Genomic DNA, 57,671 nt, shown 5'->3' on the forward strand with positions numbered 1-57,671 from the left:
GGTCAACAGTCGCTCCATCTGGTGCCCGCTGAAGGGGAGAATTATTATGATCAGTCATCAGTCACTTCATCTGCTGCCCGCAGAAGTGGAAAATTGCCCCGATCGGTCATCAGTCGCTTCATCTGATGCCTGCTGCAGGTGAAAATTGCTCAGCTACTTTTTTAAAAATAATAAAGCTCTATAATTTGTTTTTTAAGACAGAAAAAAGCCTGAAGAATGACAGGCTTGAAGGATTTATTTATTTCACAGCTAAATATTCATCTGTAATATTTTTTATGATTGTATGAACAGGCAATATTCTCTTAATTTCAGAAACTCTCGCGCCAGCGAATACGAGGCCATTTTCTACGTCCCCGCCTACGGATTTTAATAGTGAATCTAGTGTACAAAAGCGGTAGGAGCAGTTTTTTAAACAATCATGGCATTTATCGATTTTTAATTTTCCGGTTCCTGAAATTAAATCGGTAAACTTGTTCTTAATGGCTCTTCCTTGCAGGCCAACCGTGGTTTTAACTAGGATCGTATCTTCTTTTTGTGCATTCACATATTTTTCTTTAAAGGCTAATGGGGCGTCACATTCCTCACTGGCAACAAACCTTGTACCCATTTGTACCCCGGAAGCTCCCATTTGAATGGCTCTAGCTACATCTTCTCCGGTTAATATTCCACCGGCTGCAATGACTGGAATGTTTACGGCTTCAACTACTTCTGGAAGGATTTCAAATAAAGGACGGTCTGTTCCTAAATGGCCGCCCGCTTCGCATCCTTCAACAACAACAGCAGACGCTCCCAATCTCTCAGAAAGTCTTGCTAGCTTAGCTGTAGAAACAATCGAAATAACAGGAGTTCCACTCTCTTTTCCCCAGGAATACATATCGCGTGAAATTCCTGCACCTGAAATAATAAAATCTACTTTTTCCTCTATAGCAGCCTTCATTTTTTCGGCAAAATCATTCATTGCAAATAATACATTAACGCCAATATAGCCTTTTCCAATGATCTTTTCCTTTGCCTTTCTAATATGAAACTTTAGTTCATCTGTTGAAATTCCTGTTCCTGATATAATTCCAATCCCACCTGCGTTTGCAACAGCTGATGCAAGCCCGCTCAGTGAAATGCCAACACCCATACCTCCTTGAAGGATGGGAACTTTCGGTTCCATATGGCCAATTTTTAATTGTGGTAAGTTCAAAGTATAACCCCATTTCAATTGTTTAGGAATGATTTGGTTCATGCTTTATTAAAGTATCATGGTTATTATTAAAAAGCTGTGATTAATATTACTAGGTACTAATAGTTACTATTAATTTTTTGATTAATTTGTAAAAAATTAATCATTTTATTCCTATGGAGATACTTATTTTTTATAAAAAGTATGGTATATTCAATATCGGGAAAAACAAAAGTAGAACCCATTTTTATGTTTTTATTAATTTTGAAAGTGTTATGGAGCTGAGAATATATGTTGCATCAATTTTCAAGAAATGAGCTTGCTATCGGTAAAGAAGGGTTAGACATCATGAAGAACAGCACGGTTGCTGTTCTTGGGGTAGGCGGAGTAGGAACCTTCGCTGCAGAAGCGTTAGCCCGGTCAGGTGTTGGGCGTTTAGTATTGGTTGATAAAGATGATGTTGATATAACAAATGTAAATCGTCAGATCATTGCCTTGCTTTCTACTGTAGGACAGCCAAAGGTTGATCTAATGAAAGAGCGGATTAAAGATATTAATCCAGAATGTGAAGTAATCGCTCTGAAAATGTTTTATACAGAGGAAACGTACGAGCAGTTTTTCGAGTATGGTCTTGATTTTGTCATCGATGCATCTGATACCATTTCTTATAAGATTCATCTAATGAAGGAATGCTTAAAAAGAAATATCCCTATGATTTCAAGCATGGGGGCTGCTAATAAGATGGATCCAACCCGTTTTCAAATTGCTGATATTTCTAAAACCCATACAGATCCAATTGCCAAGGTTATTCGTACTCGCTTGAGAAAAGAAGGAATTCGTAAAGGAATCTCAGTTGTATTTTCAGATGAAAGTCCGATTGTCATCCGTGAAGATGTCAGAAAGGAAGTTGGTAAAAACGATGCTACTATCCGAAAAGCAAAAATGCCGCCTTCCTCCAATGCATTTGTCCCATCTGTAGCTGGATTAGTTATGGCTAGCTATGTTGTCAGACAACTTCTGATAAATATTCAAGTGAATCGTGTGAAAGACGAGAATAAATAATTTAAAAGTACAGTTTATGTTTAACGGGTTCGGTCTCTAGAAGTGCATAACACCAATTCACAACTGAACTCGCACAACAATTCGAATATGTTTTAACAAAAAAATAACAACAGAAAATACAGTCAATTTGGTATAAGTAGTTTAGGTTTGAAATAGAAAATGAGCTTGGAAATAGTATTCCAAGCTCGGTTATTCTATATTGCTTCGCTAATTCTTTAACCAAAATTTAATATCCCTGAATTTCTTTTATGCTTCTTCCCCCTATATAGGAGTGTCCCATTTTCAGTTTTGTAACGGTCTTAAATCCATATTTTTGATAGACTTTTTCTATTTTTTCGTTAATAGGAAACACCCAAAGGTTTTCTAGCTCCTTCTTAGCAATTTCTGCTTGAATATAATGAATCAATTCACCGATTAATCCTCGTCCCCTGTATTCCTCTAGAGTTGCAACACTTTCCATCCGTGCCTGATTATCATTGATAAAAATACAAGCTGTTGCACAGGCAATTCCATCATACCGAAGTAAATAATGTATAAAACTAGGATGATTAAATTCTACCTCAAAAGCCTTTTCCCTAACTGCTTTGCCTCCAAATTCTGTAATACTGCATTCAATATTTAATGCTTCGGAATAATTCATTTTTGTAACCAATTCAATAGAAATTTCATTGCGTTTTTCCTTTTCCAAAACCTTTTGTTCCCACATTTGAACAGGACTGATTAATTCTTCGAATCCGAAATGATTCAATTTTAGTTGGTTAACTAATTCTTGTTGAGCATCTAAGTTATAAATATAAAATCTAGGTATGATTTTTCTAGAATTATAAAATTTTTTTACTTCATCAATTATTAACTTTGGATTATCAATAGCATCACTAATATGAGCGTGATTTGCGTCATAATAATTTGGTTGACTTTCATTGCAAAAAATTGAACCCCAGGACGTTTCTATTCGTTTTGTAAAGGTCTCAAGGTATGCAAAATCAAGTGAAAAAACGTCTTTTAAATTTATCATATTTTATTCCTTTATTTCGATATTTATTAAAGTTTAACATAAATATCCAATTACCCTTTAAAAAAATCACTCTAATTTAATTGAGTTGTTTGAATTAAAATAAATTTATCAACTTTAACACATATTTCGTAGACTGTCTGTTGTCCAACAAATTGTTGTTAATTACAGTGTGAATTATAATGCTAATTTGACTGCTAAAATGCATAAACCCTTATAAATCAACAAATAAAAAGAATCCAATTCATATGCGAATTGGATTCCCAATTATACTGCTATTTATTGTTTTGCACCTCTCAACCGAACCCATTAGCTTATGTTGGGCTTTTTTTATTGGCTGAATAGCCCATTTTTCTAAAAATTAGTAAAAAGCATTGACTAATTAATTCGTACCAGTGTATTATTTGACTAGTACACCGGAACACTCATTCAGGAGGGGAACTATGTTAGCATTTAAAGGCTTATTCATAAAAGAAATTAAATTGACTAAAAGCTGGTTTATGGTAGGGATCGGGATATTATTTTTTTCTTTCATTGCAGGTATAGGGTTAATGCATTACTTTGAAGAGTCTGTTATTTTTCCTATCATTTCCATCATGATTGTGGTTGGCCATGTTTTTTATTTGCCAGCATACTTAATAAATTCACTTAATATCGAAGGTCATTCACAACTTTGGCTGCACAATCCTAATCATGGTGCAAAGCTTTTCCTTGCTAAGCTTTCAGCAGGAACGGTTTATTTTCTTATTTCGTTTTCAATTGCCTTGCTTATTGCAGATTGGCAAGTAAATCATTCCACCTATGCAGAAAGCTTTAATCAATTTGCTGGAGAACCTTTGCCTAATCTTAGCTTTATTGGATTGGCCCTTGCTTTAAGCTCGATTTATTTAGGCATATGGGTGTTATTTTACTGGTCCGTATATCACTCAATAAAAGGAGTTCCATCACTTAAGCCATTTCGTTGGCCAATCCTAATCGGGATATGGGTTGTTTTAACTGCAGCTAGTAATTATATTCAAAACCTCCCTTTTTATAAAAAGTTTATAAATATAGGTGTTATCCAGTTAGCTCCAATGAAAACCTTAAAGTTTGAAGCGGAAAAAACCTCTGCATCAGCAGGATTAGTAGATACGGCTGAAATATCAATTATGAACGGAATTATGTATACAGCTGTAGCGGTCATCGTTTTCCTCATCGCAGTTTGGCTATTAGAACGGAAAGTGGAGGTGTAGTGTGTTGGGAGAAGAATTCCAAGCATCGAAGCCAATATATATGCAAATCGTTGATAAAATAAATCAGCAAATCATTAGAGGGGAGTTAGTGCCTGGAAATAAGCTTCCCTCTGTCCGTGAAATGGCGATACAAACAGGTGTTAATCCAAATACAATTCAACGAACATATAGTGAGTTAGAAAGGATGGAAATTGTGGAGACGAAACGCGGGCAAGGAACATTTGTAACTGAAAATACAAATCTAATAAAGGAATTAAAAGGCAAACTGCAAATGGATATTATTGAAGCCTTCTTTACTAATATGAAAGAGCTTGGCTTTTCAGAAGAAGAAATGGTTTCCGGCTTAGAGTTTTTTATAAAGGGAAGGCTGGGTGATTAGGATGATTGAATTTCAGCATGTAACGAAAAAGTATGGACGTGAACTTGGGTTAGACGATGTTTCCTTTAAGCTTGAAAGCGGGAAAATATATGGCTTGCTTGGTCCTAACGGAAGCGGCAAATCTACAACATTGAAGATGATTGCCGGTCTTGTCCTCCCATCTGCTGGGAAGGTAATTGTGAATGGGCAAGCATCTGATCGAAGAGTTGCGGGAAGTGTAGCTTATTTGTCGGAACTTGATATGTTCTACCCGTCTTTTAAGGTAAAGGATATGATCAATTTTTATGCTACACAGTTTGCAGATTTTCGAATGGAACGGGCGGAAGAATTACTTCAATTTATGAACTTGGATCCGAATAAAAAAATTAAGCAGTTGTCAAAAGGAAACCGCGGCCGTTTAAAGCTTGTTCTTGTTTTAGCAAGGGAAGCATCTGTATTGCTGTTAGATGAACCTTTTTCTGGCCTTGATCCAATGGTAAGGGATTCAATCGTAAAGGGATTGCTCTCTTATATTGATTTTGAAAACCAAATCGTGATTATCGCTACACATGAAATTGATGAAATTGAGCCTTTACTTGATGAAGTGCTTGCTATTCAAAATGGGAAAATAATCGCCCGTCATCATGTAGAGGAATTGAGAGAAACTGAAGGTCTTTCCATCATTGAATGGATGAAAAAGACATTTTCGGATGGGAGGGAAAATAATTGAAAGCCATTGTGGAAATTCAAAACGTAACAAAAACCATTAAAGGCAGAACAATCATTGATTCTTTGAGCTTTAATGTTAATAAAGGAGAAGTGTTTGGTTTTCTTGGACCAAACGGTGCTGGAAAGACGACCACCATTCGGATGATAGTAGGGTTAATTGGGATGACATCTGGTGATATCAAAATCCTTGGCCACAGTATTAAAACAGATTTTGAAAAAGCCATTACTCATGTAGGTGCCATTGTTGAGAACCCTGAAATGTATAAATTTATGAGCGGGTATCAGAACCTTGTTCATTATGCAAGAATGTCTAAGGGAGTAACGAAAGAAAAAATAAATGAGACTGTTGAGCTTGTCGGTCTGACAGATAGAATCCATGACAAGGTAAAAACTTATTCTCTCGGGATGAGACAAAGATTAGGACTCGCACAATGCCTTCTCCATGATCCAAAGGTATTGATTCTTGATGAGCCGACCAATGGATTAGACCCGGCCGGAATAAGGGAGATCAGGGATCATCTAAGAATGCTTGCCAGGGAAAGGGATATGGCAGTTATCGTATCAAGCCACCTTTTATCTGAAATGGAAATGATGTGTGACCGTATCGGCATTATCCAAAAAGGAAAGCTCATTGATGTACAGCTTATGAGCGATTTTGTCCAAGGTAATGAAAAGGTTTATGAGATTGAAGTCGATGAAAAGGAGAAAGCAAGTTTTGTAATAAGGGAGTTATACTCTGATCTACAGGTGCAGCTGATTGAAAATGGCATCGCGGTTCCGTTAAAAAGAGAGGCTGTTCCAGTTATAGTAAAAGAGCTCGTTAATAATGGAATACAAATTTATGGAATTAAAGAGATGACAAAAACACTAGAAGATCGATTCCTAGAAGTGACTTCCAAGGAGGTGACGGAGCATGTTTAGACTAATCCAAAATGAATGGATGAAAATATTTAAGCGACCTGGGACGTATGTCATGATTGGAATTCTCCTTTTAGTCACAACGATAGCTGGTGGCTTTATTAAATATCAGGAAACGAAAGGGTCTGTACCGGATAACACAGAATGGAAAAGAGGACTACAAGTTCAGAATGACAGTTATAAAAAGCAGTTAGAAGAAATGGGCAGTTCTGCACCTAGAGAAATGAAGGATCATTATGAAAGAGAAATAGCGATCAATACGTATCGAATCGACCATGATATTTCTCCAAATGAAGATTATTCAGTCTGGGGATTTGTGAATGATGCTTCCCAGACAATTGAATTTGTTGGCTTATTTACAATCATTATTGCAGCAGGAATTGTCGCTAGTGAATTTAATTGGGGAACCATTAAGCTGTTATTGATCAGGCCGATAAAAAGAGGAAAGATTTTACTGGCAAAGTATTTAACAGTTTTGATATTTGGTTTATTTATGCTTCTTCTATTGTTCGTCTACTCAGCAGGTCTAGGAGCGATTCTATTCGGATTGCCGGAACCCCCTACCCCTTATTTAAACTATTTTAACGGGAAAGTGACCGAACAAAGCATGCTTGCACATTTAATTTCTTATTACGGTCTTAAATCTATTAATATGCTGATGCTTGCTACGATGGCCTTTATGATTTCAGCAGCATTTAGAAATAGTTCCCTAGCGATTGGGTTATCCTTATTCCTTTTATTCATGGGGGGACAGGTGACTAGACTTATCTCAATGAAGTATGAATGGGCGAAATATTTATTATTTGCAAACACTGATTTACTGCAATATTTTGAAGGATCTCCAATGGTTGAAGGAATGACATTAGGCTTCTCTGTCATCATGTTAGTTTTATATTTCGCATTATTTCAAGCAGTGACTTTCTACGTATTCAAGAAAAGGGATGTAGCTGCTTAAAGTATATAGGAGGTTATCTTATGCAAATAATAAATTCTCTTATTACTGCAATTTTACAAGTATCGCTACTCTCAATCATCCCCTTTATTTGGTGGTTGATTTTTGGCAGGAAGGAAACGAGTTTTTTTAGATGGGTAGGTTTTAAAAAGCCTATTATTCATAACAAAAGGAAATATGTGATTACATTTATCGCTACAATAATATTTTTATCCATTCCGTCATTTATTATTATCCCCTATTTTGTTGACCAATCAGTTTTGGCAACAGCCCAATTTTCTGGAAAGGGCATCGATGCATTAATTCCAGCTTTAATCTATGCTTTTTTACAGACGGGATTATCAGAGGAAGTTTTTTTTAGAGGATTTTTAATGAAAAGATTAGTTCACAAATTTGGATTACAAGTCGGAAATGGAGTACAAAGTTTATTATTTGGGCTTCTGCATGGGATTTTTCTTTTTTCTTACGCAGGTTTTTGGGGGGCAGTTATTATCACACTCATTACAGGAATAGCTGGTTGGTTAATGGGGTGGTTAAATGAGAAGCAATCAGAGGGCTCTATTGTGTCAAGCTGGCTGCTTCATGGCTGTGCAAACACGTTAGCATCCATCATAGTCATGTTTAATATTCTTTAGGATAAAAAGGCCGATAAATAAAAAAAAGATGAAATCAAAAAAATAGCTGATTTCATCTTTTTTTTACTTTTGGAGATTAGAGTAAATGACAGATATAGCCTGCTCAAATTTGCCCGTTTTCTTTGGCTGGTAATAAACCTTATTTTTAATATTATTAGGAAGGTATTGCTGCTTAACCCAGCCACCTTCATAATCGTGGGGATATTTATAATCAATGCCTCTGCCAAGTTCTTTTGCCCCTTTGTAATGGGCATCCTTAAGATGATCTGGAACTTCCCCGCTAATGCCATGCCTAATGTCGGCAAGAGCCGCATCGATAGCCATTATCGCTGAGTTTGATTTCGGTGATAAGCATAATTCAATAACTGCATTGGCAAGTGGTATTCTCCCTTCTGGAAAACCAACTCTTTCCGCGGTTTCAATCGCCGCCAACGTTCTTGCACCGGCTTGAGGTGAAGCAAGTCCGATATCTTCATAGGCGATTACTAGTAATCGTCTGCTAATGCTTTGTAAATCCCCTGCCTCAATTAATCTTCCTAAATAATGCAAAGCGGCATTGACATCGCTTCCCCGGATCGATTTCTGAAATGCAGAGAGAACATCGTAATGAGCATCCCCATCTTTATCATGAGTTAAGCTTTTTCGCTGCATGCATTCTTCAGCTGCCGCTAAATCAATTTGGATGATGTTATCGCTATTAGCTTCAGTTGATAAAACAGCCAGTTCTAAAGCATTTAACGAGCTTCTTACATCTCCGTTTGAGGCAGTTGAGAAATGCGTAAGTGCCTCTTCTGTTACATGAACATGTTTTTCTCCTAATCCTCGTTCCTTATCCTCGATTGCTCGGAGCAAGGCCTCTTTAATATTTTCAACTGATAAAGGCTTCAGTTCAAAAATTTGACAGCGGCTGCGGATCGCTGGATTAATGGCATGATAAGGGTTGCTTGTCGTTGCACCAATTAATGTAATCATCCCATTTTCTAAAAAAGGGAGAAGGAAATCTTGCTTACCTTTATCTAACCTGTGTACTTCGTCAAGGAGCAGTATCACTTTTCCGGACATTTTTGCCTCGGCAGCAACGATTTCCATATCTTTTTTATTATTCGTAACAGCATTTAAGTTCCGAAAAGCGAAACGGGTGCTTCCGGCAATTGCACTGGCAATGGATGTTTTGCCTATTCCAGGAGGTCCGTATAAAATCATCGAGCTCAGCTGTTTAGCTTTCACCATTCGATTAATAATTTTTCCTTCTGCTACAAGATGCTCTTGCCCAATTATTTCTTCGATCGTCCGCGGTCTCATTCGGAATGCTAATGGCTTTATATTCAATTTCATCACTCCAAAACTTCTAATCCAATTAACGAAGGAACAATATTATTAAACATACCATAATTATAGGAATCACAAAATGATTATCATTATTAAATATGCTATAATAACAAAAGTCTATCTATATACTAAGAATAAGCTTAACTTATGGGGAGAAATGGACAGGTGAACATGAAAAAAAGGGGTCAAATAGGGTCAAGATTCATTGTTTTTATAGTAGGCCTGCTCGTAATGACTCTTGGGGTTGTACTGTTAATTCTTGCTGATTTAGGTGCAACACCATGGGATGTCCTTCATGTAGGCTTATATTATCAATTCGGGCTTACTATTGGAAGCTGGTCTATAATTATCGGATTCGCCATTTTGGCTTTATCATCTATTATTTTAAAGGAGTTCCCGAAAATGGGTACTTTTTTAAATATGGTTTTATTTGGTTTATTTGTGGATTTTTATTTTATGCTTCCATTTATGCAAACCCCATCCTCACTTACAGGGAAAATCATGATGTTTATCTGCGGAATTATTACTTGCTGCTACGGAATGGGAATTTATATTTCGGCACAATTTGGGGCGGGTCCAAGGGATAGCCTCATGATTGCTTTAACATCAAAAACAGGCTGGAAAGTTGCCCATGCTAGGCTTTGTATGGAAATTGTTGTGCTATTAATTGGCTGGCAGCTCGGAGGACCTGTTTTTTGGGGAACAATTATTATCGGAATTTCAATTGGTCCAATTGCAGGTATTGCTTTGCCGCAATGCCAAAAAGTGACGGATCGATTTTTAGTTAAAATGAAAGCGAAAAATGCAGTGACTGCTATAAATGATAAAGATAGAGGTGTTAGTTAATGAAAATATCGACAAAAGGCCGCTATGGTTTAACGATTATGATGGAATTGGCTAAAAAGCATGGAGAAGGTCCTATTTCTTTAAAATCGATTGCTCAGACGAATGATCTTTCTGAACATTATTTGGAACAGCTAATTGCTCCTTTACGGAATGCAGGCTTAGTAAAGAGTATTAGAGGAGCTTATGGCGGATATATTTTGGGAGATCTTCCAGCAAATATAACATCAGGAGACATTATACGTGTCTTGGAAGGTCCAATAAGTCCTGTAGAAGGGATTGAAGACGAGGAGCCAGCGAAGAAACATCTTTGGATGAGAATACGTGATGCAGTGAAAGATGTCCTGGATAATACAACACTTGAAGATCTAGCTAATTATAAAGATGATGGAGATACGGACGGCTATATGTTTTATATTTAAGAGTAAAAATGTAACTGTAGCTTAAATATTTGCGAAAGCAGCGGATTTATTTGCGAAAGCAACGGATATATCCGAAAAGTCGCAGATAATAGCTAAAGAGTATAAATTAAGAAGGTGAAAAATTTGGAGCGGATTTACGTTGATCATGCAGCAACTTCTCCGATGCACCCAAAGGTGATTGATAAAATGATGGAGGTTATGAATGCTGAATTTGGCAATCCTTCCAGTATTCATTCTTTTGGCCGAGGTGCCCGCCATATTATCGATGAGGCTCGGGAAGAAATAGCGAAAAGTATCGGGGCAAAAGCGAATGATATCATTTTTACGAGCGGAGGAACAGAAGCGGATAACCATGCAATTTTTGGCGTTGCCCATTCTAGTCAGCATAAAGGAAAACATATTATTACAACCCAAATTGAGCATCACGCTGTCCTTCATACTTGCGAGCAGCTGAAGAATCTTGGGTTTGAAATTACTTACTTGCCAGTTGATCAAGAGGGGAGAATTTCTTTAGCGGATCTAGAGAAAGCCTTAAGAGATGATACAATTCTTGTAACGATTATGTACGGCAATAATGAGGTTGGAACGATACAGCCAATAAGGGAAATTGGCCAAATCTTAAAAGAACATCCTGCGATATTTCATACAGATGCAGTTCAGGCATACGGTCTTGAAAAAATCAATGTCAAGGAATGCGGAATTGATTTAATGTCCGTTTCGGCACATAAGATGAATGGACCAAAAGGGATTGGATTCTTATATGCAAATACAGATATTAAACTTGCACCACGGCTTTTTGGCGGGGAGCAGGAAAGAAAAAGACGAGCTGGTACTGAAAATGTGCCGTCCATTGCCGGATTTTTGGAGGCTGTACGCATCTCTCAGCAGGAGATGGAAACGAAGAAGGAAGAATACCTGAAGTTTAAGTCTGCTTACATGAAAAAGCTCTTAGATCAACATATAGAGTTTATACAAAACGGATCGCTTGATTTTTCTTTGCCCCATGTTTTAAACTTAAGCTTTCCCGGAACGAATGTTGAAGCAATGCTTGTGAATCTTGATTTAGCTGGCATTGCTGCATCTAGCGGTTCAGCCTGTACAGCAGGCTCGATCGATCCGTCACATGTTCTTGTGGCCATGTTTGGAAAGGATGATCCGCGCATTCAAAATTCCATTCGTTTTAGTTTTGGCCTATTCAATACTATGGAACAAATTGAAAAGGTTGCGGAAGAAACAGGCAGAATCGTTAAGCGATTAACAACATAGAAACTTTGTATAGAAGCGTGGTGAAATTACATGAAAAAAGAGCCTAAGGATACAAGGGTAGTTATTGGGATGTCAGGCGGTGTAGACTCATCAGTTGCAGCCCTATTGTTAAAGCAACAAGGGTATGATGTCATTGGAATTTTTATGAAAAACTGGGATGACACAGATGAAAACGGTGTTTGTACAGCAACTGAGGATTATAATGATGTCATTCGCGTCTGCAACCAAATTGGGATACCTTATTATGCTGTTAACTTTGAAAAGCAATATTGGGATAAGGTATTTACCTATTTTCTAGATGAGTATAAAGCTGGCCGGACTCCGAACCCTGATGTCATGTGCAATAAAGAAATTAAATTTAAAGCTTTTCTTGAGCATGCTATGAAGCTCGGTGCTGATTACTTGGCGACAGGACATTATGCGAGAGTCGATTTCCGCGATGGAGAATATAAAATGCTTCGAGGCATTGATGAGAATAAGGATCAAACGTATTTCCTAAACCAGCTTGGACAGGCGCAGCTAGAAAAAGTCATGTTCCCGATTGGCGATATTGAAAAGTCTAAGGTCAGGGAAATTGCTATTGAGGCAAATCTTGCTACAGCGACAAAGAAGGATAGTACAGGAATATGCTTTATTGGCGAACGAAATTTCAAGGAATTCCTTGGAGGTTATTTACCAGCTCAGCCTGGCAATATGGAAACCTTCGATGGCAAAGTAATGGGAAAACATGATGGTCTGATGTATTATACAATTGGCCAGCGGCATGGATTAGGCATCGGTGGAGCGGGTGAACCTTGGTTTGCAATTGGAAAGGACTTGAAGAGAAATGTTCTGATTGTCGGTCAAGGGTTCCACAATGAAAAGCTCTATTCTCACTCTATTACAGCTGTAAACATTGGCTGGGTATCGGACAAAGACAAGCCGAAAACTTTTAAATGTACAGCTAAATTTAGATACCGTCAGCCTGATAACGATGTAACTGTTGAGCTGCTTGGGGATGACAAAGTAAGAGTTATTTTTGATGAACCGATTAGAGCGATAACTCCTGGACAGGCAGTAGTTTTTTATCATGGAGATGAGTGCCTAGGCGGCGGAACGATTGATGAAGTATTTAAAGACGGAAAGCGACTTGATTATGTCGGATAAATTAGTTTAATCATGAAGTAAGGGCTCTTTCGGTTCTGTTAAAACAGAGTCGATGAGCCCTTTTTTCTCGTTTGAAACCTTAAAGAATATGCTATACTTCTAAATGGAACGGAGTGAATTTAATATGGATAAAAACCAATTAGGTATTCAATATATGGAAGAAGGAAAATGGGAAGAGGCGGCAACGGTATTTATGGAAGCCATTGAAGAAAATCCTTCAGACCCGACCTCTTATATTAATTTTGGCAATGTATTATCCGTTGTAGGTGAAACGGAAAAAGCATTAAAGTTTTATGAAAAAGCAATTAAGTTGGATGAAAATGCGGCTGCAGCCTATTATAGTGCAGGAAACTTGCAATACGATCTTCAAAATTTTCAGGAAGCAAAGAATATGTTTGAAACCGCGATGAAAAAGGGAATGGAATCCGGTGATAATTATTTTATGCTTGGATTATCTTTAATAGCGATGGAACAAGGAAAATTAGCCTTGCCCTATTTACAAAGAAGCACAGAATTAAATGAAAATGATGCTGAAGTATTGTTTCAATATGGCTTATGCTTGGCTCAAGAAAACTTTATCGATGAATCTATTATTCAGCTTAAGAAATGTATTCAAATCGATCCGAACCATTCAGATGCTTATTATAATCTTGGTGTCGCATATGGATTCAAGGAAGAGGAAGAACAAGCACTGCATTATTTCGAAAAAGCACTAGAAATTCAGCCAGACCATCTATTGGCAGGATACGGCAAAAAGTTAATTGAAAAAGGAACGGCTCAATAGGAAATTGAAGTATGGAGGAAAGGAGGCAGATCGATGGATAAGCAGGAGTTACAGGGGACTTTAGATTTATTTTCGGAACAGGAAAAGAAGTATATGAAAGGCAGGCATCTTGTAACCATTTTTCATAATGAACAAAATTTATATACGGTTTTACGGATTCGAGTGGACGAAACGAATCATCATTATGAAGATAAAGAAGCAGTTATTACAGGATATTTTCCGAAAATGCATGAGCAGGAAACATATATTTTTTACGGAGAATTGAAAGAACACCCTAAATTTGGAGTTCAGCTTCATGCTAGCCATTATCGCAAAGATATCCCTCAGACTAAACAGGGCGTTGTTAATTACCTTTCCAGTGAATTATTTAAAGGCATTGGTAAAAAAACAGCCGAAAATATCGTTGAAATATTGGGGGAAAATGCAATAACTAGAATTCTTAATGAACCGTCCCTACTTGATGGAATCCCAAAACTGCCTCCTGAGAAAGCGAAGTCCTTATACGATACACTCATGCAGCATCAAGGCATTGAGCAGGCCATGATTGCTTTAAATCAATATGGATTTGGTCCTCAGATATCCATGAGGATCTACCAAGTCTATAAAGAGATGACGATCGAAACAATCCAGAAAAACCCTTATCAGCTCGTTGAGGATATCGAGGGAATTGGATTTGGCAGGGCAGACGAGCTTGGATATAAGCTCGGAATATCGGGCAATCACCCAGCAAGAATTAGAGCAGCTTGCCTTTACATATTAGAAATGGAAAGCATGCAGGCTGGGCATGTATACGTAGAAGCAAGAGATCTTCTTCAAAGCACGCAAAGACTTTTAGAGGAAAATAAGCGAGATGAAATTGAATTCAATGATATTTCCAAAGAAGTTATAAAGCTTCAAGAAGAGGGAAAAATCATGGTCGAGGAGCAAAGGCTGTATTTGCCTTCGCTTTATTTTTCTGAAAAAGGACTTGTTACAAATATTAAACGAATATTGAACCAAACTCAATATCATGAACAATTCCCGGAATCTGAGTTTCTTCTGGCTCTTGGAAAATTAGAAGAACGTCTAAAGGTTCAATATGCGCCGACACAGAAAGAGGCAATCCAAACGGCGCTTATGTCTCCGATGCTAATACTAACTGGTGGACCAGGTACAGGAAAAACAACAGTTATTAAAGGTATTGTTGAATTATATGCGGAACTGCATGGTTGTTCGTTAGATCCTAAAGATTACAAGAAGGAGGAGCCCTTCCCATTTCTCTTAGCAGCACCAACAGGAAGGGCAGCTAAGAGAATGGCGGAATCCACAGGCTTGCCTGCAGTCACTATTCACAGACTGCTTGGCTGGAATGGAACAGAGGGATTCGATCGTGGTGAAGAAAATTTATTGGAGGGTAAAATCTTAATCGTTGATGAAACCTCCATGGTTGATATTTGGCTAGCCAATCAGCTCTTCAAGGCACTTCCGGAAAATTTGCAAGTGATCTTAGTTGGGGATGAGGATCAGCTTCCATCAGTGGGACCGGGCCAGGTTCTAAAGGATTTGCTGCAGTCTGAGAGAATTCCTACTGTTCGGTTAACTGACATATACCGTCAAGCTGAAGGATCTTCGATAATCGAGCTTGCCCATGAAATGAAAAAGGGAAAGCTTTCGATGAATGTGACCGTACAGCAAGCAGACAGATCATTTTTTCAATGCAGTCCAGGGCAAATCGCAACTGTCGTAGAAAAAGTAGTTTTAAATGCTAAGAAAAAGGGATATACAGCAAAGGATATTCAGGTTTTAGCACCGATGTACAGGGGACCAGCTGGAATTGATAAGCTGAATGAAATTCTTCAGGAGATTTTCAATCCGAATCCTGACGGAAGTCGAAAAGAGCTTGCGTTTGGGGATGTTAAATACCGTATAGGCGATAAAGTTCTCCAGCTTGTCAATCAGCCTGAAAGTCATGTTTTTAACGGGGATATGGGTGAAATCATTTCTATTTTCTATGCAAAGGAAAATACGGAAAAACAGGATATGATTATTGTATCTTTTGATGGAACAGAAGTAACTTATACTCGTCAAGACTTAAATCAAATTACCCTTGCCTATTGCTGTTCTGTCCACAAATCACAGGGAAGTGAGTTTCCGATTGTGATTTTGCCTGTTGTGAAAAGTTATTATCGTATGCTGCGAAGAAATTTATTGTATACGGCTATTACCCGCAGTAAACAATTTCTCATATTATGTGGTGAAGAAGAAGCATTTAGATTAGGAGTTGAAAGAACAGATGAGCTCTCGAGGCTTACTACTCTAACTGAAAGGCTGCAGGAGACCATTTTGGACTCGTTTGCAGTTGATAAATCTGAAGCTGATGATGAACTTCCAACTTATGAAGTGCTAATGAAGGCAGATCCATTAATAGGAATGGAAAATATCACGCCGTATGATTTTATGGAAACCGAAAGAAGCTAAGGGAAGAGCAGTATAAAAGACTGTTCTTTCCTTAGCTTTTTTTTAGATGTTGTCTAGCTACAGCGCCTACCCCCTCGAGGTCACAAGCCAATCCTCCCAGAAAGGTAAAGAACACCTTTCCGGGAGGCTTGTCTTGTGCTTGTCGGGGGTGAGCGAGGCGCTTCCACTTTTCTAATAAGGAGGTATTATGATGGGCAAATGGAATGAGGAAGCAGCTCCGAATAATAATATGACAGCGGTAGAAATTAAATCGTCAAAGCTTGCGATAGGTAAACAGGAAATGGAATTTTCTGAAGAGCTTTCCGATGCTGGGGAACGAAATGAAAGGTTTAATAAGCCAAGGTATAACAAGAAATAACAAATTTTCATATATGATTTTACTGGGGAGATTGGTAAGTGATTCACCTTATTTTTAGATGAAAGAAAACGCAAACTATAAATGTTCCGGAAGGGTGGGACATCTTTTGCGGACATTTTCACTATTAAAAGGACTCCCAGTTATAGAAATAGAAAGTGGAACAAAAATTGGCGAAGTTTTTGATATAAGCATTTCAAGTGGTGGGGTCGTTACAGGCTTAATTGTTCGAAAGGGCGCTTTCTTCAAAAAATCTCTTTTACTTGAAGTGAAGAATGTTTCATCATTTGGATGGGATGGAGTCATGGTTGAAACCGAACAGGTTCTTGAGCCAATAAAGAAAATGGACGAATACACCTTTGATAGCCAAAACCGGCTAATTGGGAAAATGATGATGACAAGAGAAGGGGAACGGCTAGGGTTATTAGAAGATGTATACTTTCAAGAAGAAGTGGGGACAATTGTAGGGTATGAACTATCGGATGGCTTTTTTTCAGATATGCTGGAAGGAAAACGCGTGGTAAAAACCGAGTCTCCCCCTGCAATTGGAAAGGACGCTATCATTGTTAACGTTAAAGAGTGAGGTGTCTGCTCCATGTTAAAATGTCCTAATTGCCAAAGTAAAGATATTGGAAAAATTGGAATCAGTCAATATTATTGCTGGGGCTGCTTTATTGAGCTAACCATTTCTAATGGTGTAATTAATACCCATCAGGTTGAAGAAGATGGAACATTGAGTTCACTCGATGATTTATTTGAAGAAGAGGAACGCCGATATCTTTCCTAAATGATGCTGACCCATCGTTGCAAACTAACTGTTTAACAAAATAAACAATATATTGTAACGAGGTGATTGGATTGAAAAAAATGATAACTACAGCCATGGCATTCGGTGCTGGAATGGCTGCCTATAATCTTGTTCAAAGAAACAACCTAATGTCACAGCGTCAAATGAAAAAGCTGCAGAGAAGAATTACCAGACTATTTTAACTTGAGAGAGGCTAACACTTTATCGTGTTAGCCTCTTTTTCCGATGAATAATTTACACAATTTGCACGAAAAATAAAAAATAATTAAGGAGGGAGAACGTGGATATTCGGTTAAAATGGTATTACCGCTTGGGCTTTCTCCTTCTTCTATTTATTGTATTATTTGTTTTTTTGAAACTAAGGGAGTTATGGCTGCCCATCCTAAAAGTTACATTTGCTGTGCTGCTCCCTTTCATTATTGCTGCTTTTATATCCTATTTGCTTCATCCAATTGTAGAAAAACTTAATAATAGCGGTCTTCATAAAGGACTTGTTGTTTTCGGCATTTATATATTATTTTTCGGAGGGATTGGTTTGACCCTTTATAAAGGGATACCAGCCTTTATACATCAATTAGAAGATTTATCGGAAAATGCGCCACAATTTGCGAATCAGTATCGAGGTTGGATTGATATAATCCAGGAGAAAACCTCGTCATGGCCTGAGGGTATTCAGGCAAGAATTGATGAAGGGATTCTCGCTATGGAATCTTCTTTAGATAAAATGCTTTCGAAAAGTGTGAATATCCTTATAAATATATTAAATTATTCTATAATCATTGCCCTTATTCCGTTTATATCATTTTATATGATCAAGGATTATGATGTAATGAAACGGACCGTGTGGTATTTAACACCTAGAAAGTGGAGGCAGGAAGGCATATTATTTTTGCGGGATATCGATAAGTCCCTTGGAGGCTATATAAGGGGACAGATCATTGTCTGTGTGGCAATTGGAGCCATTTCTGCGCTGCTCTTTTGGTTCGTTGGGATGAAATATCCTTTACTGCTTGGTTTAATAATTGGATTAACAAATGTTATCCCCTATTTCGGTGCATTTGTCGGCGCCATCCCAGCAGTCATAATTGCTTTCGCTATATCAATAAAAATGGTGATCATTTCGGTTATTATTGTTTTTGTCCTGCAATTTCTCGAAGGAAACATATTATCACCTTTGATTGTTGGAAAAAGTTTAGATATGCACCCGCTAGTCATTATGTTTGCCCTATTAGCTGGTGGAGAAGCGGGTGGTGTCATAGGCTTAATCATAGCTGTACCGGTTTTAGCTGTCATAAAAGTAAGTCTTGTTCATGCTAGATCGCATTTTATAAAAGGACCTAACTCAAAATTTTCACGTTCTTGAAGGAAATGTTGACAAACATGATTTTAAATCGTTATAATTCAGACTATATTAGAAAAGTGAAGCTAGAAAATACGAAGAAGGAACGAGTATGTTATAGACCATCTAAAGAAAGGGAATTCCTTGGCTGGAAGAATTCCTAGATGAAGGATAACAGAATGCTAATCCCGAGTGCAGCTAATTCCTGCCGTTTATTCCGCGTTAAGGATCTGAGAGATGAAGGTTATTAGATTGACTGCCTTCTGAATCAGGGTGGTACCACGAGCAAGCTCTCGTCCCTGTATAGGGATGAGGGCTTTTTTGCGTATAAAAATACTTGGGTAATAGCAAAAAGGGAAGTCGCGGATATATTTGCAAGGTCGCTGATTTATCGGGAAATTCGCTGATCTATCAATACTAAACATAAATTTTAGGAGGAATAATCATGAAACAATTATCAGGTTCTGACATTCGCCGTCTATTTTTAGAGTTTTTCAAGGAAAAAGGCCACTCTATTGAACCGAGTGCTTCCTTAGTGCCGCATGAAGATCCAACTTTGCTTTGGATTAATAGCGGAGTTGCAACGTTGAAGAAATATTTTGATGGCCGTGTTATTCCGGAAAATCCAAGAATTACAAACGCCCAAAAATCCATTCGTACGAATGATATTGAGAACGTTGGAAAAACAGCTCGCCATCATACTTTTTTTGAAATGCTTGGGAATTTCTCGATTGGTGACTATTTTAAAGAGGAAGCAATCGAATGGGCATGGGAATTTCTTACCGATGAAAAATGGATTGGCTTTGAAGCGGATAAATTATCTGTCACAATCCATCCAGAAGATGATGAAGCATTTGATATTTGGAGAAAGCAAATTGGTGTTCCAGAAGAAAGAATCATTCGTTTAGAAGGAAACTTCTGGGATATTGGAGAGGGTCCAAGCGGTCCGAATACAGAAATCTTTTATGATCGTGGACCTGAGTATGGCGATGACCTAAATGATCCTGAATTATACCCAGGCGGAGAAAATGAAAGATATCTAGAGGTTTGGAATCTTGTTTTTTCAGAGTTTAACCATAATCCAGATGGAACGTATACTCCGCTTCCAAAGAAAAATATTGATACTGGGATGGGGCTTGAACGGATGGCATCCGTTGTTCAAAATGTCCGAACAAACTTTGATACAGACCTTTTCATGCCAATCATCCGAGGAACAGAAGAAATCTCTGGTGTGAAATATGGAAAAAATATAGAAACTGACGTTGCATTTAAAGTAATTGCCGATCATATTCGGACTGTTGCATTTGCAGTCGGAGATGGGGCGCTTCCATCAAACGAAGGCCGTGGGTATGTTTTAAGACGCTTGCTGCGCAGAGCGGTCCGTTATGCAAAACAAATCAATATCAATCGTCCATTTATGTTTGAGCTAGTCCCAGTGGTTGGGGAGATTATGCAGGATTTCTACCCGCAAGTAAAAGAAAAAGAAGAATTTATCCAAAAAGTAATTAAAAATGAAGAGGAACGTTTCCATGAAACCCTTCATGAAGGACTGACTATTTTATCAGCTGTTATTAAAAAAGAAAAAGAAAAAGGAAGCGATCTGATCCAGGGCGAGGATGTCTTCCGTTTATATGATACGTATGGGTTCCCTGTTGAGTTAACAGAGGAATATGCTGAAGAAGAAGGTATGAAGGTTGATCATGATGGTTTTGAGCTAGAAATGAACCGCCAGCGTGAACGTGCTAGAGCAGCAAGACAAGATGTTGATTCCATGCAGGTTCAAGGTGGAGTATTAGGAGAAATAAAGGTTGAAAGTCAATTTACTGGCTATGATAACCTTGAGGCAGATTCTCAAATTGTAGCAATCGTTAAGGATGGACAGCTGATTAATGAAGCGCATTTAGGCGAAGAAGTACAGCTTATTTTAGATATTACGCCTTTCTATGCGGAGAGCGGCGGTCAAATTGCTGACAGCGGAATTTTAGAAGCTGAAGGTTTAAAAGTTGTGATTAAAGATGTTCAAAAGGCACCAAATGGCCAAAATCTTCATAAAGCAACCGTTAAAACAGGAACGTTGAAATTAAATGATCGTGTGCATGCAAGTGTGGATGAAGCATCACGTTCAAAGATCATTAAGAATCATACAGCAACCCATTTGCTTCATCAGGCGTTAAAAGATGTTCTTGGAAATCATGTTAACCAAGCAGGTTCATTAGTAGAGCCTGACCGTTTGCGCTTTGACTTCTCACACTTCGGGCAGATCACTGCTGAAGAGCTCGAGAAAATTGAAAACATTGTGAATGAAAAAATTTGGCGCAGTTTGGAATTAGAAATTGATTACAAAGACATTGAAGAGGCTAAAGCGATGGGAGCTATGGCGCTATTCGGTGAAAAGTACGGCAAGATTGTCCGAGTTGTTCAAGTCGGTGATTATAGTCTTGAACTTTGCGGGGGATGCCATGTTCCGAACACATCTGTAATTGGTCTATTCAAAATCCAATCAGAAAGCGGGATTGGAGCAGGCACGCGCAGGATTGAGGCTGTAACGGGTGAAGCAGCATACCAATTATTAAATGATCAAATAAGTATATTAAAGGAAGCTGCAAATAAATTAAAAGCCAATCCGAAAGATTTAGCTGGAAGAATTGAGGTATTATTAACCGAAATGAAACAGCTGCAAAGAGAAAATGAATCATTGGCAGCGAAATTGGGCAATATTGAAGCTGGAAGCCTTGTGTCGAAAGCTAAAGAGATTAATGGAGTAACTGTATTAGCCGCTAAAGTTGCAGCATCTGACATGAATAACCTGCGGAATATGGCAGACGACTTAAAGAATAAGCTTGGTTCCGCCATTGTTGTATTAGGCAGTGTTAATGATGATAAAGTTAATTTAATTGCTGGTGTGACAAAGGATTTAATTGAAAAAGGATACCAGGCAGGAAAAATTATTAAAGAAGTGGCTACTCGCTGCGGAGGTGGAGGCGGTGGCCGTCCAGATATGGCGCAAGCAGGCGGTAAAGATCCAGAAAAGCTTGAAAGTGCATTGAATTTTGTTGAAGAATGGGTTAAAACCTTTTGATATATACACAAAGTAGTGTAAAATGAAGGTAACCTGTCGAAAATGTTCAATATATGGATATAATTAGGATTTTATTAAATGCTGAAACCTAATAATCGAACTTAAACAATGATTTGTGTATAAAGAAAAGCTCTTTCATTAGAGCTTTTCATCAAAAAAGCGAGGTGTAAGAAATGAGCTCATTTGATAATACAATGAGATTCAATTTTCCTGAAGAGCCCATGGAACATGATGTTAATCAGGTGCTTTTGCAAGTGTATGAAGCTCTTCAAGATAAAGGGTATAACCCTATTAACCAAATCGTTGGTTATTTGCTGTCGGGGGATCCTGCTTACATTCCCCGCCATAAGGATGCGCGCAATATTATTCGCAAACTCGAACGTGACGAAATCATTGAAGAGTTAGTCAAATCATATTTAAAACAGCAGCGAAAGGGATAATATATGCGGACAATGGGATTGGATGTCGGCTCAAAAACGGTCGGCATTGCGCTTAGTGATGCACTAGGCTGGACTGCTCAAGGCTTGGAAACTTTAAAGATAAATGAAGAGAAAAATGAGTTTGGTTTCGAGCAGATTGGAAAGATTATTAATGAGAATGAAGTTAGTAAAATTGTTGTCGGCTTGCCGAAAAATATGAATGGGACGATCGGTCCGCGTGGAGAAGCAAGCCAATTTTACGCTTCCGAACTAGAAAAACGATTTGGCTTGCCTGTCGTATTATGGGACGAGCGACTGACAACAATGGCAGCTGAAAGAGTTCTTCTAGAGGCGGATGTCAGTCGAAAAAAGCGTAAAAAGGTCATTGATAAAATGGCAGCCGTCATGATTTTACAAGGCTATATAGATAGTCAAAATACGATGAGGTGAACAGAATGAACCATGGAGAAAACAATATTACTGTAGTAGATGAAGAAGGAAACGAGCAGCTATGTGAAGTGTTATTTACATTTGATTCTGAGGAATTTGGAAAGTCATACGTCCTTTACTACCCAATTGGCGCAGATGATAATGATGATGAAGAAATTGATATCCACGCTTCAGCTTTTATCCCTAGTGAAGATAATCAAGACGGCGAATTAATGCCGATAGAAACGGATGAAGAGTGGGATTTAATTGAGGAAATGCTTAATACATTCCTTGAAGAAGAAGAAGAAAAAGAAGGTAAATAAAACCAAAGCTGGCCAATGGCCAGCTTTATTGCGTTCTATAGTTTTTTATTTGAAGCTAAGGCTTAATTGACAGCCAATTAAATTGCAAACGAAAAAAGTCGAATTGTACAAGTATATTTGGATTTATGTATTTTATTGCGACTATAAAAAGAAAATATAGTATAATAAGCCGAGTATAAGAATCACGTGATTTATCTTAGTTTACGCTTTCTCAGGAGGAGGGGATGTCTATGACGAAAGAAGGGAAAAAGGAGAAAAAGGAATTCATCCGTCAAAAAATGATTGAACGCCAAAGCGAAGCGAAATTGGTAAGAAAGATTGTTTTTATCATCTCAATAATTTTAATCATAGTGGTTGGTGCAGTTGCTGGCGGGGGTTATTTTTATATAAAATCAGCCTTAGAACCAGTAAGCCCGGAAAATAATAAAGAGAAGAAGGTAGAAATTCCAATCGGCTCATCGACAACAAGTATCGGTAAAATTCTTGAAAGCAATGGAATCATCAAGGATGCCCGTGTATTCAAGTATTATGTTAAATTAAAAAACGAAACTGGCTTTATGGCCGGTGAATATAGTTTAAAGCCATCCATGACGATGCCTGAAATAATTGGAAGTTTAAAAACAGGAAAAGTGGTAGAAGAAGTAGTTTTTAAAGTGACAATACCTGAAGGAAAGCAGCTCAAACAAATAGCAGGTATTATAGCGGAGAAAACAAACAGGAATGCTGATGAAGTATTACAAAAGCTTAACGACCAAGATTTTATTAAATCCATGATGGCAAAATATCCAGATGTATTAACTGATGATATTTTAAATGCAGATATTATGTATCCATTAGAGGGGTATTTATTTCCAGCTACCTACCCTTTTTATAAAGAAGATCCAACTATAGAGGAAATTATTGGAGTTATGCTTGATAAGACAGCCTCTGTATTAATGCAATACAGTTCGGAGATGGAAGCTCAAAATCTTTCAGTCCACCAATTATTGACAATGGCTTCTTTAATTGAGGAAGAGGCTACTGAAAAAGTAGATAGAGATCAAATTGCAAGTGTCTTCTACAATAGAATGGAAACAGGAATGCCATTGCAAACAGATCCAACTGTCCTTTATGCACAAGGTGAACATAAGGATAGGGTGCTATATAAGGATTTAGAGGTAGATTCACCTTATAATACGTATAAATATCTGGGGCTGACACCAGGACCAATTGCAAATGCTGGTGTCAGTTCAATTGAGGCAGCATTAGCACCAGCCGAATCAGATTTCTTATATTTCTTGGCAACTTCGACTGGAGAAGTGCTGTTTTCGAAAACATTAGATGAGCATAATAGAAAAAAGGCACAGCATATTACGAATAAATAATTTTATGCGCCTGAACAGGGCGCCTCTCAATTACTTGGAAAAACATGAATATTAGCATTCCCTTATGATTTATGTTAAAATAGTACAAGTGTTTTAATAGGCTCTAAAGTAGCGTAAATCACAGCTAAGAAGGATTTGGGTAAAAAGCCGGTAAATCCTTGATGGTTGTGAACGCTATTTTTTTCTGTTAATAGAGCAAAACTTTTACATTGAGGTGATGGCAGCTTGAAAGACGATAAGCTGCATGCATATATAGAAAGAATTATTCCTGCAAGGCCTAAGCTTTTAGAAGAAATGGAGCAGTATGCGAAAGAACATGACGTCCCCATTATGGAACTAGCCGGAATTGAGGCATTACTGCAGCTTCTTCGCATCCAAAAGCCAAAGTCGATTTTGGAAGTCGGTACAGCCATAGGCTACTCAGCTCTTCGAATGGCTTATGCATTGCCTTCCTGTGAAATTGTTACGATTGAAAGAGATGCTGAGCGCTATTTGCTTGCGGAGAAATATATACTAGAGGCAGGAAAAGAAACTCAGATCCACTTGGTTAAAGGCGATGCACTTGAAGTGGAATCAATCATTAAAGAGCATGGACCATTTGATGCAATTTTCATTGATGCGGCAAAGGGTCAATATAGGAAGTTTTTTGAAATATACTCTCCGTATTTAAGTGAAGGCGGGATGATTATAACAGACAATGTTCTATTTAAAGGGCTTGTTTGTGAGACCGAAATTGAGAATAAACGTATTCGATCTCTCGTAAAGAAAATAAATGACTTTAACATATGGTTAATGAATCATCCTGATTACTTTACTGTTATTCTTCCAGTAGGCGATGGGGTTGCAATTACTAAAATGAGGTGAGAAATGATGGAAAGGCCGGAATTATTAGTCACACCGAAAAGTGTGGAAGATATTATCCCTTTGGCTGAGGCGGGAGCAGATGCTTTTGTAATTGGAGAGCAGCGCTATGGTTTACGCTTGGCTGGTGAATTTTTAAAAGATGATATAAAGAAAGCCATTGAGCTTGCCCATGAAAAAGGAAAAAAGGTTTATGTAGCGATGAATGCTCTTTTTCATAATGAAAAAGTGAACGAGCTTCCTGAATATATTAAATTTTTACAGGATGCAAAGGCTGATGCGATTCTATTTGGAGATCCAGCAGTCCTCATGGCTGCTCGAGAAGCAGCGCCAAATATGAAGCTGCACTGGAGCACTGAAACAACAGGAACTAACTGGTATACATGTAATTATTGGGGCAGAAAGGGATCGAAACGTGCTGTTTTGGCCCGAGAAATAAACATGGACGCCATCATTGAAATTAAGGAGCATGCTGAGGTAGAGATTGAAGTACAAGTACATGGCATGACAGCCATGTTCCATTCAAAGCGTTCTCTCCTTGGCAATTATTATGAGTACCAAGGAAAAGTAATGGAAATTGAAAACCGTAAACAGGAGCATAATATGTTTCTTCATGATAAGGAACGGGAAAATAAATACCCTATTTTCGAGGATGAAAATGGCACACATATTATGAGTCCAAATGATATTTGTATAATCGATGAGCTGCAAGAAATGATTGAGGCTGGGGTCGATTCTTTTAAAATCGATGGCATCCTGAAGAGTTCGGAATATATTCTTGAAGTAACAAAGCTATATAGAAAAGCGATTGATCTATGTGTGGAAGATGCTGATCAATACGATGATATAAAAGATGATCTATTAAATGCCATTGAAGAAATTCAGCCTGCTAATCGTCCGTTAGATACAGGGTTTTTCTTTAAGGAAACGGTCTATTAACTTTATTCAGCAGATGTTTAATACTTCTAAAGTGGCGAATGAATGCAATAGAGTAACTTATTCAGCGGGGGAGAATCCTTGCTGAATAAAGTTAAGCCTCCGGCGGATGCCTCGATTTTTTAAATGAAACTTTTCGAGCAAGCTCGAAAAAAATCGGGCGCAATTACGCCACGGCGCAATTGATTAAACTTGAAAGGGGAGCTGTATAATGGCAGCCGTGAAAGATAAAATTTCACAGATGGTGAACGGCAAACGGGTGATTGTGAAAAAACCTGAATTGCTTGCACCAGCTGGTAACTTAGAAAAACTGAAAATTGCCGTTCATTATGGCGCAGATGCAGTATTTATCGGCGGACAGGAATACGGCTTACGTTCAAATGCAGATAATTTTACATTTGAAGAGATGAAGGAAGGCGTTGAATTCGCCAAAAAATATGGAGCGAAAATTTATGTGACAACGAATATTTTCGCACATAATGAGAATATCGATGGACTGGAAGATTATATGAAAGGCTTAAGTGAAGCCGGAGTTGCAGGGATTATAGTGGCGGACCCTCTCATTATTGAAACGTGCCGCAGAGTTGCACCGGAAATTGAAGTTCACTTAAGTACTCAGCAATCCTTATCGAACTGGAAGGCTGTTCAGTTCTGGAAAGAAGAAGGATTAGAGCGTGTCGTTCTTGCCCGTGAAACGAGTGCGGAAGAAATTCGTGAAATGAAGGAAAAGGTAGATATCGAGATTGAGACCTTTGTCCATGGCGCTATGTGTATTGCTTATTCAGGCCGATGCACACTAAGCAATCATATGACAGCTCGTGATTCAAACCGTGGAGGGTGCTGCCAATCATGCCGCTGGGACTATGATCTGTATAAATTAGAAGGCGAAAATGAAGTTTCATTCTTTAATGAAGGGGATGCCCCTTTTGCTATGAGTCCAAAGGATTTAAATTTAATTCAATCCATTCCCCAAATGATCGAGCTTGGTATCGACAGCTTGAAAGTTGAAGGACGGATGAAATCTATTCATTACGTGGCTACTGTCGTAAGTGTATACCGTAAAGTAATAGATGCGTATTGTGCCGATCCTGAAAACTTCAAAATTAAGCAGGAATGGCTTGATGAACTGGCTAAGTGTGCAAATCGTGAAACCGCTCCAGCATTTTTTGAGGGAGTTCCTGGGTATAAGGAGCAAATGTTTGGAAATCATAGCAAAAAGACGAATTCTGATTTCGTTGGCTTAGTTTTAGACTATAATCCTGAGACGCAAATCGTTACATTGCAGCAGCGTAATCATTTCAAGCCAGGCCAAGAAGTCGAGTTTTTTGGACCTGAAATTGAAAGTTTCACTCATGTGATCGATAAAGTTTGGGATGAAAAAGGAAATGAGCTTGATGCTGCGCGTCATCCAATGCAAATTGTGCAGTTTAAGCTAAACAAGCCGGTTTACCCTCACAACATGATGCGAAAGGAGATTTAATCACCATGACTCGCAAACCAGTTGTTATCGGTGTTGCCGGCGGCTCTGGCTCCGGAAAAACAAGTGTAGCAAAATCTATTTATGATCGCTTTCATGGACACTCTATCTTAATGCTGGAACAGGATTATTACTATAAAGACCAAGCACATTTACCTTTTGAAGAACGTCTAAAAACAAATTATGATCACCCGCTTGCGTTTGATAATGATTTACTGATAGAGCATATTGAAAGACTATTGCAATATGAGTCCATTCAAAAGCCTGTTTACGATTATGCCATTCATAGCAGGTCTGAAATGATTATTGAAGTAGAGCCTAAGGATGTTATTATTCTTGAAGGCATACTAGTTTTAGAAGATGAGCGGCTGAGGAATTTAATGGATATTAAACTTTTTGTCGATACTGATGCTGATTTACGAATAATCCGCCGTTTGTTCAGAGATATTAAAGAACGCGGACGAACAATGGATTCAGTCATTGATCAATATATCAATGTTGTCAGGCCAATGCATAATCAATTTATTGAGCCGACAAAACGGTACGCGGATATTATCATTCCTGAGGGCGGACATAATCATGTCGCTATTGATTTAATGGTAACAAAAATTCAAACAATTCTTGAACAAAAGTCTTTTTTGTGACACAATAGCATAGAAAATAAAATAAGGTCCCTTTAATGGACAAACCTGTGCGCGCCCTAAAAAGGTCGCGCTCCTATATTAATTAGCAAGATAGGCTGCAAAGCTATTTATACAAGTACATTGCACAGCAGTATCTTGCAAAAATGCACCTGTGCTAAGAAATTGGCATGGGTGCGTACATAAAATACAGAAAGAACACAATTCTGCAACGGTTGTGAAAAAATGAAGGAGTGAAGGTTTTGGCAATTGAAAAGGTTTTCCCTATGACACAAGCTGGAAAAGAAAAGCTTGAACAGGAATTGGAATATTTGAAATCTGTTAAGCGTAAAGAGGTTGTTGAACGCATTAAAATAGCACGCAGCTTCGGAGATTTATCTGAGAACTCTGAATACGATTCGGCGAAAGAAGAGCAAGCTTTCGTTGAAGGTCGAATTACAACGATTGAAAATATGATTCGTAATGCAAAGATCATTTCTGAAAGTGAAATGAGCGCAGATGCCGTATCATTGGGCAGCTCAGTTACATTTATTGAGCTTCCAGATGGTGAGGAAGAAACGTATACGATTGTCGGCAGTGCTGAGGCAGACCCATTTGATGGCAAAATCTCAAATGATTCACCAATAGCCAAAAGTCTGCTCGGAAAAAAGGTTGGAGATGAAGTGAAAGTACAAACTCCTGGTGGAGATATGGATGTACGAATTGTATCAATTAAGTAAAAAAATAGTTTGAAAAGAAGAAACCTCGTCAAAACTTTTGACGAGGTGTTTTATTATGTGGAGAAGAAGAGCGATAGGGTGGCTTTGTATTTGTTTACTAATGTTTTCTGTTTTGCTCGCCAGATTAATCCAGTTACAATTGGTATCGACAGAAAACTTCACAAAAAGGCAAATCAATCTGCTTGAAGCAAGTGTAAGTCAGCGGTCACAGGAAATGGTGCTTGACACAGGAAGGGGAAATTTTCTCTACAAGGACGGAAGCCCCATTACACATAAAAGTCTGCCAGTCCTCATTTTGTTTCCCTTTTTAAAAAAAATGGATTGGGAAATGGAGAAGGTTGCCAAAATTATAGGTGTATCTGAATATGGCCTCCGCTATTCGGTGGAAAAGGCAAAGGTACCCTTTGCGTATGGAGATCCAAAGCCAATCCTTTTAACAGAGGACCAAGTGGAAAAAATAAATAGCTTAAAAATTCCTGGTGTATTTGCAGTAGAGAAGAAATACCATTTAACGGATAATCCTGCAGAACATTTAATTGGCATCACTGGCGAGAATGAAGAATTATTGCGAAAGCGTTATCCAGACAAAGAGCTTTCTTCAACTACTATGATTGGCTTAACAGGAATGGAAAAAAGCTTCGATGAATTTCTATTGCCAGACGGGAAATCCAAGCTTGTTTTTCATGTTGATGCGACTGGCGGCCCTCTATTTGGAATTAACGTTAAATATGTTGAACCGGCGAATCCATTTTATCCGGTTAATATAAGGACAACAATCGATCCCAATTTACAGACTATGGCTGAAAAGCTTGCAGATCAGCATGGGGTAAAAAAAGGCGGCATCATCCTGTTGGATATTGAATCAAACTCGGTTGCGGCTATGGTCTCAAGGCCATCGCTTAATCGAAAAGACCCCTTCAATCAATCAGCTGGAGGAGCTGAAAATGTAATACTCAAACAGCAGATTATGGGTTCTGTATTTAAGACAGTTATTGCAGCAGCTGCCATCGATTATGATCTTAATAAACACTCTCGAACTTTTGACTGCAGCAAAAAAATTAACGGAGAGCCCGACTTGCAATTTCAATACGGCATGCTTGATTTTACAAATAGCTTTGCTCGAAGCTGTAATAATACGTTCGCAACTTTAGCTAAGGAATTAAAGGATATTGACCAAAATATCTTTGAAGACTATGCGAAAAAACTAAGCTTAACAGGTTCTGTAGGATGGACTGGAGATATTTATCATTTCCATGACTTCAAACAGCTGCAGGAGGAAGACAAAGGTAGAATATTCCTTACTGAGGATGAGAAGAAGGATATTAATTATGTTGGTCTCACTGGTATAGGACAGCATGAGGTGAGAGGAACACCTCTAGCCGTTGCAAATATGATGGCAACGATTGCAAGAGGCGGTGGAAAAGAAATGGTGAGGGTAGCATCAAAGGTTGAATATAAGAATCAAACATCTTTATTAGATTTTAAGAAACAAAAACTAGATGGAGAAACAATCTCCCCTTATACAGCCATGAAATTGCAAAAGCTCCTAAGGGAAGTTGTCGTGAATGAGAACGGTACCGGAAGATGGTTTCAAAATCTTCCATACGAGGTAGCGGGGAAATCGGGTACCGGTGAGACCGGCAGAATTGATGGTGATAAGCCTCTTTATAATAAGTGGTTTGCCGGCTATTTTCCTTACAATAAGCCTAAATATGCCCTTGTGACAGTTAATTTAGGCGTGACTGCAGATACTGGTGGTGTCAATGCATTATTCGCAGACATCGTGAAAGAGATCTATGACTATGATAAAATAAAAAAATAAATGATTAGTCTCTGTTTTAATCAATTGATTTATGGTAAAGTGAAACTTTCCTTTACCTTAATCCGTCTCTTTAAGAGGTAAAGACAACAATCAGGCATTGTTTAGTACACATATATGGACAAAGCAGTGGTTTTCATGGTTGAATGTTAATGTAATTTTTTTATGCTTTGCTTCACTCAATTGATATGAAACGAAGAAAAGCAAATGGGGAGGAGATTTTTTGAAAGGAAAATATAGCTCACCTAGCCGGGAATCCCGCTCAAATATCCGGGGAAAAAGAAGGAAAACAAATTTAATTTTAAATTTGTTAATTGGCTTCGTTATTTTATTAATTATTGTCGTATCCGCAACGATTTTTCTAGGGGGAAGCGCTGAAGAAACGGCTGAAAAGCAGTCAGGAAATAAGGTGACAGATTCAGGTAAGGAAAATCAATCACCGGAAGATAATCCTGCTGACTTAGAAGACGAAACCCCCGTTAAAGGTGAAAATAATTCGTCTCAAGGAGATTCATCTAAACTAGAAGAAGAGACAGTTGATACGGATAAAGAGTCTGATAGCCAGCCTGAGAAAAAGGAAATTGCTCCTGCAAATGAAGAGGAAGCGGTTGTTACTACTGGCGGCGAAGAAGAAAATGTAAAAAAGACGATTGTAAATCCTAGCTGGCAGCCAATTGGAACATCTCAATCAGGTGAACACACATCTGTTTATGATGCTGATTCAGTTGATTGGGCAGAAATGCTGCAAGCTTTATCATATGCTGCAGGGGTAGAACAGGATAATATGACTGTTTGGTTCTTAGGGAATAATGGACATAATAGATCGGTTGGCACCATTTCATCAAAAGACAAACAAAAAAAGTATCGGGTTTATATTCAATGGGTTGAAGGCCAAGGCTGGAAACCTGAAAAAGTGGAAGAACTTGATAAAATAGAAAACTAATAAATTTAATTAAATGAGGGGGCAATGAGCCTTCCTCATTTTTTTGCTTTAAAATGAACGACTGCTGAATAAAATGTTTTTCCATTTTCGTCCATATTCATCTGGTGTGATACATGATGTACATGAAGCAGAATGGCTTTATTATGCTCAATCTGAATGCTGATTTTCTTTTCAAGCGATTTTAAGTCATGCGCTTCGAAAAATTCGATTTTATCTTCAATTAAATCAAGCTTAAAGTTCATCTATATGATCTCCTTTTTGTCATTCAATTGTAATCATTTTAACCTAGAAAATTAGATAGTGGAAGTCAGTATGAGATTTCAGTTGATTGGATTAAATGAGAGTGGTAAATTGGGAACATGCATGATGATAAACAAACTCAAGAAAGAGGTCTAAAAGGAAATGAAAATTGGTATCATTGGAGCAATGGAAGAAGAAGTTACATTATTGCGTGAAAAAATAGAGGATAAAAGTCAGATAGTCATTGCTGGATGTGAGTACACAACTGGAAGGCTGGATGGTGTTGAAGTAATTCTACTTCGTTCCGGAATTGGTAAAGTAAATGCAGCATTATCAACAGCTATACTTCTAGAAAGGTTTACTCCTGACTATATCATTAATACCGGATCTGCTGGGGGTTTGAACCCTGATTTAAATGTTGGGGATGTCGTTATATCTTCAGAGGTAAGGCATCATGACGTAGATGTTACTGCTTTTGGTTACGAATATGGGCAAGTGCCTCAGCTTCCCGCAGCATTTGAAGCTGATAGTAAATTAGTACAAATTGCAGAGGAATGTGCTCAAGAAATTAAGGATATTCAAGTGGTAAGAGGATTAATCGCAACTGGAGATTCATTTATGAATGATCCCGTTAGAGTTGAGTATATTCGCGGAAAGTTTTCCAATCTACAGGCAGTAGAAATGGAGGCTGCGGCTATTGCTCAAGTTTCCTATCAATTTGAAACACCGTTTGTGATTATAAGGTCTTTATCAGATATTGCTGGTAAGGAATCAGATGTATCCTTTGAGCAGTATTTAAATAAAGCGGCTTTACACTCCGCAGATCTTGTCATGAAAATCGTTAGGGCTTTGAAATAGAAGATATTCATTGTTAGCAGCCTATTTTAATATTATTTTCAAATTTATGAAATAAAAAGGTTTACAAACTCCACATATATGGATATAATTACCTTTGTAAGTAAAAAAATTCCTAAAAGGAGGTCGAATAAAATGATCATGGTTAATGGAAATGCAAAAGCACTTCAAATTTTATACTTTACGAATTCGACCTACAAGGAATGGATTGCTTAATTTATTTTAACAATACACATCCAAGCCGCAGGGAGAATCGTTTCCTTGTGGCTTTTTTATGCCTTTTTGCCGCAGGGAATTTCTCTTTGCGGCCTTTTTGTGTCAAGGAGGTGGAAATATATGACACTAAATATCTTTTTTCTAACAATCACAATTAAAAAACGTAAACAATCAGTTGAAGAAATTATGCATAACGAGATGATTCACAAAATTCAAGAAGAAAATCGTGATCGTCAGTATACTTTGTATCGCCCATTTTAATTAATAATAAAAATATTGGAGAGAAAGGTGGTAATGAAAATGATTTTTCTTATGCAAGGACGGCAAGCAATTTTATGGGTGGAGAATGATACCACCTAGCTTTAAGTTAGGAGGAGATAGCCTTGGCTTTACATGTTCTTCTATTAACGCTTTCATTACGAAAAAAGAAACGCCAGAGCAAATAACATGTCTTCCCGATTTTCTTATTTAACAAAATGTTCACACCTAACCTAAACGAACAGGCCGCAAATGTGTTAATTTAATATTAAATAAGGGTTCTCAAAAGGGGGGCAAACGCATGTTCACGATTGTGATGGCAGCAGTTCTTTGCTCTGTAATTGGCTGCATTATTTTTTCCGAAGTAAGTGTCGAAGCAGTAGGAATTGAATAAACACTTAAAAGGATTAACCGCATGATGGTTAATCCTTTTTTATCTTTTTAGGGGGAACTTTTAAGAGCGGATAAAGCTGTTTTTCAGCGGCTTGTTAAATATTGGTAAAGTGAATGGTTTTGATATGATGCATATTTAAATAGATGAGTTCCTCTCTCGCAGTAATGAGCTCAATAAAATTATTTTGTAATTTATTTAATTTGCCTATAAAGTCGGAGTTTTCACCTATATTAAGGATAACTAGCTCATCGACCATTTTTTCGATCTGGACCTCCAACGTTCTTGCTAGTGAAATATTGAGTGGCTGTAAAGGCAGCTGCTGATTTGTCAAACTGTATGGTCTTTGATTGGCTGTATAAGGGATCAGCCATTTCAAATGATTAAGAGAAATGAGCATTGTTTTATATACAGGTGAATAGAAGACAAAATAATTATTCATGATGCTTGAAATAAAGCCTGGGATTGGCTGATTGCCTGTAATGTAAATTTCAGTAAACATACCTTTTCCAAGTGTGAGTACTTTTCTTAAAGAAAGTTCTTCATCATGCTCAATATTCGGTGTTGCGGTTGGAGGTGTAATATCATCTTCTTTAGGTTCCAATTTCGTAATATTTTGAATATGAACGATGGGAAGGTATAGGTAATCCTTCCCATCGAACAAAACCAATACATCGCTCCCTATTTCGATTACCATTCCTGCAATGACCTTTTTTCCAGGAAGCTGTAATTTGACTTTTTCACCCATTAATTTTTTTAAAATGCTTTTCAACTATTTTCCCTCCTTTCTTTTTCATAGCAGGAATAATTAATTAGCTCGTTCATTCTTAGCTGCGTGATCCGCCAAAAATTGATTCAAATTGCATAACACTCATTCCACTATCATAGTTGTTATTTGAATTTTGGCTGTTATTATTGGATTGCATATTAGACTCGTTAGCTTTTACAATAGTGTTTATATGAGAAATATTTAAAAAAACCTGTGCGTCTTTTCCGACTAAGATGATATAGTCATCTCCAATCTCAGCAAGGAAGCCTGTATACCCTTGCTTGTTGTTGTTGTTGTTGTTGTTTTGATTGCCGTCGGTGTCAATGGAAATCCATTTTGAGTGGTGATCTTCGAGAACCTCTCTTAATGTCATCCCTTCAGAGGAATAATCAGTTACAAATGTTGTTTTTGATTTCTTGTTCTTTTGGTTTTTTGAATTCTTTGAGTTTTTTGTACTCCTTGTAAATCCCTTCATATTTTTAATATTATGGTAAATAATATTGTTATCCGTCTCGACTACAAAATAATCGCTTTTTATTGCTGCTAAAACACCTTCGATTGAATTCCCATCGCTTAACAAGATATTAATGTCTTTCCCAACTAATGAAGATAAATAGTGACCGAATTCCATTTCTATGAGCTCCTTTTTATTTGTTTTTTTGATGCTTTTAAGTTATAAGGATGCAAGCAGGTTTACCTAGCTTTCATCATTATCATTTTCTTCTTCTTCAACCTTTACACCGTAGCTAATGCTTCGAATATGATACATAGATAGACGAAGCAGTTCTTCATTGCAGAAAAGAGCGACAAACTCTCCGTTCGTATCATGAAGCATGCCTTCTACTTTTTCTGGTCCCCCTCGATTAATGGTTACCCATTGATACCTCAAGTCTTCTAATAGCTCTTCAAAAGTATCTGGAGCAACGTAGTCTAAAGAATTAATTTGATCCAGGCTGTAGTTTTGTCCGTTATTGCCATTTTTTCCGTTATTTGAGCCTTCGGTTAAACTTTTAATGTGCTGATTCTTGAAGTATACAACTCCATCGTTTTCACTCAATAAAATTAGGTAGTCATCTTTAACATCAAGTAGAGTTCCAGAGCCCGTTTCTGGTCCCCCTCTGTTTATTTTAATGACTTTATTTACTAAAGACTCCATCATGTCCTTACTCATTGCTACTCCTCCTTAGGATTTATAAGCTTATTCACTGCATATATATGTATCATAGGAGGACAATGTACTATTGAAAACGCCTGTTTTTACTATATTAGGTGTAAATAGGCAAAGAAAAAATTGGGCTATTTACAAGAATCACGTTTGAATAGAATGAGAGCTTCGAAAAAGACTGTGGGAAATATTTCTGAGGAAAATAAATGAGGTGGACAGACAAAAACAACTCTTTTTGCACATAGGAATTAGTTAAGGCTAAAGTGTTTGAAAGCGGGGGTGGAAATAATGTCTGGAATATTAACAGCGCTTGGCTATTTAGTGAAAGAGATTGTGTTTCTCGTTTCATATGTAAAAAATAATGCTTTTCCTCAACCGCTATCGGCTGCTGATGAAAAAAAGTATTTGCGGTTGATGGCTGCTGGCGACACACATGCTCGAAACATGCTAATCGAGCATAATTTAAGGCTCGTAGCTCATATTGTCAAAAAATTTGAAAATACTGGGGAAGATTCTGAGGATTTAATCTCTATTGGTACAATCGGGTTAATTAAAGCCATAGAAAGCTATTCAGAGGGGAAAGGCACGAAGCTTGCCACTTATGCGGCGCGGTGTATAGAGAATGAAATCTTGATGCATTTGCGGGCTTTAAAAAAGACAAAAAAAGATGTCTCTCTCCATGATCCCATTGGGCAAGATAAAGAAGGAAATGAGATATCATTGATTGATGTACTGAAATCTGATTCAGAGGATGTCATAAATACAATCCAATTAAATATGGAGCTTGAAAAGGTAAAGGAATATATAGGGGTATTAGATGATAGAGAAAAGGAAGTAATTGTGGGCCGGTTTGGTCTAGACCTGCAAAAAGAAAAAACTCAAAGGGAAATTGCCAAGGAATTAGGCATTTCCAGAAGCTATGTGTCCAGAATTGAAAAAAGAGCTTTAATGAAAATGTTTCATGAATTTTATCGTGCAGAGAAGGAAAAGGAGAAACGAAAAAATAGCTAATAAAAATGGTAAAGCACAATCACTTGCATTTATGGATTTAATGCTAGTGATTGTGCTTTTTTTGACTTATTCAATTCTGCCGTTCTTTAGAACTAATTTCCAATTCTGACCCCCATCAAACGTTTCATAAACATCATTTAAATAAGTAGAAAATGAAAGGGTGTTTTGATCTTTATGATTAACAGAAATAAACGTAATCGGGTTATCATAGCTTAAAAATGGTATAATAATTTGCTCAGCTTCCAATGTATGGATGTTCATTTTATAAAAAAGGACCTTATTATTTTCAACAGATGAATAATATAGGTTGTCTTCTGAAAAGGCCAAGGCAGTTGACATGATAGGATCAGTAACTTTAATCATATTTTTTCCTTGATCTTTAGAATAAAATATTCCACTTTTAGTTGACATCGCCATTAAGCTGTTATTCGTTGGATGGGCAGCAATCATTCCTAGTGTGTCTGCATCTAGTCCATTTAGTTGAACCTGCTCCCACGTTTTCCCCTCATTTTCGGAGATAAATACCCCAGGCTCTATTTGTGAATTTTTTTCCTGATTAATGATATAAATTACCTTTCCGTTATAGCTTACAGATAAAAAATAAAAATTACTCTCACCGTAGAAAGCGAGCTTATCTAGAGTTGCTCCTTTATCTTGGCTGTATACTAAGCCAAAGGGGTTTTTAAGATCAGATCCTTTTTCAGGGTGGCCGCTCGCCATAAATCCATCCTCTGTTGCCTGGAATCCCATATATTCATGTTTTTCAGAGTTTCCTTCTAACCATCCGCCATTAGAAAATACTTTTAAACCTTCTTGCGAGGCAATATAAAGCCCTGTATCATTTCCCGGATATCCTAACCCATAAATCTGCTCTAAACGCTGAGGCGCTGCTTTTTTTAACTCGAAGGTGCCAGATTCAACAGGCTCTTCTTTTTTAAAAGGCTGCTTCTGTTCATCGGCTGAACAGCCAGATGCAACTAATGCAAAAGCAAATGCTAAAAATGTTAAATGCTTTTTTATTCTTATCGATATGGTCATGTCGTTCACTCCAACTGCAAATTAATAAGATAAGAGATAAATCCCTTCCAATATTAACGGATATTATATTAGAGAAGCAAAGGATTCGTCCCGATTTTGGAAATTTGATAAATATTTCCCTGCTGCTACTATCTCAGAGCTGTTATTATTAACCCGTTTTTTCCATGAATATACTATTGCCTATACGCATATTTCACGAAAGTCATACCATAAAAATAGAAGGTAAAAAGGGAGGCAGAATCAAAATGCCATTTGGCTATTATCCGTATACATTTGCTTATCCTCCTCCTTTCCCGTACTATGGCGGTGGGGGATTCTGGTTAGCGCTAGCTATTGTTCTTCTAGTCTTATTCCTTATTTTCTTCGGGTTCTTTTTTTTCTCAGGCTGCTGTTAAAACATTAATTGGCTAACATCATTATTAAAATGAGGGCTTAATTGCCCTCATTTTTATGTTGATGTTAGTGTTTCTGATTAATAGAACTTTTTGGAAAGTTAACCTATAATAAAATTATTGAATAAAAAGGGGGAAAAAGAATGACAGCAACAACCTATTCAACTATTTGGGATTTAGATGTTTTCTTTAAAGGCGGCAGCTCTTCAGAGGCTTTTGCTCAGCATTTACATACAACAGAAGAGAAAATTAATGAATTTGGCTTACAAGTACATACATGGGAGACAACAAATTCAATTTCAGATAAAACATCATTAATTAACTTAATAGAAAGCTTTCAAATAGCAACAAAGAAGCTGCGTGAAGCCGGAGCATTTGTCAGTTGTCTGCAGGCCCAAAATACAAGTGATAAGAAAGCGGGTGAACACCGGGCAAAAATCACTGGGCTAAGTGCAAGCTTTCAAAACGTTTTAACCGTATTTGATGAAAAATTAACGAGCTACGACTCAACCGTTTGGGAGGAATTGCTGCAGGATCAGAACCTACAGGAACTATCATTTGTCTTAACAGAACGCCGAGAGGCAGCTGCCGAGAAATTATCTAAAGAGGAAGAAAGCTTAATTAATGCTCTAGGGGTTGATGGCTATCATGGATGGAGCCAGTTTTATGATCTTATCGTAGGAAAAATAAAAATCCCTTTTCAAGAAGACAATGAGGTAAAATCCCTTTCTGTAGGGCAGGCTGCTAATAAATTCTCTAGCCCTAATAGAGAAATCCGTAAAGACATCTTTAAAAAATGGGAAACAGCCTGGCAGGAGCAATCAGATTATTTAGCTAAGGTTTTAAATCATTTAGCAGGCTTCAGGCTAAATGTATATAAGCAACGAGGCTGGGAGGATGTGCTAAAGGAACCTTTAGCGATTAATCGAATGGACAAAGAAACACTCGATACAATGTGGGATGTTATTTCAAAAAATAAAGAACCTCTTGTAAAATTTCTAAACAGAAAGGCAGAACTGCTTGGGGTTGAAAAATTAAACTGGTATGACCTAGATGCTCCAATCAACAATACGGAATCGAAGCTTTCTTATCAAGAAGGTGCTGAATTTATTCTAGAAAATTTCTCGCATTTTGGTGATGAGATGACCGAATTTGCTAAAATGGCATTTGAAGAAAAATGGATCGAAGCAGAAGACAGGCCCGGGAAATCTCCAGGAGGTTTTCATACGTATTTTCCTGAGAGCAGCCAGTCCAGAATCTTTATGACATATTCAGGTACACCTTCAAATGTATCCACGTTAGCCCATGAACTAGGGCATGGCTTTCATACCTATGCCATGAGGGATTTACATTTATTAAACCGCAACTATGCGATGAATGTTGCGGAGACAGCCTCTACCCTTGCAGAAATGATTGTATCTGATGCAGCTGTTAAAAAAGCGCAAACCAAACAAGAGAAAATTGCCCTGCTCGAGGATAAAATTCAAAGAACAGTTGCCTTATTAATGAATATACATGCGAGATTTTTATTTGAAACTCGATTCTATAAAGAGCGCAAAAATGGAACAGTTAGTACAGAGAGATTAAATGAGCTAATGGAGGACGCCCAAAAAGAAGCCTATGGTCAATCGCTAGGAGAATATCATCCGACATTTTGGGCTTCTAAGCTTCATTTCTATATTACCGGTGTTCCATTTTACAATTTCCCATATACCTTTGGCTATCTTTTCTCACTTGGCATTTATGCACGTGCTCTAGAGGAAGGAAAGGATTATGAAGAAAAGTATATTGCGTTATTGAAAGACACAGCTTCAATGAAAGTAGAGGATTTAGCGAAGAAACATTTGGAGGTAGACTTATCCACAAATGAGTTTTGGGAAAAAGCCGTTCAACTCTGTGTGGATGATATTAATGAATTTCTTGAACTAACAAAATAATATTAAAAGCCGCACCTTAAAATTTTATAGGTTCGGCTTTTACCCCTGAGTATCCCTTTTTACAATAGCATCAACAGCCATTAGGAAAAACCCACAGACTAGAGAAATAGAAAAACTGATCCAAATTGATAAAAGAGGCCCAGCAGTAGAAAAAAACAATATACTAATTAACCATCCGATCAAGGCACTGTAAGGGATACGATATGATATCTGACGCCTGCTGAAAACTACCCAAAGCATAACTGGAATAAGAGCTGCATATAGCTTTCCGAAAAAGAAAAGAAGTTGATGCAAACTTGGTGCTATAGTAGAACTAATTACTAATAGTACAAGACATAGAAGACCAGAAATAAGATATGAGTATTGATAAAGTTGGCGAGCCGTCAATTTTTTTGAATCATTTAGACAGTTTTTAACAATAAGAACTGTTGTAGCATGTAATTCTGCATTTGCAGTAGTAGTAAAAGTTCCAAAAAAGAATAACATAATTAAAACAACCAGTGGAACAGAATCAATTTTAGGTATCAGTTGAAAAAGCAATGAGTATGAATCCTGATATCTTTGATCAAAGATCGAGATTAGTGTCATTGCTGAAAGAGCTAGGGGAATTGTTCCCAAAAGAGTTCCTGTTAACCAAAAAGTGGAACGGATTTTAGCGGGTTCAATTAAATAGATACGCTGCCAAGTAGAACGATCAGTAATGATCTGGCCAAATCCGATTAATATTGCAGTAATAATGAAGAGTATTGCTTCTTTATTATTCCAGACAAGTAAATATGGATGATATAAGCGAATCCCATTATAAATTGGAAAAACACCTTCTAGAATGAAAAAGTAAACAGGTAAAAAAATAATACCTGTAAAGATAAAAATAATATTAATTCCTTCAAACCTTTGTATCCATTTCATTCCTCCAAGCCCAGCATGAATGAAACAATAAAATAAAAAGAAAAAAAGACCAATATTCACTGGGATTTCAAATAAAATGTTTAGAAAAATTCCAATACCTATTGATTGTACAAATAATGAATCAAATCCAAGAAAGATTATCATCCATAATAGGGCTGATGAGCCTGATGGTTTTATTCGATCTTTAAGAAAATCACCTATAGTTTCATGCTGTGGAAAGTTAATACGTATTCGCTGAGCAATAATTCCAAATATAAAGAAGGTGAAAGCCCCCATAACTGAAAAACCAATTCCGCCAACTAATCCAAATTTAACAAGGGTTTCAGGAGATGTTACAATTGAATTTCCAGTAGCCCATCTTGCAAGTAAGCTTACAACTCCCAAAGAGAGTCCAAACTTTAGTGAACCGCTAATATAGTGTGAATATAGTTTCATTTATTTTTCCCTTTATTTCGAAAGTCTCTCGGTGATGAACCTGTTAGTTTATTAAATGATGAACTAAAATAGTGTTGACTGTTAAAACCGCATTTTTCCGATATGACTGATATACTCCAATCTTTTTGTTCTATTAAATACTTTTTAGCAATTTCAATGCGGAAGGTATGTAAATAATCAGTAAAGCTCATTCCCATTTCCTTGTGAAACTTTCTACTTAAGTAGGTAGGGTTAAGATGTATTTTTGAACCAATATAGTCAAGTGATAACTTACTATCATACTCTTTTTGAATGATAGTAATGACTTGTTGAATAATACTCGATTGAGCAGATAATTTTTTGAAAGGATTGAGAATAGAAAGCAGCTCTGACTCAATAACAGGCTTCGTAATATAATCGTTCACTCCAAGACGAATGGCAGTTTGTGCATATGAAAATGTTTGAAAGGCAGTAACCATAATAATTGCCATGGTGTAATTTTGTTTTAATTCAGCAGCTAGTTCCAAGCCAGACTTACCTGGTAGATGAATGTCTAAAAAAGATAATGTGATTTTGTGTTTTTGTGCAATACTAAGAGCTTGAGAAGCATCCTGGGCTTTATAGAAACTCCAATGAGGAAAGTGTGGCATTATTAAATATTCAAGCTGTTCTAATTCTAGAGGCTCGTCATCGACTAAAAGCACATTCATTATTAAAACCTCCTTGTTTGCTTACTCTGTGTTATCATCTGTTTTCATTGGCCAACTTACTATTGCTGATGTTCCGTGGTTTTTTTCAATAAGATTTAAAGAAACTTTTTCCGTTGGAAATAGTAATTTTAGCCTTTTCTTTATATTATTAAGACCATAGCCGCTATTGCTTGATGTTTGTATATCTGATAAAAAACTTCCGCTATTCCAAACCTCCACAAAAACACAATCTTCAATTTTATTTATATTTATAATTAGCTCTGAAGACCCACTGTTTTTTTCGATTCCGTGTTTAAAACAGTTTTCTACGAGTGTTTGCAGAAGAAAAGGTGGTGACATGGCTATTAAGCAACTCTCGTCAATCTTTTGTTTGACGGTTAGTCTTGAACCAAAGCGCAGGTTTTGAATAGTTAAATAATCATTCATGTATTGAAGCTCATCTATTAGTGGAATAAGTGAACGATTCGTCTTATATTTATATTTAAAATATTTTGATAGAACTTCAATAGAGTGAACAAGATCTTCTTTCCTATCAAGTCGGGCAAGGCTTAAAATGGTATTTAGTGCATTGAAGAAAAAGTGAGGCTGAATTTGCTGGTTTAGTTGATAATATTGTGCCGACTTGAGTTCTTTTTCAAGTGATATTAGACTTGCTTCTTTTTGCAGGATGTCAAACCTTTTCTCAAAAATCATTATAAAGGAAAGAGTAAAGGCTCCTAATAATGGAGATAAGATGCAAAGCATAATATAAAGTGAAAAATCATCTAAACTTAGCATGCATATCACTCATTTCAAGGAAAGATATAAACATTTTACCGCTTTCTACTAAAAAAGAAAGCGGTTTTTGTAAATTTTCTCGTTATTTAGAATAATGACGAAGAAAAATTTATGCATAATGACATGCCACTAATTGTTTATTGCTTATTAACCTCAGGCTAGGCTCTTCGTTGCTGCAGCGCTCAGTTGCAAAGGGGCAGCGGGTTTGGAAGCGACAACCTGGTGGAGGGTCTATAGGCGAAGGTATATCGCCTGACAATATTATTCTTTCTCGCTTACTTTCTGTATTAGGCACAGGTATTGATGAAAGCAGTGCCTTTGTATAGGGATGTGAAGGATTAGAGAAGAGGGTTTTCTTATCTGCTAGCTCCACTATTTTCCCAAGATACATAACCATTACCCGATCCGAGATATGATGAACAACACTTAAATCATGAGAAATAAACAAATAAGTTAATTTTAACTCCCGCTGAAGCTTTTTTAGTAAATTTAAGATTTGGGCTTGTATTGATACATCAAGTGCTGAGACTGATTCATCGCAAATAATCATTTTCGGATTGACTGATAGTGCGCGTGCGATGCCAATGCGTTGGCGTTGCCCCCCCGAAAATTCATGAGGATATCTTTCAAGAGATTCTGGCCTTAAACCAACTAAACTCATTAATTCGAGTAAGCGTTCTTCTTGTTGATTTTTGGGGAGTACTTTTTGAATTGTCATTGCCTCACTTAGTATTTGACGAATACTTCTTCTAGGATTTAAAGATGCATATGGATCTTGGAAAATGATTTGGATATCACCCCTTATTTGGCGCAATTCCCGTTTAGAGAGAGAAGTCAATGAACGGTTTTGAAAAATAACCTTTCCTTCTGTAGGTTCATCAAGTCGGAGAATTGAACGACCTGTTGTAGATTTCCCGCATCCGGATTCTCCGACAATACTTAAAGTTTCTCCCTCCATTACATGAAAGGATATATCATCAACTGCTTTAACAACTTGCTTTTGCTGAAAAAAAGAGTCCTTTTTAAGAGGAAAGTATTGTTTTAAATTTTGTACATTAAGTAAAGGTTCTTTTGATTTTTCAATATCTGAAATCATACTGACACCTGCTTTTCATTAGATGAGAGTTCCCACTCTGGATCATACATCCAGCACCGAATTTGTTCTTCATCTCCAATATTGATTAATTCAGGCAAACTGTTCCTGCAAATCTCTTTAACGTAAGGACAGCGATCTGCAAAACGGCACCCCTCTGGAAAGCTGTATGGGCTTGGAACAGTTCCTTCAATCGTTTCTAATTCCTCTTGTTCTTCATGAATTTTAGGTAAGGATCGGATAAGACCCTGTGTATATGGGTGCAAAGGATTTTTGAAAATTGTTTTTGTCGATCGATTTTCTATAATTTGACCTGCGTACATGACTGCTACTTTGTCACAAACTTCTGCGACAACACCTAAATCATGTGTAATGAAAATAATGCTCATACCTATTTGGTTTTGAAGCTTTTTCATTAGATCTAAAATCTGCGCTTGTATTGTTACATCGAGTGCTGTGGTGGGTTCATCTGCGATTAAGACCTCGGGTGTACAAGCTAGAGCCATAGCAATCATGACACGTTGGCGCATTCCCCCACTTAATAGAAAAGGTTCCTGCTTAACTCTTTTTTCAGGAGAAGGTATACCGACAAGTTCAAGTAGTTCTAATGCTTTTGCTTTTGCTTGCTTTTTATTCAATTTCTGATGAAGTTGAATTGCCTCTGAAATTTGACTTCCTATTGGAATAACTGGGTTTAGACTTGTCATTGGTTCTTGAAAAATCATTGAGATTTGATTTCCTCGTACTTTTCGTAATTCCGAAGTTGGCATTGTTACGAGGTTTCTGCCTTTTAATAAGATCTCTCCAGCTACAATTTTTCCAGGAGGAGTGGGAATAAGTCTTAGTATAGAGAGTGAGGTAATCGATTTTCCGCACCCCGACTCTCCTACAATGCCCATCGTCTCTCCCTTGCGCAGAACAAAGTCGATCCCGTCAACTGCTTTAGCTACACCTTTTGATGTATGAAAATGTGTTTTTAGACCTTTAACTTCTAAAATAACTTCCTTATCCATATGTTCCTCCTCTAATTAAGTTCAATTCTTTTGTTAAAAAATCGATATAGGATATCTACAAATAAATTTACGATGACAAAGATAATTGAGGCTATAAGTATTCCACCTTGAACCATAGGAAGATCTCTTGTCCTTATTGAATCGACAATCATTCGACCAAGTCCATTTATTGCGAAAACAGATTCAATTAAAACAGTACCGCCTAGGAGCGAACCAAACTGAAGTCCAACAACTGTAATAACTGGAATAAGTGCATTCCGTAATGCATGCCTGTAAATAATTACGTATTCCTTTACTCCTTTGGCACGTGCTGTACGAATATAATCTTGACTTACGACATCAAGCATAGTCGAGCGGGTCATACGAGCAACGATGGCTGCACCGCCAACTCCAAGAGAAATAGCTGGCAATATTATATGCAAAATACTATCCCATCCAGCTACCGGTAAAATTTGTAGTTTAATAGAAAATACATACATCATAACTAAACCAAAAAAGAAGCTAGGTAATGAAATTCCAAGTAGTGCAATTAACATGACCAAAAAGTCCATAAGGGAATAAGGTTTTATTGCTGAAATAATCCCAGCGGCCATACCAAGAACGATGGTGATTAAAATACTGAAAAAGGCTAATTCTATTGTAATTGGTAACCGTTGCATAATTTCATTAAGAACTGGTTGCTTATTTTTAATAGAATGTCCTAAATCGCCTTGAAACACATTAACAATATAGTTTATGTACTGTTCATGTAGAGGAAGGTCTAAACCAAGGTCCTTACGATATTGTTCAATTGTTTCTTTTGATGCACCTTCGCCTGCCAAAATCGCAGCGGGATCCCCAGGGACCATTTGCATAATGAGAAATACAACAAGCGTTACACCAAAAATAACCGGGATAATTTGCAGTAAGCGTTTTGATACGAAAAATAACATAAAACCTCACCTTTCATGAGTTTATTTTTTCATTCGTGGGTCCAGAGCGTCACGTAATCCATCACCAAAAAGATTAAACCCTAATACTAGAATTGAGATGACTAAACCAGGAAAAATCGCCATATATGGAGCACTGAAAAGAAAGTCACGTCCACTTGAAAGCATAGTTCCCCACTCCGGAGAGGGAGGTTGTGCACCAAGACCTAAAAACGATAACCCAGCAGCTGATAAAATGGCTGTCGCTAATCGTAATGTACCTTGAACGATTATAGGGGATAGTATATTCGGAAGTATGTGTCTGAAAATTATGATGGCATCATTTGCGCCTAGTACACGGATCGCTTCAATGTATTCCAGCTTTTTTACTTCCATAGTTGAACCGCGAACGATTCGAGCAAATAAAGGAATAGAAAAAACACCAACTGCAATTGTTACGTTAATTAAACTAGGTCCTAAAGCACTGATGATTGCAAGAGCAAGTAAAATACCTGGAAAAGCTAGCATTACATCAAGAACTCGGCAAATAATATTATCTACCCACTTTCCGTAGTAACCTGCAAGAAGCCCCAATGTAATTCCAAAGATAGCTCCAAATAGTACAGAGGAAATCCCTACACCCATCGATAATCTTGAACCATAAAGGATTCGGCTTAGAATATCACGTCCCTTATCATCGGTACCCATCCAATGCTCAATGTTCGGAGGCTGCAGCTTGTTTTCAAGCTGAATGACGTAGGGGTCGTAAGGAGCTAGAAATGGAGCAAAAAGAGTCATGATTAAATAAAAGATAATAATAATTCCACCAAATAATGCAGCTCGATTAGAAGTGATGGAAAAAATAACTTGTCTCCATCTCTCCTGTTTACTAGCTTTTCTAATTGATCGAAGTGATGGATTTGTGCTTGAAACTAAAGGTTTAACTTCCATATGGTATATCCTCCTTTAATAAATTTAGGAATTAATGTGAAATGAGCGTATTCTCTAAATCCAAAATAAAAAAAGTCAGCTAGAAAGTAAATAGTATTAATTAGAATAGTTTAAATATTAAAAAAGATAGTAGGTATAATGAAAAAATCACGACAGAACTTTCTTTATAATTAAAATTGGAAAATGAAATATGGAGAAGTTCAAAGTTTATTTTCTAGGTTGATTAAAGGAGTGAAAAAGAGTGAATACCTTACTTATTAAGCAGGCACGGGTAGAAACAGGTTTTGAATATGAAGGAGACAGGGTATGCGGAACAAAAACAGAGTTAATGGATTTGTTTATTGAGAACGGTAGAGTAAAGGAAGTATCTTCTTCGGTTCATAAAGATGGTGTTGATGTGCTAAATGCAAATGGAAAACTGCTAATGCCATCTTTTCGTGATATGCACATCCATTTAGACAAAACGTATTTTACTGGACCTTGGAAAGCTTGTAATCCTGCTCCAAAGGGAATATTTTCACGTATTGAAGAAGAACAGTCTCTTCTTCCAAAGCAACTTCCGTTTGTACAGGAACGAGCAGAAGCAATTATAGATTTGCTGTTAACACAGGGGCACACACATATTCGTACACATTGTAATATAGATCCTGTTATTGGGCTCAGTAATCTAGAAGCAACAGTACAAGCTTTTAAAAGTTTTCAGGGAAAATTAACCTATGACATCGTTGCTTTTCCGCAGCATGGATTGTTACGAAGCGGTGTAACTTCTTTAATGAGAGAGGCAATGAAATATGGTGCAACGATTGTAGGAGGACTGGACCCAGCTACGGTTGACCGAAATATTAATCAGTCTCTTGAAACAATGATGGATATTGCGGTTGAAGCAGGAACAGGCATAGATATTCATCTACACGATCCAAGTTCACTGGGTGCATTTACAATTAATATGTTGGCGGAAGTAACGAAACATGCAAAAAAGGAAGGTCAGGTTACAATTAGTCATGGAATTGCGCTTGCAGATTTAGAACAACAAGAGTTAATCCCGGTGATAGAAACTTTGCTGGATACTGGAATTGATATAACATCAACGATACCTATCAATAGACCAACCATTCCTGTTCCGGTTTTAAAGTCATATGGTGTTTCTGTATCAGTTGGTCATGACTGTTTAACAGATCATTGGTCTCCATTTGGAACTGGAAACACAATAGAGAAGCTGAGTATTCTAGGAGAGCGTTTTAGATTAATAGATGAATACAGCCTTAATCGAACATGGGGCTTTGCATCAGGCGGGGTTACACCACTAAACGAATTAGGTGAAAAAGTATGGCCACAAGTTGGAGATATTGCAAACATGATTCTTTTGGATGCCACTTGCTCCGCACATGCAGTAGCGAGAAGGGCACCTGTCAAAACAGTCCTTCATAAAGGCAATATTGTAAAGAATAACGCATGAGAAGGCGGTCTTCCTTGACTAAAAAAACATGGAGTAAGAATAGAAGGGAATATGTGTGAAGGAATATGGATACAAATGAATTCTTTCGCTTCAAAAATAAAAAGACAAAAAACTATAAAAAGCAGTAAAAATTACGAAAAACAAAATATTTAGCACCATTCATAATCAAAATATATTAAAAATTCAGAAATACAGAGGAGGAGCATTTTATTGATTGATTTACTTTTAACAGACGGATTTGTCGTAACGATGGATAAGCAAAGGCGGTTACTTCAAAATGGCGGAGTAGCAATAAATAAAGGAAGAATTATTGATGTAGGCAATTCAGAGGATTTAAATAAAAAGTATCAGGCAAAGAAGGTAATTGATTGTAAAGGTCATGTTATAATGCCAGGCTTTATTGACGCGCATGGTCACGGGGGCCATTCACTTTTCAAAACGATAGCTTCAGATAATATTGGAGATTGGATGCCTATAATAACCACTGCATATAAGCACTTTGTGACCGATGAGTTTTGGTATTATGAAGGCAAGTTATCAGCACTCGAACGATTAAAATGTGGAGTGACAACAGGAGTTTCAGTTATGGGGTCTGTACCTCGTTCGGATAATCCGATATTTTCCATAAATCATGCAAAGGCTTATACAGAAATTGGAGTAAGAGAAATTGTTTGTACAGGTCCGGCTAACCCTCCGTGGCCACAGTCATTTAGCCGATGGAAAGATGGAAAGCGAATAGTCGAGGAGGTTACTTTTGATCAGGCTATTAAAGGAGCAGAGGCGGTTATAGAGGCCCTTAACCATTCACATAATGATCATATAAGAGCTTTTATTACTCCTTATGTCATTGTTACATCTGTCAATTCATCTGCACCTACGCCACTGGAATCACTTCATAGGCTGACAGATCATGATAAAATGCAGGCTCGGCTGGTTCGTTCAATCGCTAAAAAATATGATACGCGTATTCATTCTGATGCATTTGGCGGAATGATTCACCTTGCAGCTAAGGAAAAGGAGTTTTCACTTTTCGGCCCTGATGTTCATTTACAGCATTGTCGTGGGATATCATTCGATGAAGTGAAAATTCTCGCTGAAACAGGTACTAATGTCAGTGCATCACCAGGTTTTGGATCAATTAATGCTCGAACACCTGTTACTGAATTAATTGAAATGGGAACTACAGTTGCAATTACTACAGATGGAACATCACCAATTAGCCCATTTGATATGTTCCAAGCGATGAGGCGTATGCAGCTTCTTCAACAGGCAGCCCTTAGGGATTATTATTATTTACCACCAGGAAAACTATTGGAGATGGTCACCATCGATGCTGCAAAATGTGTAGGTTGGGACGATGAAATTGGTTCACTTGAGATAGGCAAAAAAGCAGACGTAATAACTGTTAATTTTAATCAGCCACATTTAACTCCGGCTTTCATGCATGTTCACCGTCTTGTATACCAAGCAGTAGGAAGTGATGTTGATACTGTAATTGTAGACGGTAATGTAGTAATGGAAAATAGAATTGTAAATACGGTGGATGAGAAGCAGGTACTAGACGAAGCAAATGAAGAAGCTTGGGCAACAGTTAAAAGAGCAGGATTGGAACCTTTTATGCAGCCAACTTCTTATTTTTGGGGACATGCAAGAGCATATTTGGATGAAAGGCGTTTTAATAAGGAAGAGTTTGAGCAGAAAATGGAGGTAAAAATTTTATGAAGAAAAAACTAAAGGCAAAATACGTAATTGCCTTCGATGGTAATGATCATACAATTTTAACCAATGCAGAAATTGTTTATGAAAACGACACTATCTTGTATGTTGGAGAATGTTTCAATGGGCAGGTTGATGAAACAATCGATTTTGGAGAAGCTGTAATTAGCCCTGGCTTTATTGATCTTGATGCACTTGGTGATATTGATCATGACTCCATTCATGTTGAACAAGAAGAAGAAAAACGCAAAAATCTGCTTTGGTCAAAAGAGTATTACGATGCTGGACCAAAAGAGTTTATGTCGGAGGAAGAAGAGGCATTCAAGTCTCTTTATGCATATTCCCAGCTAATACTAAATGGTGTTACAACTGCAATGCCGATTACATCTGTTTTCTACAAAAAGTGGGCAGAGACATATAAAGAACTAGAAGCAGCGGTTCATCATGCAGGAATGTTAGGTTTACGTGTATATTTAGGACCAAGCTATCAATCCGGAATTAGAGTCGTGTCACCAAATGGAGAGATAACTGTGGAATTTGATGAAGACGAGGGTCAAGCAGGTTTGGAGCGAGCGGTTGAATTTGTTCGGCGGTACGATGGTGCTTATAACGGGCTGATAAGAGGGATGCTTGCACCTGAAAGAATTGAAACCCAATCTGAAGATATTCTTGTTAAAACAAAAAAGTATAGTAAAGAATTAAAATGTCCGGTACGCCTTCATGCAGCCCAAGGTGAATTCGAATATAAAGAAATTGTAAGTCGTTATCAAAAAACACCAATTCGTTTTCTGTATGATATTGGTTTCCTTGATAAGAATACGGCAATACCTCACGCAATTTATACAGCTGAGTATGTAGGAGAAGAAGAAAAATATGGCAGTGATTTGAAGCTTTTACACGAAACAGGTGTAACAGTAATTCATTGTCCCCTAGTGTTGGGGAGGCATGGTGTTGCAATGGAATCATTTTCAAATTATTTGGGGATGGGAATACCACTTGCACTAGGTACCGATGCGTTTCCGCCAGACTTTTTTCAAAATATCCGTACAGGGGCAATATTATCACGCATAACTTCAAAAAAAGTACAAGGTTCTACCTTTGCTGATATTTTTAGAGCAGCCACAATTGGAGGAGCATCTTTTTTAGGTCGTCCTGATTTAGGACGACTTGCACCTGGGGCAAAGGCAGATATTATCGTTGTAGATATGTCAGGTTTTCACATTGGCAATATTGATGATCCTTTCAGAACAATGTGCCTTGCAGCTTCAGGAAGTGATATTAAGATGTCTATTATTAATGGTAGAACTGTTATGAAGGACAGAACCATACCGGGAGTAGATTTTACAGAATTGAAGAAAAAAGGGAAGGATTATTTCACAAAACTTAAAGCAAGTTATATAGTTAGGGATTATCAGAGTCTTGGTCCGGAGAAACTTTTTTCTTCAGCTTTGAATAGTGACAGTGAACAACAAAAGATAGAAAAGTAGAAAAGGAGAGGAAAAAAATGAGTATTGTACAAAAGCCATATAAATTAATCGTATTATTACTAGTATTAATGTATGGTCTCGTGGGATGTTCCACTACAAAAGAGAATGTGGATGGGAAAGAAAAGGTTGAAAAGGAAGAGATTAATGAATTAATAGTAGCACGAAAAGCGGACGCAGGAAATATTGATCCGCACTTCATATCAAGTAATCCTACTGCAAACTATGTTTATGGGAAAGTATATGAAAGTCTTGTATCAAGGGATAAGGACTCGAACTATATTCCAGCATTGGCAGAAGAATGGAGTCAGATTGATGATTTAACTTGGGAATTCAAGTTACGAAAAGATGTAAAATTTCATGATGGAAGCGATTTTAACGCTGAAGCTGTTAAGCAGGTTTTCGATCGCCTGCTAGACGAAAAAACTGCTTCACCGAGAGCCGTAGTTTTTTCCATGTTGAAGGAAGTTGAGGTTAAAGATGATTATACGGCAGTGCTTCATTTAAATAATCCATTTTCAGCATTATTGTCTGTGTTAGCAAGCAGTGAAGGCTCCATTATTAGTCCTAAAGCATTTAATGAAGGAGGAGTTGACTTATCAATCAATGCGGTTGGGACAGGGCCTTTCAAGTTCGAATCTTGGAAACCGGGGCAAGAAATGGTCCTTCTTCGCAACGAAGAATATTGGGGAACAAAACCTTCTTTTGAAAAACTTACGTATAAAGTAGTCCCTGAAGAATCGACAAGAGTCGCAATGGTCGAAACAGGAGAAGCACATGTAGCCGATCAACTTCCGGTAACAGAGCTAAATAGAGTGGAGGGTTCTTCATCAATGTCTGTTCTTCGTACAGAAGGATTTGGTGTTGAATATATTGGATTCAATGTAGAAAAGGAACCATTTACAGATGTGAAAGTACGCCAAGCGATTGCACATGCTATCGAAAAGGACGCAATCATAAAGGGTGTATACAATAGTGTCGGATCTAAAGTAGCATCAGCAATGGCTCCAAAGGTGATTGGCTTTCACGATGGATTAAAAGATTTTCCATATGATGTGAATCAGGCAAAAAACTTATTAAAAGAAGCAGGTTTTCCTAACGGTTTTAAAACAACGATTGTAACCGATGATCGTAAAGAACGTATTAATTTAGCAGAAGTTATTCAATCTCAACTTAAAGGTATTGGAGTAGAAGTAGAGATACAAGTATTAGAGTACGGAGTTTATATTGAAACACTTTCTGAAGGGAAATCTGAAATGTTTATTGGCGGATGGGGTAATGCAACTGGAGATGCTGATTACAATCAATACAATGTATTTCATAGCTCTTCAGCAGGACCGGTCGGTAACTTTTCCTTTTATAAAAATCCAGTAGTTGATAAGTTAATTGAGGACGCAAGAAAAGAACCAAATGAGGAAAAGCGAATGGAATTGTATGCGGAGTTGCAAGAAATTGAGTTAGAAGAAGCTCCTCTTATACCGATTAGAACTCTTGAGCATTTATCTGTAACTGCAAAGGGTATTGATCAGGTTTGGATGAACCCAGTTGGATTTTTCTTCTTTGAATAAGTGAATAACAAAAATTTGACCCAAAAGGTTGTTAATAAACAACTCTTTTGGGTCAAATTTTTATTCCATGGTGTTTATTTGGGATAACATTTATTCTGTTAGGTATCAAGCGATAGGTATTCTACTATACCTTTTTCAATTTAAAGGGACTGACCATTAAAAATGAAAGGATAATCGTTATAAATAAAAAGAATGGCCCAGGAAAATAAGGAATCATTAGATAGCTCAATGTGATTAGACAGCCTGCAGCCGTAATTGGAAGTCCAGTAAAATATCCATTGTTCTCACTAATATTAAATCGTGCTAAGCGGAAAGCTCCACAGCCAATATAAAAAATGGTGAAAAATGAACCGGGGGCCCCGAATTCAAATAAAATTCCTTGATATATTAATAGTGCAGGAGCAACTCCAAATGATATAATATCACTCATGGAATCTAATTGCTTCCCTAATTCCGATTCAATTTGAAGCTTTCTAGCAATCATTCCATCGAACCGGTCAGCAAGTGCTGCGACAAAAATGAGCAGCAAACTTAAATTTAAATTACCTTTTAAGGCAAAAATAATGGCAAACCCGCCTAATGATAAATTCGCTAAGGTGATAACATTTGCAGTTTGTGCTTTTAGTTTTTTTATGGTTTGATCTAAAATATCATTTAAAAACATTTACCACACTCCTTTTTAGGTAAGATATCATATGTCTAGTTGTCGTCCTAAGTGCTTTAGATTCACAAGTAAGCACGTTACTGTTCTTATTTAATAATATTTAATTTTAATCTTTTTAGTACTGACCGTAAAGAGTATATTGGGGGTGTAAGAATGAAACAATCGCTTTATCGGCTTTTTATTGAGCTTACGAACGGCAAAATAACTTCAGGACTATTAAAAAGGTTTGCTCGTTCAAATACAAGCCGCCTGTTCGTCCCATCTTTTTGTAAAGCTTATCAAATTAACCAGGATGAAATGGGGAAAACATTAGCGGAATATCCCACTTTGCATGATTTCTTTACGAGGTCTCTTAAAGAAGGAGTACGTTTTATTGATCAAGATCCCTATTCCATTGTGAGCCCGGTTGATGCAGTCATTGAAGACATTGGCCTAATAAAGCCGGGACATATTATTACAGTAAAAGAAAAGGATTATTCCATTAGAGAGATGATGGGGAATGATGAAAAGCTAGATAAATATACGGATGGCTGCTACATGATCTTCTATTTAAGTCCTAGTCATTATCATCGGATTCATAGTCCTGTTACCGGCCGTGTTCTTGACCAATGGACATTGGGTCAGAAATCCTACCCAGTTAATAAATATGGTTTAAAATATGGAAAAGATGCACTGTCAAAAAATTATCGGACCATAACTGAAGTAGAGCATATGAACGGCAAGCTTTCAATTGTTAAGGTGGGGGCTATGTTTGTGAATTCAATAGAAGTGATACATAATGGTGATCAATTGGCAAAGGGTGATGAAATGGCTTATTTCTCCTTCGGCTCAACGGTTGTCCTTTTATTCGAAAAAAACAGTTTTACCCCAATGTCAACGATTAAAACACCATATGACATAAAAGTGGGTGAGCGGGTTGGCCATATTAATCATGACAAGAACATCACACAGTAGAAATAACGTTTTGGAAGAGGAAAAAAGGTGCTCTGCGGGGGCCGGTATATTTATCGTGAATTCACAAAGCCGTAACCCCCACTAAAAAGGAACATTGCATTAGGATGAAACTTTAATCTTATGTGACAATGAACGTCGGTGAATTTCCGTCTTTATTAGGTTAATAAAGTCTGAGCTTAACTTTAACTCGATTGCTTTATAATAGGATTCGATTAATAGTTCGTCTGACAGCTTTCGCATGTCCATTCACCTCCATGAATTTTAATTTTAGAATTCTATATAATTGACTTCATACATATAATGTAAGATTTATGTTGTAATCATACTCTAGCAAACTTTTTTCTTTAGAACAACCGTTCTGTTATCCACAATACTTAGTGGATAACCTGTGGTTAAGTTGTTAGTAAAAGGTGGGAAGTCATATAAATGAGTGTGCTTAATGTGAATAAAGTTATCCACAGAAATTTCTTGAGAAAAAAATGTCGAAAAATTTCTTAATTAGCTCAGATTAAGCCTATGTTTGAAAGAGAGAATAAAATTGTTTATGATGAGTACAAATTATTACTTTTCTTTTTCGTTTTATAATAAAGAAGTAAATAGAGGTGTTATATATCGTGTTGAAGCAATTTTTACCGGATCAGCATGTTAGAAGTATATTTGAGATTACCCCTGAAAAGTTGAAGGAATACGGCATAAAAGGAATTATTACTGATTTAGATAACACCCTTGTCGAATGGGATCGACCGAATGCTACACCAAAGTTGATAAATTGGTTTGAAGAAATGAAAAATAGTAATGTCATGATTACGATCGTATCAAATAATAATGATAATCGGGTTAGGGCTTTTTCTGAGCCGCTTAACATCCCCTTTATCCCATTGGCTCGAAAACCTTTAGGACGGGCTTTTAATAGAGCATTACTAGAAATGGGTCTTAAGAAAGAGGAAACAGTCGTTATTGGCGATCAATTATTAACTGATGTTTTGGGCGGTAACCGAAGCGGATTTCGGACCATTCTTGTTGTTCCAGTTGCGCAGACTGATGGTTTTATTACTCGGTTCAATCGTAAAGTGGAGAGATTAATCTTAAATTGGTTTAGGAAAAAAGGCATGATTCAGTGGGAGGATTAATTTGTGAGTGAACAATATATTTGTATAGGCTGCGGTGTGAAGATTCAAACTGAAGATCCAGCCGCAATTGGTTATGCACCTTTATCAGCGCTGGAAAAGGAAGCGATTATTTGTCAGCGCTGTTTTCGCTTAAAACATTATAATGAAGTGCAGGATGTTGATTTAACGGATGATGACTTTCTGAAAATTTTAAATGAACTAGGTAAAAGTGATTCTTTGATTGTGAAAATCATTGATATATTCGACTTTAACGGGAGCTGGCTGCCGGGACTGCATAGGTTTGTCGGAAAAAATAAAATCCTGCTTGTAGGGAATAAAGTCGATTTGCTGCCAAAATCGGTTAAACACAATAAGTTAATTAATTGGATGAAGCAAGAAGCAAAAGAGCTAGGCCTTAAGCCAGAAGATGTTTTTCTAGTAAGTGCTGCTAAAGGGAAAAATATTTCTGAGGTGGCTGAAGCAATTGATGTATATCGAAAAGGTAAAGATGTTTATGTTGTTGGCTGTACGAATGTTGGGAAATCAACATTTATTAATCGAATTTTAAAAGAGGTAACAGGAGAAGGTGATGTGATCACAACCTCACATTTTCCAGGTACAACTCTTGATATCATTGAAATCCCCTTATCGGATGGGAAGTCACTTGTTGATACGCCAGGAATAATAAATCATCACCAAATGGCTCATTATGTTGATAAGCGTGATTTAAAAATCATTACGCCGAAAAAAGAAATAAAGCCGACAGTCTTTCAGCTGAATGAGGGGCAAACCCTCTTTATTGGAGGCTTAGCGCGCTTTGACTATAAAACAGGCGGACGCAGATCCTTTGTTTGCCATTTCTCCAATGATTTAAATCTTCACCGGACAAAATTGGAAAATGCAGATGAATTATACAAAAACCATGTTGGTGAAATGTTAACGCCGCCTAGGATGGAACAAATAGACAGCTTCCCGGAACTTGTTAAACATGAATTTACAATTAAAGAAGGAAAAACGGATATAGTTTTTTCAGGTCTTGGCTGGATTACAGTCAATGAACCTGGGGCAAAGGTAGCTGCATATGTTCCAAAGGGTGTTCATGCCTTATTAAGAAAATCATTAATATAAATTCTGGCAATCGTATTTAAAGGGGAGAGAAATTGTGAAAAAGTTTTTTGCCGTTATAGGGGATCCGATTGCCCATTCCATGTCACCTGCCATGCATAATGATTTATTTCAAGCCTATCGTATAGATGCCCATTACCATCCTCTTCACGTCAAGAGAGAGGATTTAGCAGATGCTATAAAGGGGTTAAAAGCCATCGGGATTTCAGGGTTTAATGTGACTGTTCCACATAAGGAAACGATTATTCCATTGCTTGACGTACTTGATCCACTTGCACAATCAATTGGAGCTGTAAACACAGTTGTGAATCAGGACGGCAAACTGATTGGCTATAATACTGATGGCAGCGGCTATGTTAAAGGGCTGCATAAGGAAATGCCAAATTTGAAGGATAAAAAAGTATTGGTTATCGGTGCTGGTGGTGCAGCAAGAGCTATTTATTTCACAATTGCGGAGGCTGGAGTTGAAAAGCTGGATATTTGTAATCGGACAGTATTAAAGGCAGAGGTAATTAAGAATGATTGTCCATATTCAGTCGATTCCAATGTGTATGATATAAAAAGTGCGGAAGAAAATCTTGGATTATATGATCTAGTTATTCAGACAACACCTGCAGGTATGGCGCCAAAAGTTCAAGATTTACCGCTTTCGTTACATAATTTGAAAGCTGGAGCATTAGCAAGCGATATCATCTATAATCCATTAGAAACAAGATTTCT

At 37.3% G+C, this 57,671-nt stretch carries 61 protein-coding genes (1 of these 61 only partly in view); 44 read left to right on the forward strand and 17 right to left on the reverse strand.

The window, feature by feature from the left end; all coding sequences use genetic code 11:
- Positions 1-238 precede the first annotated feature (238 nt).
- Positions 239-1,210, reverse strand: a complete 972-nt coding sequence (locus V7127_RS12295; protein WP_335486565.1) for an NAD(P)H-dependent flavin oxidoreductase — start codon at positions 1,208-1,210, stop codon at positions 239-241.
- Positions 1,211-1,462: 252 nt separating this feature from the next.
- Between V7127_RS12295 and V7127_RS12300 the strand changes: the two genes are divergently transcribed.
- Complete coding sequence (locus tag V7127_RS12300; protein ID WP_335486383.1) at positions 1,463-2,233, forward strand: tRNA threonylcarbamoyladenosine dehydratase; 771 nt, start codon at positions 1,463-1,465, stop codon at positions 2,231-2,233.
- Positions 2,234-2,459: 226 nt separating this feature from the next.
- Here the strand turns inward: V7127_RS12300 and V7127_RS12305 are convergent, their stop codons facing one another.
- The gene (locus V7127_RS12305) at positions 2,460-3,248 is read right to left on the reverse strand and encodes a GNAT family N-acetyltransferase (RefSeq protein WP_335486386.1); all 789 of its coding nucleotides are present in this window, start codon (positions 3,246-3,248) and stop codon (positions 2,460-2,462) included.
- Between the two features lie 440 nt (positions 3,249-3,688).
- Between V7127_RS12305 and V7127_RS12310 the strand changes: the two genes are divergently transcribed.
- The 6 genes from V7127_RS12310 to V7127_RS12335 are packed head-to-tail and all read left to right on the forward strand — an operon-like array spanning position 3,689 to position 8,069.
- Positions 3,689-4,477, forward strand: coding sequence for a hypothetical protein (locus tag V7127_RS12310; protein WP_335486389.1), 789 nt, complete (start codon positions 3,689-3,691; stop codon positions 4,475-4,477).
- A 4-nt stretch (positions 4,478-4,481) separates the two neighbouring features.
- Positions 4,482-4,856 carry a GntR family transcriptional regulator gene (locus V7127_RS12315; protein ID WP_335486392.1) on the forward strand — a complete coding sequence of 125 codons (375 nt, stop codon included), beginning with the start codon at positions 4,482-4,484 and terminating at the stop codon, positions 4,854-4,856.
- A gap of 1 nt (position 4,857) precedes the next feature.
- Positions 4,858-5,565, forward strand: coding sequence for an ABC transporter ATP-binding protein (locus tag V7127_RS12320; RefSeq protein ID WP_335486395.1), 708 nt, complete (start codon positions 4,858-4,860; stop codon positions 5,563-5,565).
- A complete protein-coding gene (locus tag V7127_RS12325; RefSeq protein ID WP_335486398.1) occupies positions 5,562-6,485 on the forward strand; it encodes an ABC transporter ATP-binding protein in 924 nt (307 codons plus the stop codon). The genes V7127_RS12320 and V7127_RS12325 overlap by 4 nt, the downstream gene beginning before the upstream one ends.
- Positions 6,478-7,437, forward strand: a complete 960-nt coding sequence (locus tag V7127_RS12330; protein WP_335486401.1) for an ABC transporter permease — start codon at positions 6,478-6,480, stop codon at positions 7,435-7,437. The genes V7127_RS12325 and V7127_RS12330 overlap by 8 nt, the downstream gene beginning before the upstream one ends.
- Positions 7,438-7,457: 20 nt before the next feature.
- A complete protein-coding gene (locus V7127_RS12335; RefSeq protein WP_335486404.1) occupies positions 7,458-8,069 on the forward strand; it encodes a CPBP family intramembrane glutamic endopeptidase in 612 nt (203 codons plus the stop codon).
- A 63-nt stretch (positions 8,070-8,132) separates the two neighbouring features.
- On the opposite strand, the gene V7127_RS12340 is transcribed toward V7127_RS12335, so the two are convergent.
- On the reverse strand, positions 8,133-9,392 hold the full coding sequence (locus tag V7127_RS12340; RefSeq protein ID WP_335486568.1) for a replication-associated recombination protein A: 1,260 nt from the start codon (positions 9,390-9,392) through the stop codon (positions 8,133-8,135).
- Positions 9,393-9,569: 177 nt separating this feature from the next.
- Here V7127_RS12340 and V7127_RS12345 point away from each other — a divergent pair, with 177 nt between their 5' ends.
- The 24 genes from V7127_RS12345 to V7127_RS12460 all read left to right on the forward strand — a co-directional run bounded on the left by V7127_RS12345 (position 9,570) and on the right by V7127_RS12460 (position 31,828).
- Complete coding sequence (locus V7127_RS12345) at positions 9,570-10,244, forward strand: YczE/YyaS/YitT family protein (protein WP_335486407.1); 675 nt, start codon at positions 9,570-9,572, stop codon at positions 10,242-10,244.
- On the forward strand, positions 10,244-10,663 hold the full coding sequence (gene cymR / locus V7127_RS12350; RefSeq protein ID WP_066293052.1) for a cysteine metabolism transcriptional regulator CymR: 420 nt from the start codon (positions 10,244-10,246) through the stop codon (positions 10,661-10,663). The genes V7127_RS12345 and cymR overlap by 1 nt, the downstream gene beginning before the upstream one ends.
- Before the next feature lie 123 nt (positions 10,664-10,786).
- The gene (locus V7127_RS12355) at positions 10,787-11,929 is read left to right on the forward strand and encodes a cysteine desulfurase family protein (protein ID WP_335486410.1); all 1,143 of its coding nucleotides are present in this window, start codon (positions 10,787-10,789) and stop codon (positions 11,927-11,929) included.
- 30 nt (positions 11,930-11,959) lie between these two features.
- On the forward strand, positions 11,960-13,075 hold the full coding sequence (gene mnmA / locus V7127_RS12360) for a tRNA 2-thiouridine(34) synthase MnmA (protein ID WP_335486413.1): 1,116 nt from the start codon (positions 11,960-11,962) through the stop codon (positions 13,073-13,075).
- 124 nt (positions 13,076-13,199) lie between these two features.
- The gene (locus V7127_RS12365) at positions 13,200-13,859 is read left to right on the forward strand and encodes a tetratricopeptide repeat protein (RefSeq protein WP_335486416.1); all 660 of its coding nucleotides are present in this window, start codon (positions 13,200-13,202) and stop codon (positions 13,857-13,859) included.
- A gap of 33 nt (positions 13,860-13,892) precedes the next feature.
- Positions 13,893-16,316: an SF1B family DNA helicase RecD2 gene (recD2, locus tag V7127_RS12370; protein WP_335486419.1), complete on the forward strand. Its 2,424-nt coding sequence runs from the start codon at positions 13,893-13,895 to the stop codon at positions 16,314-16,316.
- Between the two features lie 187 nt (positions 16,317-16,503).
- Complete coding sequence (locus tag V7127_RS12375; protein ID WP_335344441.1) at positions 16,504-16,674, forward strand: hypothetical protein; 171 nt, start codon at positions 16,504-16,506, stop codon at positions 16,672-16,674.
- 106 nt (positions 16,675-16,780) lie between these two features.
- On the forward strand, positions 16,781-17,254 hold the full coding sequence (locus V7127_RS12380) for a PRC-barrel domain-containing protein (protein WP_335486422.1): 474 nt from the start codon (positions 16,781-16,783) through the stop codon (positions 17,252-17,254).
- Between the two features lie 12 nt (positions 17,255-17,266).
- Entirely contained in the window at positions 17,267-17,458 is a 192-nt protein-coding gene (locus V7127_RS12385) for a hypothetical protein (protein WP_335354180.1), read from the forward strand.
- 80 nt (positions 17,459-17,538) lie between these two features.
- The gene (locus V7127_RS12390; RefSeq protein WP_335354188.1) at positions 17,539-17,661 is read left to right on the forward strand and encodes a DUF3918 family protein; all 123 of its coding nucleotides are present in this window, start codon (positions 17,539-17,541) and stop codon (positions 17,659-17,661) included.
- 98 nt (positions 17,662-17,759) lie between these two features.
- A complete protein-coding gene (locus V7127_RS12395; RefSeq protein WP_335486425.1) occupies positions 17,760-18,842 on the forward strand; it encodes an AI-2E family transporter in 1,083 nt (360 codons plus the stop codon).
- A 17-nt stretch (positions 18,843-18,859) separates the two neighbouring features.
- The gene (locus V7127_RS12400) at positions 18,860-18,982 is read left to right on the forward strand and encodes a hypothetical protein (protein WP_335486428.1); all 123 of its coding nucleotides are present in this window, start codon (positions 18,860-18,862) and stop codon (positions 18,980-18,982) included.
- Between the two features lie 281 nt (positions 18,983-19,263).
- Positions 19,264-21,897 carry an alanine--tRNA ligase gene (gene alaS, locus V7127_RS12405; RefSeq protein ID WP_335486430.1) on the forward strand — a complete coding sequence of 878 codons (2,634 nt, stop codon included), beginning with the start codon at positions 19,264-19,266 and terminating at the stop codon, positions 21,895-21,897.
- 173 nt (positions 21,898-22,070) lie between these two features.
- The gene (locus V7127_RS12410; protein WP_066293092.1) at positions 22,071-22,337 is read left to right on the forward strand and encodes an IreB family regulatory phosphoprotein; all 267 of its coding nucleotides are present in this window, start codon (positions 22,071-22,073) and stop codon (positions 22,335-22,337) included.
- A gap of 3 nt (positions 22,338-22,340) precedes the next feature.
- Positions 22,341-22,766: a Holliday junction resolvase RuvX gene (gene ruvX / locus V7127_RS12415; RefSeq protein WP_335354177.1), complete on the forward strand. Its 426-nt coding sequence runs from the start codon at positions 22,341-22,343 to the stop codon at positions 22,764-22,766.
- Between the two features lie 5 nt (positions 22,767-22,771).
- Positions 22,772-23,068: a DUF1292 domain-containing protein gene (locus tag V7127_RS12420; protein ID WP_335344448.1), complete on the forward strand. Its 297-nt coding sequence runs from the start codon at positions 22,772-22,774 to the stop codon at positions 23,066-23,068.
- A gap of 230 nt (positions 23,069-23,298) precedes the next feature.
- Positions 23,299-24,432 (forward strand): endolytic transglycosylase MltG, encoded by a 1,134-nt coding sequence (gene mltG / locus V7127_RS12425; protein ID WP_335486571.1) that lies wholly within the window; start codon positions 23,299-23,301, stop codon positions 24,430-24,432.
- Between the two features lie 225 nt (positions 24,433-24,657).
- Positions 24,658-25,296, forward strand: coding sequence for an O-methyltransferase (locus V7127_RS12430; protein WP_335486433.1), 639 nt, complete (start codon positions 24,658-24,660; stop codon positions 25,294-25,296).
- 6 nt (positions 25,297-25,302) lie between these two features.
- Positions 25,303-26,232, forward strand: a complete 930-nt coding sequence (locus tag V7127_RS12435) for a peptidase U32 family protein (RefSeq protein ID WP_335486574.1) — start codon at positions 25,303-25,305, stop codon at positions 26,230-26,232.
- A 208-nt stretch (positions 26,233-26,440) separates the two neighbouring features.
- Positions 26,441-27,709, forward strand: coding sequence for a peptidase U32 family protein (locus tag V7127_RS12440; RefSeq protein ID WP_335486436.1), 1,269 nt, complete (start codon positions 26,441-26,443; stop codon positions 27,707-27,709).
- A gap of 5 nt (positions 27,710-27,714) precedes the next feature.
- A complete protein-coding gene (gene udk / locus V7127_RS12445; protein WP_335347963.1) occupies positions 27,715-28,350 on the forward strand; it encodes a uridine kinase in 636 nt (211 codons plus the stop codon).
- Between the two features lie 239 nt (positions 28,351-28,589).
- Entirely contained in the window at positions 28,590-29,066 is a 477-nt protein-coding gene (gene greA / locus V7127_RS12450; RefSeq protein ID WP_335486439.1) for a transcription elongation factor GreA, read from the forward strand.
- Positions 29,067-29,121: 55 nt separating this feature from the next.
- On the forward strand, positions 29,122-30,888 hold the full coding sequence (locus V7127_RS12455; protein WP_335486442.1) for a peptidoglycan D,D-transpeptidase FtsI family protein: 1,767 nt from the start codon (positions 29,122-29,124) through the stop codon (positions 30,886-30,888).
- 220 nt (positions 30,889-31,108) lie between these two features.
- Complete coding sequence (locus V7127_RS12460) at positions 31,109-31,828, forward strand: YrrS family protein (RefSeq protein WP_335486445.1); 720 nt, start codon at positions 31,109-31,111, stop codon at positions 31,826-31,828.
- Between the two features lie 35 nt (positions 31,829-31,863).
- Here the strand turns inward: V7127_RS12460 and V7127_RS12465 are convergent, their stop codons facing one another.
- Positions 31,864-32,070 carry a DUF2536 family protein gene (locus tag V7127_RS12465; RefSeq protein WP_335347967.1) on the reverse strand — a complete coding sequence of 69 codons (207 nt, stop codon included), beginning with the start codon at positions 32,068-32,070 and terminating at the stop codon, positions 31,864-31,866.
- 160 nt (positions 32,071-32,230) lie between these two features.
- Between V7127_RS12465 and mtnN the strand changes: the two genes are divergently transcribed.
- Positions 32,231-32,926: a 5'-methylthioadenosine/S-adenosylhomocysteine nucleosidase gene (mtnN, locus tag V7127_RS12470; RefSeq protein WP_335486448.1), complete on the forward strand. Its 696-nt coding sequence runs from the start codon at positions 32,231-32,233 to the stop codon at positions 32,924-32,926.
- A gap of 333 nt (positions 32,927-33,259) precedes the next feature.
- Complete coding sequence (locus V7127_RS12475; RefSeq protein WP_335347969.1) at positions 33,260-33,400, forward strand: YrzI family small protein; 141 nt, start codon at positions 33,260-33,262, stop codon at positions 33,398-33,400.
- Between the two features lie 485 nt (positions 33,401-33,885).
- Here the strand turns inward: V7127_RS12475 and V7127_RS12480 are convergent, their stop codons facing one another.
- From V7127_RS12480 to V7127_RS12490, 3 genes are all read right to left on the reverse strand, one after another.
- Positions 33,886-34,560, reverse strand: coding sequence for a DUF2642 domain-containing protein (locus V7127_RS12480; protein WP_335354169.1), 675 nt, complete (start codon positions 34,558-34,560; stop codon positions 33,886-33,888).
- Between the two features lie 55 nt (positions 34,561-34,615).
- Complete coding sequence (locus V7127_RS12485) at positions 34,616-35,188, reverse strand: hypothetical protein (protein ID WP_335486451.1); 573 nt, start codon at positions 35,186-35,188, stop codon at positions 34,616-34,618.
- A 66-nt stretch (positions 35,189-35,254) separates the two neighbouring features.
- The gene (locus V7127_RS12490) at positions 35,255-35,728 is read right to left on the reverse strand and encodes a hypothetical protein (protein WP_335347972.1); all 474 of its coding nucleotides are present in this window, start codon (positions 35,726-35,728) and stop codon (positions 35,255-35,257) included.
- A gap of 282 nt (positions 35,729-36,010) precedes the next feature.
- Between V7127_RS12490 and sigK the strand changes: the two genes are divergently transcribed.
- Positions 36,011-36,733: an RNA polymerase sporulation sigma factor SigK gene (gene sigK, locus V7127_RS12495; RefSeq protein ID WP_335486454.1), complete on the forward strand. Its 723-nt coding sequence runs from the start codon at positions 36,011-36,013 to the stop codon at positions 36,731-36,733.
- 66 nt (positions 36,734-36,799) lie between these two features.
- Here the strand turns inward: sigK and V7127_RS12500 are convergent, their stop codons facing one another.
- On the reverse strand, positions 36,800-37,771 hold the full coding sequence (locus V7127_RS12500) for a F510_1955 family glycosylhydrolase (protein ID WP_335486577.1): 972 nt from the start codon (positions 37,769-37,771) through the stop codon (positions 36,800-36,802).
- Positions 37,772-38,016: 245 nt separating this feature from the next.
- Between V7127_RS12500 and V7127_RS12505 the strand changes: the two genes are divergently transcribed.
- Both V7127_RS12505 and V7127_RS12510 read left to right on the forward strand, forming a co-directional pair.
- Positions 38,017-38,166: a hypothetical protein gene (locus V7127_RS12505; RefSeq protein ID WP_335486457.1), complete on the forward strand. Its 150-nt coding sequence runs from the start codon at positions 38,017-38,019 to the stop codon at positions 38,164-38,166.
- 140 nt (positions 38,167-38,306) lie between these two features.
- A complete protein-coding gene (locus tag V7127_RS12510) occupies positions 38,307-40,100 on the forward strand; it encodes a M3 family oligoendopeptidase (protein WP_335486460.1) in 1,794 nt (597 codons plus the stop codon).
- A gap of 39 nt (positions 40,101-40,139) precedes the next feature.
- Here V7127_RS12510 and V7127_RS12515 read toward each other — a convergent pair whose 3' ends face one another.
- From V7127_RS12515 to V7127_RS12545, 7 genes are all read right to left on the reverse strand, one after another.
- Positions 40,140-41,444 carry a hypothetical protein gene (locus V7127_RS12515; RefSeq protein ID WP_335486463.1) on the reverse strand — a complete coding sequence of 435 codons (1,305 nt, stop codon included), beginning with the start codon at positions 41,442-41,444 and terminating at the stop codon, positions 40,140-40,142.
- Positions 41,441-42,133, reverse strand: a complete 693-nt coding sequence (locus V7127_RS12520) for a response regulator transcription factor (protein WP_335355572.1) — start codon at positions 42,131-42,133, stop codon at positions 41,441-41,443. Before V7127_RS12520 ends, V7127_RS12515 begins: the two co-directional genes overlap by 4 nt.
- 21 nt (positions 42,134-42,154) lie before the next feature.
- Positions 42,155-42,826 (reverse strand): sensor histidine kinase, encoded by a 672-nt coding sequence (locus tag V7127_RS12525; RefSeq protein WP_335486466.1) that lies wholly within the window; start codon positions 42,824-42,826, stop codon positions 42,155-42,157.
- A 193-nt stretch (positions 42,827-43,019) separates the two neighbouring features.
- The gene (locus V7127_RS12530; RefSeq protein ID WP_335346900.1) at positions 43,020-44,006 is read right to left on the reverse strand and encodes an ABC transporter ATP-binding protein; all 987 of its coding nucleotides are present in this window, start codon (positions 44,004-44,006) and stop codon (positions 43,020-43,022) included.
- A complete protein-coding gene (locus V7127_RS12535) occupies positions 44,003-45,016 on the reverse strand; it encodes an ABC transporter ATP-binding protein (protein WP_335486469.1) in 1,014 nt (337 codons plus the stop codon). The genes V7127_RS12530 and V7127_RS12535 overlap by 4 nt, the downstream gene beginning before the upstream one ends.
- An 11-nt stretch (positions 45,017-45,027) precedes the next feature.
- Positions 45,028-45,948 carry an ABC transporter permease gene (locus V7127_RS12540; RefSeq protein WP_335346898.1) on the reverse strand — a complete coding sequence of 307 codons (921 nt, stop codon included), beginning with the start codon at positions 45,946-45,948 and terminating at the stop codon, positions 45,028-45,030.
- Positions 45,949-45,969: 21 nt separating this feature from the next.
- Positions 45,970-46,875: an ABC transporter permease gene (locus tag V7127_RS12545; protein ID WP_335346897.1), complete on the reverse strand. Its 906-nt coding sequence runs from the start codon at positions 46,873-46,875 to the stop codon at positions 45,970-45,972.
- Between the two features lie 241 nt (positions 46,876-47,116).
- On the opposite strand from V7127_RS12545, the gene V7127_RS12550 reads away from it, so the two are divergent.
- The 4 genes from V7127_RS12550 (at position 47,117) to V7127_RS12565 (ending at position 53,099) form a co-directional block, all read left to right on the forward strand.
- Entirely contained in the window at positions 47,117-48,331 is a 1,215-nt protein-coding gene (locus V7127_RS12550) for an amidohydrolase (RefSeq protein ID WP_335486472.1), read from the forward strand.
- A 210-nt stretch (positions 48,332-48,541) separates the two neighbouring features.
- Positions 48,542-50,053, forward strand: a complete 1,512-nt coding sequence (locus V7127_RS12555) for an amidohydrolase family protein (protein ID WP_335486475.1) — start codon at positions 48,542-48,544, stop codon at positions 50,051-50,053.
- A complete protein-coding gene (locus tag V7127_RS12560) occupies positions 50,050-51,534 on the forward strand; it encodes a chlorohydrolase family protein (RefSeq protein ID WP_335346894.1) in 1,485 nt (494 codons plus the stop codon). The genes V7127_RS12555 and V7127_RS12560 overlap by 4 nt, the downstream gene beginning before the upstream one ends.
- A gap of 17 nt (positions 51,535-51,551) precedes the next feature.
- Complete coding sequence (locus V7127_RS12565) at positions 51,552-53,099, forward strand: glutathione ABC transporter substrate-binding protein (protein WP_335486478.1); 1,548 nt, start codon at positions 51,552-51,554, stop codon at positions 53,097-53,099.
- Positions 53,100-53,223: 124 nt separating this feature from the next.
- Here the strand turns inward: V7127_RS12565 and pssA are convergent, their stop codons facing one another.
- Positions 53,224-53,763: a CDP-diacylglycerol--serine O-phosphatidyltransferase gene (gene pssA, locus V7127_RS12570; protein WP_335486482.1), complete on the reverse strand. Its 540-nt coding sequence runs from the start codon at positions 53,761-53,763 to the stop codon at positions 53,224-53,226.
- 153 nt (positions 53,764-53,916) lie between these two features.
- On the opposite strand from pssA, the gene V7127_RS12575 reads away from it, so the two are divergent.
- The gene (locus V7127_RS12575; RefSeq protein ID WP_335486485.1) at positions 53,917-54,717 is read left to right on the forward strand and encodes a phosphatidylserine decarboxylase; all 801 of its coding nucleotides are present in this window, start codon (positions 53,917-53,919) and stop codon (positions 54,715-54,717) included.
- Between the two features lie 99 nt (positions 54,718-54,816).
- Here the strand turns inward: V7127_RS12575 and V7127_RS12580 are convergent, their stop codons facing one another.
- Positions 54,817-54,957: a sporulation histidine kinase inhibitor Sda gene (locus V7127_RS12580; protein WP_335346890.1), complete on the reverse strand. Its 141-nt coding sequence runs from the start codon at positions 54,955-54,957 to the stop codon at positions 54,817-54,819.
- 374 nt (positions 54,958-55,331) lie between these two features.
- On the opposite strand from V7127_RS12580, the gene V7127_RS12585 reads away from it, so the two are divergent.
- The 3 genes in view from V7127_RS12585 to aroE are tightly spaced (at most 34 nt apart) and all read left to right on the forward strand, a layout consistent with a single transcriptional unit that may run on beyond the window.
- A complete protein-coding gene (locus tag V7127_RS12585; protein WP_335486488.1) occupies positions 55,332-55,847 on the forward strand; it encodes a YqeG family HAD IIIA-type phosphatase in 516 nt (171 codons plus the stop codon).
- 3 nt (positions 55,848-55,850) lie between these two features.
- Complete coding sequence (gene yqeH, locus V7127_RS12590) at positions 55,851-56,954, forward strand: ribosome biogenesis GTPase YqeH (protein WP_335486491.1); 1,104 nt, start codon at positions 55,851-55,853, stop codon at positions 56,952-56,954.
- Between the two features lie 34 nt (positions 56,955-56,988).
- Positions 56,989-57,671, forward strand: partial view of a shikimate dehydrogenase gene (gene aroE, locus V7127_RS12595; RefSeq protein WP_335355292.1) — the 5' portion only. Its footprint extends 148 nt past the window's final position; the window shows 683 of its 831 coding nt (coding positions 1-683); the start codon lies at positions 56,989-56,991; its stop codon lies beyond the right edge, outside the window.

The sequence above is a fragment of the Bacillus sp. JJ1773 genome (genome assembly GCF_036962035.1).
Taxonomy (GTDB): Bacteria; Bacillota; Bacilli; order Bacillales; family Cytobacillaceae; genus Cytobacillus.

Coding starts and splice junctions, on each gene's coding strand:
- V7127_RS12565 (WP_335486478.1), top strand. CDS start 51,552: ATGAGTATTGTACAAAAGCCATATAAATTAATCGTATTATTACTAGTA.
- V7127_RS12345 (WP_335486407.1), top strand. CDS start 9,570: ATGAAAAAAAGGGGTCAAATAGGGTCAAGATTCATTGTTTTTATAGTA.
- V7127_RS12490 (WP_335347972.1), bottom strand. CDS start 35,728: ATGAGTAAGGACATGATGGAGTCTTTAGTAAATAAAGTCATTAAAATA.
- V7127_RS12440 (WP_335486436.1), top strand. CDS start 26,441: ATGGCAGCCGTGAAAGATAAAATTTCACAGATGGTGAACGGCAAACGG.
- V7127_RS12455 (WP_335486442.1), top strand. CDS start 29,122: ATGTGGAGAAGAAGAGCGATAGGGTGGCTTTGTATTTGTTTACTAATG.
- V7127_RS12310 (WP_335486389.1), top strand. CDS start 3,689: ATGTTAGCATTTAAAGGCTTATTCATAAAAGAAATTAAATTGACTAAA.
- V7127_RS12375 (WP_335344441.1), top strand. CDS start 16,504: ATGATGGGCAAATGGAATGAGGAAGCAGCTCCGAATAATAATATGACA.
- V7127_RS12420 (WP_335344448.1), top strand. CDS start 22,772: ATGAACCATGGAGAAAACAATATTACTGTAGTAGATGAAGAAGGAAAC.
- V7127_RS12535 (WP_335486469.1), bottom strand. CDS start 45,016: ATGGATAAGGAAGTTATTTTAGAAGTTAAAGGTCTAAAAACACATTTT.
- V7127_RS12305 (WP_335486386.1), bottom strand. CDS start 3,248: ATGATAAATTTAAAAGACGTTTTTTCACTTGATTTTGCATACCTTGAG.
- V7127_RS12475 (WP_335347969.1), top strand. CDS start 33,260: ATGACACTAAATATCTTTTTTCTAACAATCACAATTAAAAAACGTAAA.
- V7127_RS12300 (WP_335486383.1), top strand. CDS start 1,463: ATGTTGCATCAATTTTCAAGAAATGAGCTTGCTATCGGTAAAGAAGGG.
- alaS (WP_335486430.1), top strand. CDS start 19,264: ATGAAACAATTATCAGGTTCTGACATTCGCCGTCTATTTTTAGAGTTT.
- V7127_RS12365 (WP_335486416.1), top strand. CDS start 13,200: ATGGATAAAAACCAATTAGGTATTCAATATATGGAAGAAGGAAAATGG.
- V7127_RS12390 (WP_335354188.1), top strand. CDS start 17,539: ATGATAACTACAGCCATGGCATTCGGTGCTGGAATGGCTGCCTATAAT.
- V7127_RS12385 (WP_335354180.1), top strand. CDS start 17,267: ATGTTAAAATGTCCTAATTGCCAAAGTAAAGATATTGGAAAAATTGGA.
- V7127_RS12500 (WP_335486577.1), bottom strand. CDS start 37,771: ATGACCATATCGATAAGAATAAAAAAGCATTTAACATTTTTAGCATTT.
- V7127_RS12320 (WP_335486395.1), top strand. CDS start 4,858: ATGATTGAATTTCAGCATGTAACGAAAAAGTATGGACGTGAACTTGGG.
- sigK (WP_335486454.1), top strand. CDS start 36,011: ATGTCTGGAATATTAACAGCGCTTGGCTATTTAGTGAAAGAGATTGTG.
- V7127_RS12525 (WP_335486466.1), bottom strand. CDS start 42,826: ATGATTTTTGAGAAAAGGTTTGACATCCTGCAAAAAGAAGCAAGTCTA.
- cymR (WP_066293052.1), top strand. CDS start 10,244: ATGAAAATATCGACAAAAGGCCGCTATGGTTTAACGATTATGATGGAA.
- V7127_RS12580 (WP_335346890.1), bottom strand. CDS start 54,957: ATGCGAAAGCTGTCAGACGAACTATTAATCGAATCCTATTATAAAGCA.
- mtnN (WP_335486448.1), top strand. CDS start 32,231: ATGAAAATTGGTATCATTGGAGCAATGGAAGAAGAAGTTACATTATTG.
- V7127_RS12575 (WP_335486485.1), top strand. CDS start 53,917: ATGAAACAATCGCTTTATCGGCTTTTTATTGAGCTTACGAACGGCAAA.
- udk (WP_335347963.1), top strand. CDS start 27,715: ATGACTCGCAAACCAGTTGTTATCGGTGTTGCCGGCGGCTCTGGCTCC.
- pssA (WP_335486482.1), bottom strand. CDS start 53,763: ATGTTTTTAAATGATATTTTAGATCAAACCATAAAAAAACTAAAAGCA.
- ruvX (WP_335354177.1), top strand. CDS start 22,341: ATGCGGACAATGGGATTGGATGTCGGCTCAAAAACGGTCGGCATTGCG.
- V7127_RS12400 (WP_335486428.1), top strand. CDS start 18,860: ATGATTTTAAATCGTTATAATTCAGACTATATTAGAAAAGTGAAGCTA.
- V7127_RS12515 (WP_335486463.1), bottom strand. CDS start 41,444: ATGAAACTATATTCACACTATATTAGCGGTTCACTAAAGTTTGGACTC.
- V7127_RS12335 (WP_335486404.1), top strand. CDS start 7,458: ATGCAAATAATAAATTCTCTTATTACTGCAATTTTACAAGTATCGCTA.
- V7127_RS12560 (WP_335346894.1), top strand. CDS start 50,050: ATGAAGAAAAAACTAAAGGCAAAATACGTAATTGCCTTCGATGGTAAT.
- V7127_RS12510 (WP_335486460.1), top strand. CDS start 38,307: ATGACAGCAACAACCTATTCAACTATTTGGGATTTAGATGTTTTCTTT.
- V7127_RS12540 (WP_335346898.1), bottom strand. CDS start 45,948: ATGTTATTTTTCGTATCAAAACGCTTACTGCAAATTATCCCGGTTATT.
- V7127_RS12530 (WP_335346900.1), bottom strand. CDS start 44,006: ATGATTTCAGATATTGAAAAATCAAAAGAACCTTTACTTAATGTACAA.
- V7127_RS12410 (WP_066293092.1), top strand. CDS start 22,071: ATGAGCTCATTTGATAATACAATGAGATTCAATTTTCCTGAAGAGCCC.
- V7127_RS12545 (WP_335346897.1), bottom strand. CDS start 46,875: ATGGAAGTTAAACCTTTAGTTTCAAGCACAAATCCATCACTTCGATCA.
- mltG (WP_335486571.1), top strand. CDS start 23,299: ATGACGAAAGAAGGGAAAAAGGAGAAAAAGGAATTCATCCGTCAAAAA.
- V7127_RS12485 (WP_335486451.1), bottom strand. CDS start 35,188: ATGGAATTCGGTCACTATTTATCTTCATTAGTTGGGAAAGACATTAAT.
- V7127_RS12330 (WP_335486401.1), top strand. CDS start 6,478: ATGTTTAGACTAATCCAAAATGAATGGATGAAAATATTTAAGCGACCT.
- V7127_RS12465 (WP_335347967.1), bottom strand. CDS start 32,070: ATGAACTTTAAGCTTGATTTAATTGAAGATAAAATCGAATTTTTCGAA.
- V7127_RS12520 (WP_335355572.1), bottom strand. CDS start 42,133: ATGAATGTGCTTTTAGTCGATGACGAGCCTCTAGAATTAGAACAGCTT.
- recD2 (WP_335486419.1), top strand. CDS start 13,893: ATGGATAAGCAGGAGTTACAGGGGACTTTAGATTTATTTTCGGAACAG.
- mnmA (WP_335486413.1), top strand. CDS start 11,960: ATGAAAAAAGAGCCTAAGGATACAAGGGTAGTTATTGGGATGTCAGGC.
- V7127_RS12435 (WP_335486574.1), top strand. CDS start 25,303: ATGGAAAGGCCGGAATTATTAGTCACACCGAAAAGTGTGGAAGATATT.
- V7127_RS12505 (WP_335486457.1), top strand. CDS start 38,017: ATGCCATTTGGCTATTATCCGTATACATTTGCTTATCCTCCTCCTTTC.